At 60.3% G+C, this 57671-nt stretch carries 53 protein-coding genes and 3 pseudogenes (2 of these 56 running past the window's edge); 13 read left to right on the top strand and 43 right to left on the bottom strand.

Translation table 11 applies throughout. From position 1 onward, the window contains the following. Together ACFOJ9_RS03835 and ACFOJ9_RS03830 are read left to right on the top strand one after the other, a co-directional pair. Nucleotides 1–466, top strand: partial view of a type VI secretion system Vgr family protein gene (locus ACFOJ9_RS03835; protein WP_245331258.1) — the final stretch only. It extends 1481 nt beyond the left edge of the window; the window shows 466 of its 1947 coding nt (coding positions 1482–1947); its start codon lies off the left edge, out of view; it ends in the stop codon at nt 464–466. 191 nt (nt 467–657) lie between these two features. Further along, complete coding sequence (locus ACFOJ9_RS03830; protein ID WP_280952832.1) at nt 658–780, top strand: hypothetical protein; 123 nt, start codon at nt 658–660, stop codon at nt 778–780. A gap of 90 nt (nt 781–870) precedes the next feature. Here the strand turns inward: ACFOJ9_RS03830 and ACFOJ9_RS03825 are convergent, their stop codons facing one another. The 6 genes from ACFOJ9_RS03825 to ACFOJ9_RS03800 form a co-directional block, all read right to left on the bottom strand. Continuing rightward, complete coding sequence (locus ACFOJ9_RS03825) at nt 871–1512, bottom strand: UPF0149 family protein (protein WP_378976411.1); 642 nt, start codon at nt 1510–1512, stop codon at nt 871–873. A 281-nt stretch (nt 1513–1793) separates the two neighbouring features. Continuing rightward, the gene (locus ACFOJ9_RS03820) at nt 1794–2828 is read right to left on the bottom strand and encodes an IS110 family transposase (RefSeq protein ID WP_378926043.1); all 1035 of its coding nucleotides are present in this window, start codon (nt 2826–2828) and stop codon (nt 1794–1796) included. Then, entirely contained in the window at nt 2722–4443 is a 1722-nt protein-coding gene (gene tnpC / locus ACFOJ9_RS03815) for an IS66 family transposase (RefSeq protein WP_378977005.1), read from the bottom strand. Before tnpC ends, ACFOJ9_RS03820 begins: the two co-directional genes overlap by 107 nt. 72 nt (nt 4444–4515) lie before the next feature. Further along, nucleotides 4516–4866 (bottom strand): IS66 family insertion sequence element accessory protein TnpB, encoded by a 351-nt coding sequence (gene tnpB / locus ACFOJ9_RS03810; protein ID WP_378926049.1) that lies wholly within the window; start codon nt 4864–4866, stop codon nt 4516–4518. After that, a complete protein-coding gene (tnpA, locus tag ACFOJ9_RS03805; protein ID WP_378926051.1) occupies nt 4863–5300 on the bottom strand; it encodes an IS66-like element accessory protein TnpA in 438 nt (145 codons plus the stop codon). Before tnpA ends, tnpB (ACFOJ9_RS03810) begins: the two co-directional genes overlap by 4 nt. 258 nt (nt 5301–5558) lie before the next feature. Further along, on the bottom strand, nt 5559–5891 hold the full coding sequence (locus tag ACFOJ9_RS03800) for a hypothetical protein (RefSeq protein WP_378977003.1): 333 nt from the start codon (nt 5889–5891) through the stop codon (nt 5559–5561). Nucleotides 5892–6353: 462 nt separating this feature from the next. Here ACFOJ9_RS03800 and ACFOJ9_RS03795 point away from each other — a divergent pair, with 462 nt between their 5' ends. The 5 genes from ACFOJ9_RS03795 to ACFOJ9_RS03775 all read left to right on the top strand — a co-directional run bounded on the left by ACFOJ9_RS03795 (nt 6354) and on the right by ACFOJ9_RS03775 (nt 10345). Next, entirely contained in the window at nt 6354–8114 is a 1761-nt protein-coding gene (locus ACFOJ9_RS03795; RefSeq protein WP_095090166.1) for a hypothetical protein, read from the top strand. A gap of 324 nt (nt 8115–8438) precedes the next feature. Further along, nucleotides 8439–8750, top strand: coding sequence for a PAAR domain-containing protein (locus ACFOJ9_RS03790; protein ID WP_378921789.1), 312 nt, complete (start codon nt 8439–8441; stop codon nt 8748–8750). A 531-nt stretch (nt 8751–9281) separates the two neighbouring features. Next, nucleotides 9282–9425: a hypothetical protein gene (locus ACFOJ9_RS03785; RefSeq protein WP_167392285.1), complete on the top strand. Its 144-nt coding sequence runs from the start codon at nt 9282–9284 to the stop codon at nt 9423–9425. Nucleotides 9426–9739: 314 nt separating this feature from the next. Then, complete coding sequence (locus ACFOJ9_RS03780; protein WP_245331265.1) at nt 9740–10012, top strand: type II toxin-antitoxin system RelB/DinJ family antitoxin; 273 nt, start codon at nt 9740–9742, stop codon at nt 10010–10012. An 18-nt stretch (nt 10013–10030) separates the two neighbouring features. Next, complete coding sequence (locus ACFOJ9_RS03775) at nt 10031–10345, top strand: type II toxin-antitoxin system YafQ family toxin (RefSeq protein WP_210200184.1); 315 nt, start codon at nt 10031–10033, stop codon at nt 10343–10345. A 325-nt stretch (nt 10346–10670) separates the two neighbouring features. Here ACFOJ9_RS03775 and ACFOJ9_RS03770 read toward each other — a convergent pair whose 3' ends face one another. From ACFOJ9_RS03770 to ACFOJ9_RS03620, 31 genes are all read right to left on the bottom strand, one after another. After that, nucleotides 10671–12158, bottom strand: coding sequence for an NAD-dependent succinate-semialdehyde dehydrogenase (locus ACFOJ9_RS03770; RefSeq protein WP_095090173.1), 1488 nt, complete (start codon nt 12156–12158; stop codon nt 10671–10673). Nucleotides 12159–12160: 2 nt separating this feature from the next. Next, nucleotides 12161–12997, bottom strand: coding sequence for an HpcH/HpaI aldolase/citrate lyase family protein (locus ACFOJ9_RS03765; protein ID WP_095090175.1), 837 nt, complete (start codon nt 12995–12997; stop codon nt 12161–12163). Next, the gene (locus ACFOJ9_RS03760; RefSeq protein ID WP_378921785.1) at nt 12997–13857 is read right to left on the bottom strand and encodes an FAS1-like dehydratase domain-containing protein; all 861 of its coding nucleotides are present in this window, start codon (nt 13855–13857) and stop codon (nt 12997–12999) included. The genes ACFOJ9_RS03765 and ACFOJ9_RS03760 overlap by 1 nt, the downstream gene beginning before the upstream one ends. Before the next feature lie 12 nt (nt 13858–13869). Continuing rightward, nucleotides 13870–15027, bottom strand: coding sequence for an acyl-CoA dehydrogenase family protein (locus ACFOJ9_RS03755; protein WP_095090180.1), 1158 nt, complete (start codon nt 15025–15027; stop codon nt 13870–13872). Continuing rightward, nucleotides 15027–16361, bottom strand: coding sequence for an MmgE/PrpD family protein (locus ACFOJ9_RS03750; protein ID WP_095090184.1), 1335 nt, complete (start codon nt 16359–16361; stop codon nt 15027–15029). Before ACFOJ9_RS03750 ends, ACFOJ9_RS03755 begins: the two co-directional genes overlap by 1 nt. Beyond that, the gene (locus ACFOJ9_RS03745; protein WP_095090511.1) at nt 16358–17524 is read right to left on the bottom strand and encodes a CaiB/BaiF CoA transferase family protein; all 1167 of its coding nucleotides are present in this window, start codon (nt 17522–17524) and stop codon (nt 16358–16360) included. The genes ACFOJ9_RS03750 and ACFOJ9_RS03745 overlap by 4 nt, the downstream gene beginning before the upstream one ends. Before the next feature lie 120 nt (nt 17525–17644). Continuing rightward, on the bottom strand, nt 17645–18607 hold the full coding sequence (locus tag ACFOJ9_RS03740) for a LysR family transcriptional regulator (RefSeq protein ID WP_378921782.1): 963 nt from the start codon (nt 18605–18607) through the stop codon (nt 17645–17647). A 77-nt stretch (nt 18608–18684) separates the two neighbouring features. Further along, nucleotides 18685–19635, bottom strand: coding sequence for a LysR family transcriptional regulator (locus ACFOJ9_RS03735; protein ID WP_095090192.1), 951 nt, complete (start codon nt 19633–19635; stop codon nt 18685–18687). A 12-nt stretch (nt 19636–19647) separates the two neighbouring features. Continuing rightward, a complete protein-coding gene (locus ACFOJ9_RS03730; RefSeq protein ID WP_378921778.1) occupies nt 19648–21525 on the bottom strand; it encodes a hypothetical protein in 1878 nt (625 codons plus the stop codon). Then, nucleotides 21522–21968, bottom strand: a complete 447-nt coding sequence (locus ACFOJ9_RS03725) for a hypothetical protein (RefSeq protein WP_095090196.1) — start codon at nt 21966–21968, stop codon at nt 21522–21524. The genes ACFOJ9_RS03730 and ACFOJ9_RS03725 overlap by 4 nt, the downstream gene beginning before the upstream one ends. A gap of 28 nt (nt 21969–21996) precedes the next feature. After that, a complete protein-coding gene (locus ACFOJ9_RS03720; protein ID WP_095090197.1) occupies nt 21997–24192 on the bottom strand; it encodes a flotillin family protein in 2196 nt (731 codons plus the stop codon). 60 nt (nt 24193–24252) lie between these two features. Further along, entirely contained in the window at nt 24253–24942 is a 690-nt protein-coding gene (locus ACFOJ9_RS03715; RefSeq protein WP_095090198.1) for a bacteriorhodopsin, read from the bottom strand. Between the two features lie 9 nt (nt 24943–24951). Then, entirely contained in the window at nt 24952–26355 is a 1404-nt protein-coding gene (locus tag ACFOJ9_RS03710; RefSeq protein ID WP_095090199.1) for an ABC transporter permease, read from the bottom strand. Then, entirely contained in the window at nt 26352–27686 is a 1335-nt protein-coding gene (locus tag ACFOJ9_RS03705) for an ABC transporter permease (protein ID WP_245331269.1), read from the bottom strand. The genes ACFOJ9_RS03710 and ACFOJ9_RS03705 overlap by 4 nt, the downstream gene beginning before the upstream one ends. A 65-nt stretch (nt 27687–27751) precedes the next feature. Continuing rightward, nucleotides 27752–28708, bottom strand: coding sequence for an alpha/beta fold hydrolase (locus tag ACFOJ9_RS03700; RefSeq protein ID WP_095090200.1), 957 nt, complete (start codon nt 28706–28708; stop codon nt 27752–27754). A 21-nt stretch (nt 28709–28729) separates the two neighbouring features. Continuing rightward, nucleotides 28730–29017 carry a hypothetical protein gene (locus ACFOJ9_RS03695; protein WP_378921774.1) on the bottom strand — a complete coding sequence of 96 codons (288 nt, stop codon included), beginning with the start codon at nt 29015–29017 and terminating at the stop codon, nt 28730–28732. Between the two features lie 153 nt (nt 29018–29170). Beyond that, nucleotides 29171–31345: a YbhB/YbcL family Raf kinase inhibitor-like protein gene (locus ACFOJ9_RS03690; RefSeq protein ID WP_167392287.1), complete on the bottom strand. Its 2175-nt coding sequence runs from the start codon at nt 31343–31345 to the stop codon at nt 29171–29173. A 97-nt stretch (nt 31346–31442) separates the two neighbouring features. Then, nucleotides 31443–32603 (bottom strand): ABC transporter substrate-binding protein, encoded by a 1161-nt coding sequence (locus tag ACFOJ9_RS03685; protein ID WP_095090203.1) that lies wholly within the window; start codon nt 32601–32603, stop codon nt 31443–31445. A 472-nt stretch (nt 32604–33075) separates the two neighbouring features. Beyond that, nucleotides 33076–34179 (bottom strand): cyclase family protein, encoded by a 1104-nt coding sequence (locus ACFOJ9_RS03680; RefSeq protein WP_143748876.1) that lies wholly within the window; start codon nt 34177–34179, stop codon nt 33076–33078. A 208-nt stretch (nt 34180–34387) separates the two neighbouring features. Continuing rightward, nucleotides 34388–34612 (bottom strand): hypothetical protein, encoded by a 225-nt coding sequence (locus ACFOJ9_RS03675; protein WP_095090206.1) that lies wholly within the window; start codon nt 34610–34612, stop codon nt 34388–34390. Nucleotides 34613–34616: 4 nt separating this feature from the next. Continuing rightward, on the bottom strand, nt 34617–34862 hold the full coding sequence (locus ACFOJ9_RS03670) for a hypothetical protein (protein ID WP_378921771.1): 246 nt from the start codon (nt 34860–34862) through the stop codon (nt 34617–34619). A 96-nt stretch (nt 34863–34958) separates the two neighbouring features. After that, complete coding sequence (locus tag ACFOJ9_RS03665) at nt 34959–36383, bottom strand: amidohydrolase family protein (RefSeq protein WP_167392288.1); 1425 nt, start codon at nt 36381–36383, stop codon at nt 34959–34961. A 199-nt stretch (nt 36384–36582) separates the two neighbouring features. Then, on the bottom strand, nt 36583–38502 hold the full coding sequence (locus ACFOJ9_RS03660) for a TRAP transporter large permease (RefSeq protein WP_095090513.1): 1920 nt from the start codon (nt 38500–38502) through the stop codon (nt 36583–36585). Between the two features lie 7 nt (nt 38503–38509). Next, on the bottom strand, nt 38510–39553 hold the full coding sequence (locus tag ACFOJ9_RS03655; RefSeq protein WP_378977000.1) for a TRAP transporter substrate-binding protein: 1044 nt from the start codon (nt 39551–39553) through the stop codon (nt 38510–38512). A gap of 440 nt (nt 39554–39993) precedes the next feature. Next, nucleotides 39994–41076 (bottom strand): SDR family oxidoreductase, encoded by a 1083-nt coding sequence (locus tag ACFOJ9_RS03650; protein ID WP_095090210.1) that lies wholly within the window; start codon nt 41074–41076, stop codon nt 39994–39996. Nucleotides 41077–41099: 23 nt separating this feature from the next. Further along, nucleotides 41100–41987 carry a carboxymuconolactone decarboxylase family protein gene (locus ACFOJ9_RS03645; RefSeq protein WP_378976998.1) on the bottom strand — a complete coding sequence of 296 codons (888 nt, stop codon included), beginning with the start codon at nt 41985–41987 and terminating at the stop codon, nt 41100–41102. 63 nt (nt 41988–42050) lie between these two features. Next, on the bottom strand, nt 42051–42890 hold the full coding sequence (locus tag ACFOJ9_RS03640) for a fumarylacetoacetate hydrolase family protein (protein WP_095090212.1): 840 nt from the start codon (nt 42888–42890) through the stop codon (nt 42051–42053). A gap of 53 nt (nt 42891–42943) precedes the next feature. Further along, nucleotides 42944–44353, bottom strand: a complete 1410-nt coding sequence (locus ACFOJ9_RS03635; RefSeq protein WP_378921767.1) for an FAD-binding oxidoreductase — start codon at nt 44351–44353, stop codon at nt 42944–42946. Between the two features lie 99 nt (nt 44354–44452). Beyond that, nucleotides 44453–45250 (bottom strand): IclR family transcriptional regulator, encoded by a 798-nt coding sequence (locus ACFOJ9_RS03630; RefSeq protein ID WP_095090214.1) that lies wholly within the window; start codon nt 45248–45250, stop codon nt 44453–44455. 26 nt (nt 45251–45276) lie between these two features. Beyond that, nucleotides 45277–46161, bottom strand: coding sequence for a BKACE family enzyme (locus ACFOJ9_RS03625; protein ID WP_378921765.1), 885 nt, complete (start codon nt 46159–46161; stop codon nt 45277–45279). A 497-nt stretch (nt 46162–46658) separates the two neighbouring features. Then, entirely contained in the window at nt 46659–47024 is a 366-nt protein-coding gene (locus tag ACFOJ9_RS03620) for a hypothetical protein (RefSeq protein ID WP_378976996.1), read from the bottom strand. A 689-nt stretch (nt 47025–47713) separates the two neighbouring features. Here ACFOJ9_RS03620 and ACFOJ9_RS03615 point away from each other — a divergent pair. Then, a complete protein-coding gene (locus ACFOJ9_RS03615; RefSeq protein ID WP_378976994.1) occupies nt 47714–48901 on the top strand; it encodes a Fic family protein in 1188 nt (395 codons plus the stop codon). 234 nt (nt 48902–49135) lie between these two features. Here the strand turns inward: ACFOJ9_RS03615 and ACFOJ9_RS03610 are convergent. After that, a pseudogene (locus ACFOJ9_RS03610) lies at nt 49136–49396 on the bottom strand (transposase); the annotation flags it as partial. 373 nt (nt 49397–49769) lie between these two features. Next, on the bottom strand, nt 49770–50939 hold the full coding sequence (locus ACFOJ9_RS03605) for an IS110 family transposase (RefSeq protein WP_095081722.1): 1170 nt from the start codon (nt 50937–50939) through the stop codon (nt 49770–49772). Nucleotides 50940–51194: 255 nt separating this feature from the next. Between ACFOJ9_RS03605 and ACFOJ9_RS03600 the strand changes: the two genes are divergently transcribed. Continuing rightward, a protein-coding gene (locus tag ACFOJ9_RS03600) for an IS630 family transposase (protein ID WP_378921754.1) occupies nt 51195–52263 on the top strand; the annotation gives its coding sequence in 2 pieces (ribosomal slippage) (nt 51195–51682 and nt 51681–52263; 1071 coding nt in all). On the opposite strand, the pseudogene ACFOJ9_RS03595 reads toward ACFOJ9_RS03600, so the two are convergent. Together ACFOJ9_RS03595 and ACFOJ9_RS03590 are read right to left on the bottom strand one after the other, a co-directional pair. Continuing rightward, nucleotides 52251–53643: pseudogene (locus tag ACFOJ9_RS03595) on the bottom strand (ISKra4 family transposase). The gene ACFOJ9_RS03600 and the pseudogene ACFOJ9_RS03595 overlap by 13 nt on opposite strands. A gap of 326 nt (nt 53644–53969) precedes the next feature. Continuing rightward, the gene (locus ACFOJ9_RS03590; protein ID WP_167481036.1) at nt 53970–54113 is read right to left on the bottom strand and encodes a hypothetical protein; all 144 of its coding nucleotides are present in this window, start codon (nt 54111–54113) and stop codon (nt 53970–53972) included. A 1765-nt stretch (nt 54114–55878) separates the two neighbouring features. On the opposite strand from ACFOJ9_RS03590, the gene ACFOJ9_RS03585 reads away from it, so the two are divergent. Together ACFOJ9_RS03585 and tnpB (ACFOJ9_RS03580) are read left to right on the top strand one after the other, a co-directional pair. After that, nucleotides 55879–56190 carry a transposase gene (locus ACFOJ9_RS03585; RefSeq protein WP_378976990.1) on the top strand — a complete coding sequence of 104 codons (312 nt, stop codon included), beginning with the start codon at nt 55879–55881 and terminating at the stop codon, nt 56188–56190. Between the two features lie 178 nt (nt 56191–56368). Then, entirely contained in the window at nt 56369–56575 is a 207-nt protein-coding gene (gene tnpB / locus ACFOJ9_RS03580; RefSeq protein WP_378976988.1) for an IS66 family insertion sequence element accessory protein TnpB, read from the top strand. A gap of 6 nt (nt 56576–56581) precedes the next feature. Here tnpB (ACFOJ9_RS03580) and ACFOJ9_RS03575 read toward each other — a convergent pair whose 3' ends face one another. Both ACFOJ9_RS03575 and ACFOJ9_RS38825 read right to left on the bottom strand, forming a co-directional pair. Continuing rightward, the gene (locus ACFOJ9_RS03575) at nt 56582–56827 is read right to left on the bottom strand and encodes a hypothetical protein (protein WP_167392282.1); all 246 of its coding nucleotides are present in this window, start codon (nt 56825–56827) and stop codon (nt 56582–56584) included. 22 nt (nt 56828–56849) lie between these two features. Then, a pseudogene (locus ACFOJ9_RS38825) lies at nt 56850–56984 on the bottom strand (IS110 family transposase); the annotation flags it as partial. Nucleotides 56985–57151: 167 nt separating this feature from the next. On the opposite strand from ACFOJ9_RS38825, the gene ACFOJ9_RS03570 reads away from it, so the two are divergent. Further along, on the top strand, nt 57152–57517 hold the full coding sequence (locus ACFOJ9_RS03570; protein ID WP_378976986.1) for a hypothetical protein: 366 nt from the start codon (nt 57152–57154) through the stop codon (nt 57515–57517). Further along, nucleotides 57517–57671: the beginning of a hypothetical protein gene (locus tag ACFOJ9_RS03565; RefSeq protein WP_095090245.1), read on the top strand. 340 nt of this gene lie beyond the right edge of the window; 155 of the gene's 495 nt are visible here — the first part of the coding sequence; it begins with the start codon at nt 57517–57519; its stop codon lies beyond the right edge, outside the window. Before ACFOJ9_RS03570 ends, ACFOJ9_RS03565 begins: the two co-directional genes overlap by 1 nt.

Genomic DNA, 57671 nt, shown 5'->3' with positions numbered 1-57671 from the left:
CTTTATTCACGGCAATCCAGATTGGCCCCTGGTGACCGGTGTCGTCTACAACGGCTCTAACCTGCCTCCTGAAACCCTGCCGCTGGACAAGACCTGCTCGACTTTCCGAACGCACACCGATCAGGGCGCCGTCAATGCCTACAACGAGCTGCGCTTCGAGGACAAACAAGGTTGCGAAGAGGTCTATCTGAAGGCAGAAAGGGACCATACCGTGGAGGTTGGTAATTCCTATTGCATCGATGTCAAGGGTCAGTACCTCCTGACTTCAGCCGGCAACTGCATCGAGGTGACGCCCGATAAGATCCGCCTTGTGGCAATGGGCAAAACCGGTCAGCAGGCGATCGAAATCAGCGGCAAGGGTATCAGCATCGCCGGTGCGACGATCGGCTTTTGGCAACGACTCCCAGGCTCGGAGCCACCGTTTCCATCCCACCGACGACACCAGGCCCGCCCACGCCAGCGATGATGAAGGCCATGCGGCACCCGTGACGGAGCCCGCGCTCGGTAGGTTCCTCTCAGGAGTGCGAACTGCCTGGAAGGGGGCGACGAAACCCGTCCCACCGCGTGGCTGAAATCAAAACAAAAGCGAGAACGGCGGCGACCTGATCCATTTGCAGGAGTTACCGAGGAGTTGCTTGGCTGGTTTGACGAAGAACCATGGCGGCGAGCCGGGAACGCAGGCAGCAAACCAAGGTGAAGATATGGCGCAAGGAAAAGGTTCACGCGATGGCATTTGATACGCCGCCGGCGGTCGCGACCATCAAGATAATGGTCAACTGAGCGGTAAGCGATGCACCAAGGCACCTTGCCCAAAATCGTCTTGTGGCTCGTCTATGGTAGGTCGCTCGTTGGCCGGCGCGCCGGCGCCGATCACTGATGGTAGTGGGTGACGTAGTGGAGTTCGCGGAGGGCTGGGATGACGAGGGCGATGTCTTTGTAGGCCTCGTGCTCGATGAAATGCGCGGTCTCGGGCCCCGGTCGGGGCTTGCCAAGGGCGGGCCTGCCCTTTTTGTCGATGCAGTAGATCAGGATCGGCAGCAGCAGGCCGTGGTTGGGGTTGTCGAGGTCGAGCAGCCGTTTCCAGCGTTTGATGTTGAGATTCATGGCCGCGTAGAACCCTTGGCACCACGGCCGGGGGTCGATGCCGCCGCTGGGCTTGGTGGCGAATCGGGGCGCATAATCCTGCGGTCTGTCGAACAGCGTCTCGTTGAGCCGGTTGTGAATCCTGGCGAGGCTGGCAAACACGGCATGATCGGTTGCAGAGCCTTTGGCCAAGACGTCGCGCGGCAACCCCATGAGCGGGCACATCCAGTCTTGCGGGTCCGCGAACCGCGGCCCGGTGACCGCCGCCGTTACGAAGCCATCCAGCGCCGACATGGTCCGCACCAACGGGCGGCGGGCGGTCTTGGCGGCCATCCAGGCTTCGAGCGCCTCGTCCGACAGCGCCATGTCATCGATCGCGCTCATGCCGCCAAGGAGAGCGGCATCTCTTCGCGGCGCCCCCAGTTCCATATGTGGACGGCTCCCACTTGCAAGTGTTTTTTACAGATATTTTTGATCGGATCGCTTGCTTCCATATGTGCGGCCTTTGTGTGTGGTCGCACATGACCACTGGCCAAGATGGTTTCCGCAACGCATGTTCCTAACACGGCAACGACCTTGAAAGGCCAATGAACTGACGGAGTATCACGCGTCTTGGATCGATCGATCGCACCATCTGCTTTTCTCTTGCAAGTTCACAGCATCAGCTCAACACAGTAGCATTCTATTCTGCTCACCGTGATGACCAATTCCTATGTTGCTTGCGTTTGCTCCTCTGTCCGCCGATACGCCTCGCCGCTCACCATGAGCTTCCACGCAATACGGGCGATCTTGTTGGCGAGCGCCACCGCAACCAGCTTTGGTTTCTTCCGTTGCAGGAGTTCGATCAGCCATCGGGAAGCATGTCTGCTTCGACCTGCTCTGACATGCTGAAGAAGGGCAGTTGCGCCAACCACCAATATGCTCCTCAGCATTTCGTCGCCAGCACGTGTGATCACCCCCAGTCTGACCTTGCCTGCGGTCGAATGGTCTTTGGGCGTGAGGCCTATCCAAGCGGCAAAATCGCGACCCGACTTGAACGTTCGGGGATCTGGGGTCTTCATCATCAAAAGCGATGCGCCGACCGGCCCGACACCCGGAATTTCGGCCAGGCGCCTGCTGCATTCATTGGAGCGGTGCAACGTGGTCAGTTTTTCCTCGACGGCTTTCGTTTCAGCCAGCAAATCTCGATATTCAATGCCATGCATGACAAAAAGCTCGCGGGCCAATTCAGGCAGGGATTGATCCGCCGCAATCCGCTCCAACAGCGGTTCGATGCGGCACATGCCCGTGGCCGCGACGATGCCGAACTCCATGGCAAAACCGCGAATGGCGTTGGCGAGCTGTGTCCGATTGCGAATGAGTCTCTCTCGCACACCGACCAGCATTAACGCCGCCTGCTGGTCCGCGGTCTTCACCGGCACGAAGCGCATCGTCGGTCGGCTCATCGCCTCACACAAAGCTTCCGCGTCCGCCGCGTCGTTCTTGCCGCGTTTCACATAAGGTTTCGCCAACTGAGGCGCTATCAATTTCACCTCATGACCGAACGAACTTAACAGCCTCGCCCAATGATGAGAGCCTCCACAGGCTTCGAGTGCGATAGTAGTCGGCGGCGTTTTCTCGAAGAATTTCACCATCTCCCTACGCGAAAGCTTCTTGCGAAGGACTGGTTGCTCGCCTGCGTTCACTCCATGCAATTGGAAAACGCTCTTTGACGTATCCATGCCAATTCTGATAATCTCTTCCACGGACGGTCTCCCTCGATTGAGCTTTCAACGAACTCATTCTGGCACATTGCGATGCCGTTGGGAGCCGTCCACCCCAACATGGCATCAGCTCGTCCCAGCGCGAGGCTGGCCAGTCGTGCTGGATGCGCTCGGCGACATCGGCCATGTAGGCTTCGGCATCGACGCCGCACAGCTTGCAGGTCTCAATGATGCTGAGCACGACCGCGGACCGCTCTGCCGCGGCGAAGCTGCCCGAGAAAAGCCAATTGCGCCTGCCCACCGTAAATCCACGAATCGCGCGCTCCGCGATCAGGTTGTCGGGCTCGAGCCGGCCATCGTATAGGAAGCGGTTGAACGCGCGCCATCGCTTGGTGCCATAGGCGAAGGCCTTCGCGATATCGGCATGGCGCGACAAACCGTTGCCCTGGCGCATGAGCTGTCGTCGCAGCGCCCGGACCAGGGGTCGGGTCCGCCTTCGTCGTGCGGCCAATCGCTCGGCGGGTGGGAGCCCCCGTATCTCTTCCTCGATCCGGTAGATCGCCTGGATACCGGCCATCGCGGTCGTGCTGAGTTCGGTCGGCTGGCTGTCGTGAACGTCGAATATCTTGCGACGCAGATGGGCCAGGCAGGCAGCTTCTCGAATGGCGCCGCCCTTGTAGATCTGGTTATAGCCGCTGAAACCGTCGGCCTGGAGCGTGCCGGCAAATCCGGCGAGCTCGGTCATGACGCTCTCGCCAGCGCGTCCCATGGTGGCGCGATACCAGGCGATCGGCGGCTCCTGCGAACCCGAGTTGCGGTCGTCGGCGACGTAAACCCAGAGCGCGCCCTTGTGCGTCTTGCCGGTGCCGGGCGCCAGGATCGGAAGCCGCGTGTCGTCGGTGTGAATCTTGGTGCGGGTACGGCCGATCTCGCGGATGCGATTGTAGATCGGATCGAGCAAGGCGGCGGCGTAGCCGGCGCTGCGCGCAAGGGTGGATCGCTCGATATCGACGCCCTTGGCGGCCATCATCTGTGCCTGACGGTAGAAGGGTAGATGATAACCCCACTTCGCCATCATGATATGGGCGAGCGCGGCATAGCTGAGCTTGCCGCGTGCAATGGCCTTGGCTGGTGCCGGCGCCTGGATGATTTTATCGCAGGTCCGGCAGCTGTACTTGGGTCGAATGGTCTCCATCACCTGCCAGGCCTGGGCGACCAGATCGAGCATCTCCTCGCTATCTTCGCCCATGGCGCGCAGATCGCCGCCGCAGCCCGGACAGCATGCGCAAGAGGGTTCGCGAACGATGCGCTTGCGCGGCAGGTTCGGGTTGAGCTTGCGCACCGGCAACACCCGGACCTTGTCGGTGTCGGCGACGATGGGCAGCTCGATATCGGGCACGCCGGCGGCGAAATCGGTCTCGAGATCTTCGAGTTCGAGCAGCATCTGGCCCAGCTTCTCGGACGAGCGGCCGAAGGCCTTGCGGTTGAAGCGATCGATCCGCAGCTGCAGGCGCTGGATGCGAAGTGCGGCCTCGGCGCGCTCCCTTCGCAGTTGCTCATCACGTTCGGCGATGGTGATGTCACGGGCAGAAACGGCCGCCTCCAGAAGGGCGATCCGGGCGATGAAATCAGCGATTGAGGGGGTCTGTTCCGACACCCAAATTACATACCCGAAAGAGCTTCTTTACGGAAGCAGAATCGACACAAAATCAATAAGAAACGAGCAAAATCAGCCAGCCAGACGCGGTCGATAAATCTTGCTTGGCCGGCGCCAATCGATCCCGTCCAAAAGCAGCGAAAGCTGCGCCTTGGTGAGCGACACGGTGACCTGATCCTTCGTGGTTGGCCAGGCGAAACAACCATCGGTTAGCCGTTTTGTAAAAAGGCAGAACCCCTGGTCGTCATGCGCCAGAATCTTGATGATATGACCCTTGCGTCCACGGAAGCAGAAGATCGCGCCAGTGTGCGGGTCGAGCGCAAGCACCTGCTGCACCATCCGCGCCAGGCTGTTGATCCCGCGGCGCATATCGGTCGCGCCGCAGCACAGGTAAATCCGGTCGGTCGGCACCACCGTGATCACCTGGTCAACTCCGCCAGGACGATGCGCAGCGCTGTCGGATCGACGGTCCCGTCGATCCGCAATCGCGCCCCGTTCGCAAAGGCCACGACGATCCTGCCGGCCGGGTCCGGGCAATCGGCGACGGGGCGTTCAACCTCGGGCAGATCGCTCACGTCGATGCGCGCGAAGGTCGCCATCGCCTGATCGGCATCAGGCTCGCCGCCGGCCATCTGCTTGCGCCAGGCATAGAGCTGTGATGGGGCTACGCCGAACGCTTGCGCGACCTCGGTCACCGACGACCCCGCCGCGCTCGCCAGGTCGACCAACGCGCGCTTCTCAGTGCAGCTCCACAGCCTTCGTTGCCGCGCGCGCCCGGGCGTCGTTGCACAATCTTCGGCCGCCGCCGCACCGCTTAACTCGGCGACCAAATCGCCCTCTGCATGTTCCAATGTCATGGCGCGAAAACTCCATGTTCATCGGCCTATTGCAAGGTGCCTTGGTGCACCGCTTACACTGAGCGTCCCAGTCGTAGGGAACAATCCTGGTGAGGCAACGCGGGGGGCTGTTTCTCAATTCGCCCGACAAGGCGGCCAGCAGATGGTTCTTTGGGACGATATTCGAACCGCCCCACGGCACCATATGCAGATGTCTTTCCAGCAGCGCGGCCGCGGGATCGTTGGTGACGTTCGGCAGCTAAAGGTCGATGTCGATAGCTACAACGAGGCGAGGTCGGACGAAGAGCCTATCCAGATGGATTTCGACTTCACTATGGACTTGCGGAAATCGAGGCAGCAGAAGCCGCCTAGTCGCCGCGCCTTCTCCAGCGGGCGGATGCAGCTAATCGCGTCGCTGCTTCGGCCCTTTGTTCTGCGCGACATGCGGTCAGCCCGCACGCGGCCGCCAATCTTGCCACCGCGCCGCCCTAGCTCCACAGCGGCCTTGTTCTTGAGATCTTCTTCAGCCGGCGCCTCGCCAGTCGCGATGTCAACTATCGACCTCGCCAATTGGTTTGCGTCGCGCGGGCGCTTTGGATGCTTATCGGTCATAGCTTGAAGATGGCCTTCGTTTCCGCCTATTTCCAGACGGCGTATAGGCGAAAGCGCCTATTGTGGTTGGGACGGAGTTTCAAACTGACCCCACTACCGCCGCGCCGAAGGGCTTGCATCGCCCGCTGGATCCGGCGTTGCTGAATGCTCTCGAACGCGCATGATGGCATATCCGTTTTATATGGGACGCTTCAGCACATCGCAGCTAAACAAAGAAATGCCGTTTTGCCGGCCAGGAGACAGGGACAGTAGTCGGCCCGGCAGGAGCGGCTGGTGAGGCGATGGGCAAGGAGTTGAAAGCCGCGTAGCCAACGCTCAACGAGGCGCGCCCGACCGGCGACGGCCATGTGGAGCTGGCGTTTGGGCCCAGCTCAGGACGAACTGGCCCGCGAGATCAAGTCGCGCTGATGCCAAGTGCTCCGGACCAAAGGCTCGAAGTTGTGAGTGAGGACACCAAGCGAAATGATGCCACAACTGGACCACTGGCTCCAACAGGTAACAGGAATAACGGGGCTGCTCCCGGAGTTACTCGGCGCGATTGCGGAAAGGCTCAGCCCGATCGATCTGCTGGCGGTGTCGCAGACAGACGGCGAGCTGCGTGCTGCTGTCCAAATGTCCGCGGCGTTGGAAGAAAGGCGCCAGATGGCAATCCGGGTTCAGGCCGTCTGGAACAGGTTAATGGTCCCGCAGCCAGGAGTCGCGAATCCCTTTGTCGCACTAGTTGTTCCCGGCGTGTTGGAATCTCTCGCATCCAATTTCAATTGCCTGACCAGCGTGCAGCAGGAGCAGCTCGTTGCCATCGCCGAAGGACATAACGACCCCGAGCACCGCGTCTTTGCCCTGCGAGCCCTCGGCGGGGGGCTGGGAGGGCTCGCGCCCACGCTTCAGCAGCGCCTCGTCGAGGTCGCCGAAGGACTTGACGACGAAGAGCACTGCTTCCAAGCCCTGGAAGCGCTCAGACGGGGGGTGGGAGGGCTCGCGCCCGCGCTCCAGCAGCGTCTCATTGATCGCGCCGAGGCGCTTGACCCCGAATATCGCTTCTTGGCCTTGGAGGACCTCGGGCTGGCCGTGGGTGAGTTTACGCCCATGCTCCAGCAGCGTCTCGTCGAACTCGCCGAGGGGGTTGACGATCCCCAGTATCGCGTCGCTGCCCTCGTTTGTCTCGCAATGGGTGTGGGAGGGCTTGTGCCGGCGCTCCAGCAGCGTGTCGTCGATCGCGTCGAGGAGCTCAACCCGGAAGACCGCGTCTCGGTGCTTCGAGCCCTCGGGATAAGCGTGGGAGAGTTTGTACCCGCGCTCCAGCAGCGTGTGGTCGACCTCGCAGCAGGGCTTGTCGATCCCGTGCATCGCGCTCAAGCCCTGCAGCGCATCGGACTGGCCGCAGGAGAGTTTGCGCCGGAACTACAGCAGCGCCTCGTCAGGCTCGCCGAGGCGTTTGTCGATCCCGAGCATCGCGCTCAAGCCCTGGAGGGCATCGGACGGAACCTAGGAGAGCTTGCGCCCGCACTACAGCAGCGCCTCGTCGTGCTCGCCGAGGGGCTCGCCCAGTACGAGCATCGCGTCACAGCTCTGCGGGGCCTCGCAGTGGGCGTCGAAGGACTTGCGCCCACGCTCCAGCAGCGCCTCGTCGACCTCGTCGTGAGCCCTGACCTCGAAGATCACTTCTCGGCCCTCGCAGCCCTGGAGTCAGCCGTGGGAAAGCTTGTGCCCGAGCTACAGGAGCGCCTCGTCGTGCTCGTCGAGGGGCTCGCCCAGCCTCATCAACGCGTCTTAGCCCTATGGGGCTTCAGATGGGGCGTAGGCCGGTTTGCGCCGGCGTTACAAGAGCGCATCGTCGTGCTCGCCGAGGGGCTCGCCCAACCCGGAGATCTCAACCAGGCCATGTGGATCTTGAGAAAGGGCTTTGGACGTTTTACGCCCGAGCTACAGGAGCGCCTCGTCGTGCTCGCCGAGAATCTTAACGACCCACACGATCGTGTCACTGCGCTGCTAAGCCTCGGAGAGAGCGCGGGATTGCTTCCGCCCGAGCTACAGGAGCGCCTGGTCACCTTCGCCGAGAGTCTTAACGACCCGGACAACCGTGTCGCGGCCGCGCGGGTCCTTGGAGCAAGCGTGGGAGCGTTTCCGCCCGCGCTACAGCAGCGTCTCGCTGCTATTGCTGAAGGTCTTGTCCATCCGTGGGCTCGGGCTGCCGCCCTGGCAGCCCTGTGTCCTAGGAACTAAACCCATTCACTTGGGGTTTTTCCGCCCAGGGTAATTCAAGTCTTGCAATCGGGCGGCCTCCGGCCGCGTTGCCGGTACGAACTGATGGAGCACGAAAGCTTGATCATGTCACCGCTGTTGGCAAATGTCTCGTGGTGTTCTCGCGTCGGTCATTCGCGTCCTGAACAGCTCGGAAATGTCTGGTCGAATGGCCCTAGCCGCGGCGTCCGGGCTCCGTCGAAGTCGAGAACGGTCGTCGTGCCATCAGCTCATCTTGAAATCGCCGGATGGCTCCTGTGGATCTCGATCAACTTTCTGGGAGCATAATGGGACGGGACTGAGAAGATGGACATGGTTGGACAACTTGTTAGCCTCAAAGGCCACATGCATATCTGCCCCCTGGTCGAGCCTGGACCACGGCCGCATATCGGCGGCCCCGTGATCTTGACCGGTCAGAATTTTGTCTGCGTGGAGGGCGTTCCAATCGCCACCGTGAGCGACAGATGCCTATGTTCCGGCGCGCCGACAACCTCCGACAGCATTAAAGAAGGCTCTTCAATCGCGCGGATCAACGGCAAGAGGATTGCGCGGATGGGAGATTCCTGTTCACACGGTGGGCGCTTGGTTCAAGGCGTGCCGTGGATAACGTTCGAGTAACATCGCCGGCGAACGCGCTGGCGCCGACTCGAACTTCGAGACGCCGCGGCATCGTGCAGGGCAACGCCACGCCGCCGCTCGTGCCGATGCCGGAGGCGATGAAGCGAGAGCTTGAAGAATACCCCGGGCGTATTTGCGACCAATTCTGCGGCGGAGCGGGCAACAACTCAGGATGCGGGCGGCCGAGGCCGAGCACGACTGCGAGGACCACGTGATCGTTGCGATGCGCCAGACGGTGGTCTACTCCTGTGAGCTGAAATTAGACGATCTGGAATATTCAAACAGCTTGAAGGCTGTAGCCTCCCGCATTCAGCACCGGCAGACGTGGCGGCCGCGCAACGAGGGCACGCAAGCGCCGACGATACTTTAGTGGAGTGCGTACATAAATGGTCCCGTGCTCGCCACCCACGAACTGCCGTTGCAGAGAGGACGTGAAGCCGCTCCACGTTGGCACGGTGCCGTCGCCGACGTCCTCTTCCTCGATCGAGCGGGACGCAGTTTGCCGAGATGGACCGACGTGCTTGAGACGGCATGATCCGTGTCGTCTGGCGTCACTGGGTTAACAACGTCGGACGTCTGCGCCCCGGTAAGCTGGCAGATCCATTCCATAACATCGGCAGCAAACGCCACCAAACAGCGGCCGAAATCCTGATGGAGGTCGCACGGGACTTTTGAGGCCGATCGCGCTTCATGGTTTGCGATCAAAGGCTGGAGCTAACCAACCCGAGTGCTGGCTACATCGCCAACCATATGTCATTCATGCTCGATCTCCTGAAGGTGCCGCGTCCGCACGCAGGTGCCGTCGACGGCCGCAGACATCTTTGGGCAGTCGCAGCCTGGATTGCCGCCTTTCACTCCGGTAGGCGCAGGAGTCGCCACGAACTTCAATAGCCCTTGACTGTATCGCAATTGAGACACATATAGGGGGTCATATCGCCATTCGATGTGAGTGGGCCACCGGCGAGTTGTTCGTTATAAGGAGTCTTGATGTGGCTGCCACTAAAATGATTCATGTTCGGGTCGAAGATGACATTCGTGAAGAGGCTTCCTTGGTTCTTGGGTCGTTCGGTCTTTCGCTTTCGGATGCCGTTCGGGTGTTTCTTCATCGAGTTGTGGCGAGCCAAAGCTTTCCTCTCGAGCTCAAGGTTCCCAACGAAACAACCCGCGCCGCCCTGACGGAGGCTCGTGAGATCAGGAAGGCCCGTAAGGCTCGCTTTATGACACCGGATGAGCTTTTCGCCGAGCTGAACGGCAAGAAGTAAATTCAGCGAGCAAGCAGCTTGAAGAAACCGAGCGACGTCAGACGCACCTCCCTTCCAAGAGCATCGGAATACACCAGACAATTTCGAAAGGACTGGAACCGATACAATAAGGCCGGGAAAATGGATATGAGTCGCGCAATCGAATTGATGACGCTGATCATTCTGAAAAGGCCACTCGGCGCTGAGTGGGCCGACCACGAGCTCTCAGGTAGAGAGTGGAAAGTGGCGAGGGAAGCACATATCGGTGGTGACTTTCTCCTTGTCTATACTGCCGATGACGACTTCGTCGAATTTGTCAGGCTTGGCTCACATTCAGAGCTGTTTGGAAGATAAGGCGCGGCGCTGGCGCGCCCGACATCGCGATTTGTATACCGCAAAAAGGGCAGAGCCGCCCAAGGGAGATTGGGGGCTTTTGCTATCCAATGCCGCATATCTGCTTGTCACGAGCACAAGCGGTAGTTCTCGTCCAGGCTCGGGGATAATGGTTACCGCTTCGCGCGTCGAATAGAAAACCGCAATCGCCGCGGTAGTCCCATCCTCTTCGACGCGCTCAAGGTGGTATGCATCCCGCCGTTCCGGTCTATTTTTGTCAGTTAACTGTAAGCGGTTTCCGACGGCCGAACGCTCGCCCGCGAGTGGAGAAGGCTTGCGTTGCGCCTTAGCTCGTGAGCCCCCCAAAACACAAATATTTCAGGTCCAGGTAATCATCGACGCCGTATTTCGAACCTTCCCGGCCAAATCCTGACTGCTTGATACCCCCGAACGGCGCGACCTCAGTCGAAATGAGCCCGGTGTTGATGCCAACCATGCCATACTCCAAGGCCTCCGCGACGGCCCACACACGGCTCATGTCCTGGGCGTAGAAATAGGCCGCAAGCCCGAATTCGGTGTCATTTGCCATCTCAATGACGTCATTGACCGCATCGAAGCGGAACAAGGGCGCCAACGGCCCGAAAGTTTCTTCGCGGGCGACCGCCATCTTGGAGGTTACCCCGGTCAGGACAGTCGGCCAGATGAAATTGCCGCCAAGAGGGTGGTCTGGCCCACCCGCCACAATGCTGGCGCCCTGAGAGACTGCATTCTCAATGTGACGCCTGACCTTGGCCACGGCGCGGTCATCGACCAGCGGGCCGATCTCGGTGCCTTCCGCAAAGCCGTCACCAACTTTGAAGGCTTTGACGCGATGCGCGAGCTTGTCGGCGAACTCTTCGTAGATACCGCTCTGCACGTAAAGGCGATTGGCGCAGACACAGGTCTGGCCAGCATTGCGGAACTTGGAGACGAGGGCTCCTTCGACGGCCGCATCGACATCGGCGTCGTCGAAGACGATGAACGGTGCGTTGCCGCCCAGTTCCATGCTGAGCTTCATGACTTGCGCCGAGGCTTGCGCCATCAGGGTGCGGCCGACCTCGGTCGACCCGGTGAACGTGAGTTTGCGAACCTTCTCGTTTTCGCAAACCTCATCGCCGAAGTCCGAGCTCTTCGTGATCGGGACAACGCTCAATAGCCCGGACGGCACCCCTGCCCTTTCCGCAAGTACGGCGAGGGCCAAGGCGGAGAGTGGCGTCAGGGCTGCCGGTTTGAAGACGATCGAGCAGCCCACCGCCAGCGCCGGAGCGATCTTGCGCGCCACCATCGCCGAGGGAAAATTCCAGGGCGTAACAGCGCCGACGACCCCGACAGGTTGCTTGATCACGACGATCCGCTTGTCACGGGCATGACCGGGGATAGTGTCGCCATAGACGCGCTTGGCCTCTTCGCCGAACCACTCGATGTAGGACGCGCCATAGAGGATCTCGCCCTTGGACTCGGCGAACGGCTTCCCCATTTCAGCGGTCAGGATCGTCGCCAGGTCATCAAGATTGGCGATCGTCAGATCATACCAGCGCCGAATGACTGCAGCGCGCTCCTTGCCGGTACGGGCAGCCCACTCCTTCTGGACGACATAGGCCACATCGATCGCATTGGCGATGTCGGCTCGGGTAAAATCGGGCAGCCTGGCCAGCACTTCGCTGGTCGAAGGGTTGGTGACCTCGAAGGTTTGTCCGGACCGGGATTGGCCGAGCCACTCCTTGCCGATCAATCCCGCTTCCCGGATCAGATCCTTGTCCTTGATCTTGTTGAGGAGTGTCGCTGATACGGCCATGGTTAGACACCTTCACTGAGTTGCGAACGGCCCCGCGCGAGAAGTGCCCGGGCCTGGGCGATAATGGGAGCGTCGATCATCTTGCCGTCGACAAGGCGCGCTGCGCCGTCCCGGGCCGCGTCGACGACGCGCTGCGCCCAGCGCAGTTGCTGTTCACTCGGCTGGAAAGCCGAGATGACATGGGAAGTCTGGGCAGGGTGTATGCAAAGCTTCCCGCCGGCCCCATGATCTAAGGCCTGCTGGCATTCGGTGGCCAGTCTGGCGGTGTCCGTGACCTCGAAGGATGGGCCATCCAACGGCAGGGGCATGCCGGCGGCCCTGCTCGCCACCGCCAGCCGCATCATGGCATGCGCTTTGAGGTCATTGGAGGCGGGCACACCCAAGTCCAGCGCAAAATCTGCGGGTCCGAAGGCCAGTCTCGCGACATGCGAATGAGCGGCCAGCGCCCCCGCCGCCTGCAGCCCTCGCGCCGTCTCGATCAGCGCCATGATCTCGATGTCGTCACCCAAAATCCGAACCATCGCGTCGAGGATCGCCGCGGACTCCGCTTTTGGCAGGCAGATGCGCCGAAGCCCGAGCGCCCCGACTGCAGCAAGGTCAGTCGTGTACCAGCTGCTGTCTTGGCTGTTGATCCGAACGTAGGTGGGGTTCCGCAATGTCAGGGCATGGTGAAGGTTGGACCGGGCGCCATCCTTGGCGGCGGGCGCAACGGCGTCCTCAAGATCGATAATAATCGCGTCGGCTCCGGACCGGTCGGCCTTTTCAAAACGCTCTGGCCGGTCGGCCGGAACGAACAAAGGCGCGACAGGCGTAAAATGCAAGTCACCCTGCGCAGACATCAGGCCACACCCCGGTCGATATCGGCTTCCATGTGCACGGCGCCGCTCCCGCCTTGCGTCCAGAGTCGCTGACCATCGATGCCGACCCTGACGGTCAGTTCACGGTCTACAATCGCCGGAGCTATCCCGCGGTAGCGAAACGTCAGGGGTATACCGGCGCCTTGGGACGCCGCGAGGTTGAGGAGAAGCGTTGCCTGGAGGGGGCCATGGACAACCAACCCCTCATAGCCTTCAGCCTCGGTCGCGTAAGGCAGATCGTAGTGGATACGGTGACCGTTAAAGGTGATCGCAGAGTAGCGGAAGAGCAACGTGGACGAAGGAACGACAGACCACACTTGCGCTGCTGGCCGGATTGCCGTGGGCTCGGCCGGTGAGGTGTTTCGAGACACGCCATTTCCCGAGATCGCAGCTTCCCGATAAACGATGTCCTGCCGTTCACTCAGTGCGAGACCACGATCGGAATGATAAGCGTGGCCGACCGCGACGAACCAGAGTTCACCGGATCGGCCTTGCTTGCGCACTATGTCCAGGATGGTGGACGCCTTGCGGACTTTGTCACCGACCCTAAGGTGATCATGCAGCTGAAGTTCACCACCAGCCCACATGCGGCGCGGCAGCGGCACAGGCGGCAACGACAGGTTCTTGGCGGGGTGTCCGTCAGCACCCAACTGGTCCATGCCGGCGATTGCCGGCGACAGGCACCAATGGATGCCCAACGAGGCGGCATCTGCGGGCAGCGGCGCTAGATGCGGTTCGAAAATGGCGCGGAAGCTCATCACGAGGCGCTCCGAAACGACATCGATGCTTTCGCTCTGACGGCCAATCCATTCTGCCGATAGCTTCTGTTCGGTCGCGTCCACTGGCCTTTACCGTCAGTACGAACGTGGCATCCCGAGCACATGCTCGGAGAGGTAGGACAGGATGAGGTTCGTCGAGATCGGCGCAACCTGGTAAAGCCTGGTCTCGCGAAACTTGCGTTCGACGTCATATTCTTCAGCGAATCCGAAACCGCCATGCGTCTGGATACAGGCGTTCGCGGCTTCATTGGAAGCATCAGCAGCCAGCATCTTGGCCATGTTCGCTTCAGCGCCGCAGTCCTGACCGGCCTCATAGAGCCGCGTGGCTTCGCGGACCATGAGTTCGGCTGCACGCATGTTCGCGTAAGCCTTAGCGATGGGAAACTGGACGCCTTGGTTGGCGCCGATGGCCCGGCCGAAGACGTTGCGGTCGCATGCGTAAGTGGAAGCCTTGTTGATCAGCCACTTGGCGTCGCCGACACATTCGGCGGCGATCAGGATCCGCTCGGCATTCATCCCGGAGAGGATATACCGGAAACCCTTGCCTTCCTCACCGATCAGGTTTTCGGCAGGGATCTTCACATTATCGAAAAAGACCTCCGTCGTGGAATGGTTCATCATCGTCCGGATCGGCCGGATTGAGAGACCCTGCTTGAGTGCTTCCTGCATATCAAGAATGAACACAGATAGGCCGTCAGTGCGCTTTGCGACCTGATCCTTCGGGGTGGTCCGGGCGAGCAGCAGCATGAGATCCGAGTACTCGGCCCGGCTGGTCCAGATTTTCTGACCGTTGACCACGTAGTGATCGCCGTTCTTCCGTGCGAAGGTACGGATTGAAGTGGTGTCGGTGCCGCTGGTCGGCTCGGTTACACCGAACGCCTGCAGCCTCAATTCTCCGGAGGCGATTTGCGGAAGATAGCACTGCTTCTGCGATTCATTGCCGTGGCGAAGCACCGTGCCCATGACATACATCTGCGCATGGCAAGCCGCACCATTGCATCCCGCCCGTTGAATCTCCTCGAGCACGGCGGCCGCTGCCGAAAGCGTCAAGCCCGACCCGCCATATTCCTCGGGGATCAGCGTCGCAAGGTAGCCGGCCTCGGTCAACGCGTTGACGAAATCCACGGGGTAGGCGCGGCCGGCATCGAGCTTGCGCCAGTATTCGCCCGGAAACCGCTCGCAGAGCCGGCGCACGGCGTCGCGGATGTCCTCGTTGTCAAAGTCCTTGAACATCAGGCGCTCCGCGCGGCATGAACCTGGGGAGGCGCGTCCCCAGCGGTTTCAAACAGACCCAGCGAGCGCACCGGACGGTTGTCGGTAAGGCCCAGGATAGCGCCGATCAGGTCGTCGGCACGGGCTTGCGAAGTGCCGCCGGCGACGAGCTGCGTGCGCGCCTTCTGAGACAGCTCGGCTGCCGTCACCGGGTTATCGGGATCGCCCTTGGCGTCGTGTCGGGCGGCGAAAAAGCGTCTGCCGGAAGCCGTCTCGACGATCACCTCGGCACCCCACGATTCCGGATAGGCGGCATCGATCGACGGCGCCAGCTCGACCCTGACCTTCTTGCGTTCGCCGACCATTCGTTGCCGTGCATCAGCATCGAAGCTGGCCTGATCGACGCGGCCGTCCGCGAGCGCTATCGCCACCGTGTGCTGCAGCGAGAATTTGGCACTGTACGGATCTTCCGGAATGGGCCGGTCGCACACGTCAAGGGCCGCCCGGTAAGCCCCGACATGAACCCTTGCGATGGCTTCCCCGGCGATCTCGTTGTGCAAGGCGATCGCGCCGTCGATCGCCGGATGGGTGTGTCTGCAGCACGGCCATGGCTTGATCGAGGTCTTGATCAGTTGCCAGGCCCGCTCAGGCCCTGCCGTGACGGCCTCCGGAATCGGGTCCGGACACAGACCGGCGTAGAAGCCCTTCTCGCCTTCCAGGATGTTCTGCGCGCCCGTGAATCCTTCCTTGGCCAGGAACGAAGCGATGACGCCTGATTCCGCAGCCCTGGCGGTGTGGAGATGCTTGCTCATGGCGCCTTCGGCAAGGAACTCCCAAAGACCCGATGACTGGGTACCCGCATTCCCAAGCGCCCATACGGTCCTGGTGTCGTCGAGGCCGAGGAGCTCCGCCACGGCAAACGCCGCACCGAACGGCCCGCAGGTCGAGGTGTTGTGCCAGACCCGGTAATGCTTCTTGCCGACGGAGGTGCCGACCCGGCAGCAGGCCTCGTATCCTGCGAGAACCGCGCGAAGAAACGCTTTACCGCCAAGATCGTGGTCGTGGGCTACCGCCCAGGCCGCAGGAATGACGACACTGCCGGGATGGGTCACCGAGTCCCGGTGGAGGTCATCCATCTCCAAGATATGTGCTAGGCCGCCCAGGTAGAACGCCTTGCGGGCGGTATCGGTTTGCGCCGGCGGGGCGACCACCTTCAGCATGCGGGCGGGCTCGGTTGGCAATGCGCCGAGGGCGCAGCCGAGCGTATCCAGGACGAATAGCGATGCCCATTCGAGGTCGCGGTCGGTCACTGGCTTTTCACGGATCAACCGTGTCAGGTCGCGGGTCAAGCTCATAGTGCTGCATTTCCTATCCGTTTGGGACCTACCATATCTGGAGGACCGAACTCTTGCCGCAAAGCCCCATCGTGTTCCCCGAGCGAAGGCACACTGCCAAGCACGGGACGCATGCCATTGACAGTGACCGGCGGCGCAAACAGCTCAACCGGACCAACTGCGGTCTCAACCGATACTTTGGTGGCACTGCGATGCACCGCCAGTTCCGCCATGGTCGACACACGGCCATAGGCAATTCTGACGTTGTCAAGCAATTCGCATAATGCAGACATGGTGTAGGTCGCCAAGATCGCCTGCACGCATGCGTCAAGCGGCTCGCGGTTTTTGATGCGAAGCACGTTGCGCTCGAATCTCGGGTCCGTTGCAACCGACGGCCGGCGCAGGACACTGTCGCAGAAGACGACCCATTCGCGTTCGTTCTGGACGGCGATCAGGATTTCCCCGTCACTCACCTGAAACAGCCCGTAGGGCGCGATCGAGGGGTGGGCGAGCCCAAGCCGCCGCGGCTCCTTGCCACCGTAGTGGCGCGCCAGATATGGCACGTTCATGTATTCGGCGAGGGTGTCGAAAAGGGAAAGCTGCAGGTGAGCCCCGTCCCCAGTTCGGCTGCGCATGATCAGGGCTTCGAGGATAGCGGCGTAGGCCCCCTGTCCCGTAGCGATATCGGAGATCGATATGCCGACCCGGGTCGGGCCAGAAGTTGCGGACCCAGTGACCCCCGCCAAGCCCGCTTCCGCCTGGATCAGCAGATCGTAGGCTTTCCGCTCGTGGTCGGGTGTTCCGGGTGCGTAGCCACCGATGTCACACACGATTAGCCTGGGGAACCGCCGCCTGAGGTCGGCGCTGCCGATGCCCAACCTGTCGGTTGCGCCAGGTGCGAGGTTCTGGACGAACACGTCGGCGGTGGCGAGCATGGATTCGACCAGCGCAAGATCATCCGGCTGCTTCAGATCGACGGTGCAGGATTGCTTGCCGCGGTTGTTCCAGATGAAATAGCTGGAGAGGCCGTGAACATAATCGTCATAGCCGCGCGCGAAGTCGCCCTCGGGGCGCTCGAGCTTGATGACCCGCGCGCCCGCGTCGGCCAGACGGGACGTCGCCAAAGGCGCGGCCACGGCTTGCTCCAGCGAGATGACGGTCGTTCCCTCCAGCGCGCCTGGCATGGCTCGCTCCTTATGCTGCTTTTCCGATACCATCGCACCGGAAGGGGTCCTTCCGTCAAATAGCGTTTTGTAATGGGAGGTATAGCGAAACGGTACAGTCGGCCGCCCGCCTGCAGCACCCTAGCCGAAGAGGTTGGGTCGCTGGTTTTCGTTGGGTAGCTCTGCGCTCCAGACCTGGTCCTTGACCAGCTGGCGAAGGATCTCCCACGATAGCTGCCCGACGGCGCGGGGCGCTGTCTGCAACGCCCGTTCGGTCGAGTAAGCCAGGTACACTTTACGTGTAATTGGCGGGTTTTGGAAACTCCACGCCCGAAACAAGCCGGCCTGCGCCTCAGCGTTGATCGCCATCCGCGGCAGGATCCCGTAACCGATGCCACGTGTCACCAATCTCTTGATTTGGGTGTAGGAGTCGATTTCGATCGCCGGGTTGATGGCGACCTGGACTGACGTTGCCACGGCTTCGATCAGTTCTCGCAGGCCGTGGCCCGGGCCCGGCACAACGAGGGGCAGTCCGGCGACGTCACGAAGCTCCACAGAAGAGCCCTGCAAGTCGGCCTGGCCCTGCATCGACGGGCCGGCAAAGAGACAGATTTCCTCGGACAAGCCGTGATGTACCGCGAGCCCCCGGGGATCCGAAGTTGCATAAATCATCGCGAGGTCAACCTCCCCGCGCTTCAACCATTCCAGAATGTAGCCGCTCATCGCCTCAACGATGCGGATGCGCACCTCGGGGAACCGCTCGCGGGCGGCCTCGATCAGCGGCGCCGCAAGAAGCTCGCTCACTGTACCCGGTAGGCCGAAACGCACTTCGCCGCGAGGGGCTATGGCGGCGCCCCGGACACTGTCGTTAATTTCGGCAAACTCGGCAAGGATGCGCTTGGCATGCACCATCAGCCGCGTGCCCGCTTCGGTCGCACTGACGCCGTGCGGCCCGCGATGCAGGAGAGCAAGGCCAAGCTCCTCTTCCATGTGCCTGACATGCTGGCTCAACGCGGGTTGTGCTACATGAAGCTGCGTCGCGGCTTTCGAGAACGAGCCGCTCTCGACGACCTTGGAAAAATATCTTAGCTGCCGAAGATCCAAAACGCCTCCCTACGCTCTACGGAGGGCTAGCGTATAACATTTCGTTATTGAGGGAACGACAAAAACCGGCGGTCCGTCTATCCCTGTCCCAACAAGACCACGTCGGCGCTGCCCATGGATCTTTTGATCCGTCCCGCCTGCCGGCGGACTTCGTCAATCAAGGCGGTGAGCACCACTTTCCGGGGGCTGCCTCCCTGGGGCCGCACCACGGCTATAGTGCGGACCATGGCGCTGTCGGCGATCGCATAAGCGCTCAGCACGTGCCCGGCCAGTTCACGCGTGACGCTCGAGTGCGGCAGAATGGTTGCGTACTGGGTGGTTTTGTCCGCAATGACAGCTTTTACGGCGTTGAGCGAGTCGAGTTCGAGTTCCGGCTGCAGCGCGATGCCACGCTCGCGATAGACCCGATCGATGATCCGCCGCAGTTCATGGATTTCGCTCGGCAATATCAACTTTAACCGGCTGATGTCACTCAGCTGGCGCGGCGCGTCGACCTGAGCGCGGGTATAAGAGGTTACCAGCACGAGGCGCTCTGCGAACAGATCCACGATGTCGAGCTGATCCGGCGCACTCGGCCGATAGGTGAGCGCAGCGTCGAGGCGGCCGCCGCGCATGAGACTGGCAAGGTCGCCGCTGTAGGCTTCGACAACATTCAGCGTCACACCCTGATACTGGGCTTCAACAAAATTGCGTATGTCTTCCAGAAACAGCGGCACAATGGTCGGGCATATGCCAAGTGAGATCTCGCCTTTGAGCTTATCCGAGCGCTGGCGCACCTCACGGACCGCATGATCGAGCCCATCGATGTGCAGGCGCGACTGGCCAAGGAGGAACCGTCCTTCGGCCGTAGGCTCGGCACCGCGCCCACTTCGGTTAATCAACGAGATACCGACTTCCTTTTCGAGCAGCTTGATTTGTCGCGTCAGGGACGGCTGGGCGACCCCTATGGATTGGGACGCGCGGGAGAAGCCGCCGTGCTCGCAAACCGCGATGAAATAGCGCAGACGCCTGAGGTCGATGCCTTCCATGCCCTGCCCCGGTTACCGGCCGGTCACGCGGTCGAGGAGCCGTGCGATCCACGGGGTCGAAACTGGCTCTAACAATGGGTTCACCTCCGGCACGAGGACGATCCCGTGGCTAGGACGTTCATCGATAACGGACAGGCGTCCTTGATAGGCCAACCACCACACGATGAATACGCCGACAAACCAGAACAGGACCTGCCAGATCAGCAGCGAAGGCACTCCCGGTGCCACCACCGTGCCAGCAAAAATCGGCTCGCTGAAAAATGTGTTGCCGAGGATTGCACCGGGGCCGAGCGCGAAAAACGCCCACAGAAGTGTCAGGGCCCATTTGGCCGTTGTGGCCGCCTGGCTCCCGTTACGCGCCGGCTGGCTCTCCTCAAAGGCGTCATGGAGGCGATCCCTGCGATCCCGCTCGGCGCCGCTGCGAGTAAACAGGGACACAAGGAGGCACGCCGTAAAATTGGTCGCAAGTCCCCATCCCGCCGAATGGACCGACAAGGGCCAGCGACCCCATGGCAGGTCGACGAAGAGCCGCTCGAACAGCACCAGCCCAAAGCTCTCGGTGAACACCACACAAAGGCTTCCGACAATCAAACCGGCCAGAACACCGCTGCGGCTGATCCAACGCATCCAGCACAACCCGAGCACCGCAGGCAGCAGCTGCATGGACAGGCTGAGCGTGAGGGATGAGAAGATTGTAGCGCTGAGGGGCGCAAAGCTCGCGACGGCAGCGACTGCTCCGTAGACGAGCGCCAGGGTCACGCGCGCGGCAAACCGCGTCGAACGCTGGTCCATGCCCGGGATAATGTATCGTGACGTCAGCTCGATGGTGCACACCGATGCACCTGATCCGGCAAAGAATGCGACGGCGATCTGGCTCGACGCGACCAGAAGAAGTGTAAAGCCCACCGCCACCATCGGATCGAGCGTTGCCAGTCGTGTCGTGAAGGCTGTCAGCGAGCCACTGGCCGCAATCTCCGCGGCCAGAACCGGCCCGATCAGTATCAGGGTGCCAGCCGCGAGGCCCGCGATCATCCAGACCTGGCCAAATGCAAGGCCGCGGCGCGGCGCACTTGTCACGCCCAGAAAGCTGAAGCCGGGACTGATGGCGATGCCGCCCAGAGACAGGGCGAACGTCAGTCCCGCGAAGGTGGTCCAGAGCCCCCCGGCCGGCAGCTCCTTGCCAATGCCGGCGCTAAACTGGATCACGCCCGGGATCTTGTCCGGCAGCACACCGCTGGCTGTACCAATCCCGTTGACGGCGAATGCCAATTTGTCGAGCGTAATGCCCGTGAACCCGCCGAAAAATACCATGAGGGCCAGGACCAGCAGGGACTGGGCGGCGACAAGATAGGCAATCCCGCGCCAGCCTCCGATCACGCTGCAGAGGAACAGGACGAACGCGATCGACCAGATTGCGAGACCGGACGGAACGTCGTTGGCGGTCGCGGCGCTCACCAGGGCACCCGCCTGAGACAGGCACATCGCTGCAAAGGGGATGCTGAAAAGGAACAGCACGAGCAGCAAATAGATGCGAAGGGTCGTGCTACCGAAGTAATCGCCCAGCAGGTCACCAAGCGTGCGCAGCGAGGTCAGCCGGGCGGCAAGCCAGACCCGCTTCTGCGTGATGGCAGCGCAAAGGGCGATACAGATGAGACCGACTGCAACCTGGTTATATTGAAGGCCGAAGGTGGCGAGTAAAAGCAGGTGATCGGGAAGGCTGAGGCTGGCCAAGGTGATGCCGGCGCCGGCGAAGATGGTCACCCATGGCGGCAATGCCAGGCCCGCGTCGACGAAATCACCGGGTTGCTGGGTGTGACGGCCGCTGATGGTCGCAAGGTAAAGGCCCAGGACCGCGACAATGCCGAGCACGGAAACCAAGAGCGGGGTCATATATGGTCTCCCGGCGAGCGTGAGCGGAAGTCCCGGATAACGTCGAACGCTGCGAAGGCCTGCCGTGCCCCGTACCGGGTGATCAGGTAGAAAACGACCACGGCCCCCGTTGTGATAAAACCGATGCTCAGCGGCAAGAAGTTGTGCGCGGCAAACGACGCGCTAACCAGCGAGAGGACAACGAACAACACAAGCGCGAGTCCGTAGATGACCAGGCCGAGCCCCAGTTCTCGGGGCGAGAAACCCGTCCCGTAGACCACATTGACGATCACGTGGGCGACAAAGCCTGCCAGAATGGCCGCGAACCCGGCAAGGATATAGGGTGTTCCGCCCCGGCCAAATCCATACTCAAACAGGATCGCGGCGGGCATGGCCGCTGCCAACCAGCAGGCCATGACCAAGGCGTGGCGGTCCAGCGCTTCGTTTTTGCCGAGCGGGGTCATCGGTTGCTCTCGCTAGTTTCGTACGCGCTCAGTCGTCCTTGTCCTTCGGCGCATCCGGACCCTGGAAGTTCCGGAACGACATGCCGCCGGCGCTTCCGAGGTTTTCGATCGGCAGTCCCAGGTCCTTCATGAGACCGTCTACGAAGGCGACCTGAGTGCGATACTTCATGGCGGAATTCACCACACGGTCTGTCATGTTGCCGCCGCCAGAGCCGCCCTCTCCCCCGCCACCCATCTCGGACGGGCTGTTGAGACCCGGCAGCCCGTCGACCTGGAGGATCTTGATCGATTCGATGTTTTCCATCGGCTTGACCGTTTCGCGGATGATGCTCGGCAGATTGCTGACGAGGTTTTCGTAGATGGCACTGCGTCTGCTGGCATCCGAACGGGTGTTTTCGGACTCGTTGAGCATGCGCTTCCCGGCGGCGTCCTTGGCATAGCGGACCTCGGCCGCATTGGAGTCGGCGATTTCCGCCAGCGCCCTGAGTTCCGTGGCTTCCTTCTCGGCCTTTGCCGAAGAAACGACGCGTTGGGCGTCACGCTCGACCCTGGACGAGGACTGAATGAGCTCGATCCGCTTGATGCGTTCGGCCACCTCTTCTTCGCGTGCGCTGTTGACCTGCTCTTCCTGTTCAACCTGTTTTTTCAGGGCTTCCGCAGCCTCGGTCTTTGCGTAGGCTTCCTCGATCGACTTGTTGATCACCGCGATCAGGCGCTCCTTGTCGATGATTTCGACTTCCTTCTGCTGCTCGATCTCAAACTTATCGACAAACTTCCGCGCAGCGATGCGCAACTCGTCGATCTGGCGGTTGGCGGCGATCGACGCGTCCTGAATCTCCTGAAACGCCTTGGTTTCGGCGAGCTTGATCTTCTGGTTTTTCTCGATCTCGAGCTGCACGATTTCCTCGTCGACCCTCAATCGTTCGACATCGACATCGTAACGTTTCTTCAGGCGCGCCTTTTCCTGGTCAGCCTCAGCAAGTTCGTTGCTGATGCGAACCTCTTTCGACTTCGCCACGGCGAGCAATTCAATGGTTTTATCGGTTTCAATACGGTGCGACTCGGTTATCCGCTGGTTCTCCAGTTTGGCCTGGTCGATCTCTGCCGATGACGTCGTCTCGATGATCGACAGCTCCTGACGCGAACGGATTTCAAACTCCTTCACATGCTGCTCGTTGTCGATCCGCTCCGCCTCAACTTCCCGGCGGTTCTGGATCCTCTGCATCTCGAGCTCACGGCGCGACATAATCTCCGTCAATTCGGTCTCTTGCTGTTTCCTGATCTCCAATGACCGCACCTCCGACTGAGTGTTGATCCGTTCGGAATCGATGAGCCGGTCCTTGGCGATACGAATCCGCTCGCCTTCTTGTTCGCTGCGGATCCTGGCGTTCTGAATACTGATTGTGGAACTAGATCTCTCGGCCTCAATCTCGGCCAGTTGGGCGGCTTTACGGATTTCGATCGCTTGCGTCTGTTCGATGCGGGCGTATTCGAGGTCACGCTCGATCTCCAGAGACCGCTGCTCGGTCTCGAAATCCTTGAGCTTGATGCCGATCCGCGATTCGTTTTCGATGCGGTTGCGAAGCTGGCGGCGCTCTTCGATCTGCTCGGTCAGCTGCGTCAGGCCTTCGGCATCGAACGCATTGGAGGGATCAAATACGGAGATGTCGGTCTGGTTGAGGCTCGTCAGAGAGGCATTTTCAAGCTCGAGGCCATTCGACCCCAGGGTCGTCGCCGCCAGGGCGGCCGCCTCACTCATGTAGCGGCCGCGATTGGTGTGGATTTCATCCATGGTCATCGTGGAGGCGATGGCCGACATCGCATCGATGAACCGGCCCTGAACGATCTCCTTCAGCGCGGCAGGGTTCTGGGTGCGGTCACCGAGGGTGCGGGCCGCAGTCGACACCCCGGCTTCCGTCGGCACCACCCGCACGAAGAACTCGGCGATGATGTCGATGCGCATTTTGTTCCTGGTGATCAGGGATTGCTCGCCGAGCCTCCGGATCTCCACCGGGATCGCGTTCATGTTGACGCGCGTGATGTCGTGGACAATCGGGATGATCAGCGCACCACCGCCCATGACCACCCGCTCGCCGCCGAGGCCGGTTCGGACGAAGGACTGGTCTTTTGACGAGTGTCTGTAAAGCCAGTGCAGCAGATAGACACCGATCGCGATGATGATCGTTATGAGAATAACGACTGCGATCACATCAGAGCCATTCATGGGACGATCCTCCACTTAACCGCGGGCGCCGAGCAGGTTGGCGCGAAAGATTGACAGCCTTCAGAAACGCTCCTCGCCGGCGACGGCGAGGACGATCATTGAGACAGCGATGAGATTGATAAGGTCAGCAACGGTGTAGAGCACAATGATCGGTGCCACGTGTCCCGTGCCGATAACGACATCCACGAAATGCAGGATCGGGTAAATCACCCAACCGATGGTCATGATCAGCCTGATCCAGAAATAACCGAGCCGGATGGGCCGCGTCGACTTGCCAACGGCATCTGCCATGGCGCCGAAATACAATTCACCCAGGATATAAAGCCAGAACGCGATCGACAGCAGCACGCCAAGGGTTGGGTTGAAAAGCCGTGCATCACCGAGGTAGCGAGCAAGCACCATCAGGATTGCCGCGGCCAGTGTCCGCCAGAACACGCCCACGGGCACTTTCCCTGCAATGCAGGTAAAGAAAAACACCGATGCGACCTGCATCGGCTGGACCACGAACCACGCGACGTAGCGTGAGGCGGCGCTGAGCTGCTGGCCCACCAGCCAGATGTTGGAGGCAGCATAGTATTCAAGGCCCGACGCCAGGAGCGCAACGGCTGACAGCGCCAGGGGAACCCGCCAGCGCTCTGACGTCCATGTCAGGCCCAGCATTGCCAGGGCAGCTGTGGCAAACATGGCAAGGGTTGCAACGCTGAGCGCGGTGCTGACCACGGCGCTGGACTGAAAGAGTGTTCCAAACATGGGCTTTCCCTAGACCTGGGCTCTGATGTGAGGGGCGCGGCCGTAGAGCGCGACCATCGGCAGGATCAGAAGACCGAAAATGAATTGTTGCCATTCGTATTTGAGCCCGATGCCAATCAGGAAGGCGCTCAGGACTTGCAGGACGAGTACCCCGATCACGGTGTAGCCATAGCCGCCATATCCGCCCATGAGCGACGTCCCGCCGATCACGACTGCGGCCAGGGTTGTGAAAAGATACTGGTCGCCGACCCCGATGAAGCCACCCCCGCTCCAACCGAGCAGGAGCGCCCCGGTCAACGCCGCGGAGAAGCCGCTGATGGTGTAGGCGAGTGTCCAGTATTTGAACTCGGAGACGCCGATCAGCTTGGCCGAGCGGCGATTGCCGCCCAGGGCGTAGATGTAGCGGCCGAAGGCGGAATAACGCAGGCCAACGATGACTATGACCGCGATGACAATCCACAACAGGATCGTTGGCGGGACAGCCAGGCCGAAGGTACGACCGTTCATGGCGGCGAGATTTTGCAGCCATTTCGGAACGGTCCCAAAGACGTTGCCGCCAAAGGACGATCCAATGCTGGTCAGAATCTGGACAAGCCCAGCGATTGCAAATCCCATTCCGAGGGTGAGGATCAATGCCTGACCTTGCAGGCGGTAGGACAGAACGCCGTTCAAGAAACCCAAGGCACCGCCGATGATCAGCACGAACACCACCGCGAGCCAGGGCGGTACGCCAAGACCGATCAGGAACAAAAGCCCTATGTTGGACGCGCCGATAACAAACGGGATCGAGAGGTCCAAGCCGCCGAGCAACGCCACCAGCGTTTGCCCGACGCAGGCAATGCCCAGGAAGGCTGCAAACAGCAAAATTGCTTTGATGTTGGCTGCGGAGAGGAACCCGTTGATCGTAAAGGAACTGATCACAATCAGCGCCAGCAGCACAATCAGTCCAATAAAGGCGCTGCGGCCATGGGCGAAACGGTTACCGACCTTGAACGCAAAGACCAGGATCGCTTCCAGCAGCAGGAAGGCTATCAGGTTGCCAAGGGATCTGAAGGACGGGACCGTGGCCGTGATCAGCAGATACACGATCAACATCACCGCCATGGTGATGATCAGAACTCGGTTGCCGGCCCAGACGCCACCGGCGCCAGCCGGGGCTGCAGTGTCGGTTTCAAGAGACGAAGATCGGGACTCGAAGATGACGGCGACGTAGTTGATCAGCCAGAACAGCACGGCGGCCAGAACGATGGTGTAGAGGATGACGATCTGGGCGCTGAGCCCCTGCCAAAAACCCAGGCTGAAGCTGATCGCCGCCACCACGAACGTGACGGCGAGGTTAAGCCACACCAAGGCGCGCGAATGGGGGATGAAGAGACCGCCATTGCGGCCGCCGTCGCCGAAAGTCTGACTCATGGCCCGATCCCCAACGATTGTCCTGTCGCCAGAATTCCGGCCGCGTGGCTTTGCTGGCCGACGACCAGGAAGAGGAGCAGGATGAGTGCCGAGACGAAGACATAGATGAAGGCGCCAAGGCGCACGGAAACCGCTTCAGCTACGATGACGCGGACAGTGAACGTCAGCACGGCCAAGATGACGGCGAAGCCGAAGACGATCTTTTGCAGCGGCGTGAGATCGGGCAGAGCCGGCCCGCTTCCCGACTGTACGGGCAGCAGCAGATAGCGGGTCATCACGTCCGGATTGGACTTGAAGGCCTCGCCGGCGACGGCCACGCCATAGGTATCGCGGGTGCTGATGTACAGCATGATCCCGACGACCACGCAGCCCAGGACCGCGAAGGCCGCAAAGGGTGAAATGAAGTGGAGGTATCGCCCGATGATGGGGACCAGAAGGGTCAGCAAGAGCGACAGAACGAGGATCAGCCCGTAGAAAAGCTGCGTCACAAAGGCTTGCGTGGAACCGAAATTGAACGTGGCAAGAACATAGCCGATAAGAAAGAGGTTGAGCGCGCCCAGCAGCCCGCCAGCCACGCCACCGCGTCCACCGGACAGGCTGACCCCGCCCAGCACCAGGGCGGTCACTGCCGTCAGCGTCATGGTGGTGCCCTGTGTCGGATCTCCTGACGAAATCAGGGCGGTATAGCAGATCGCGCCCAAGCCAACGAAGAGACCTGCGATGATGTGAGCCCCAATACGCACCACGTTGATGCGGACGCCGCTCGTATAAGCCGCACGCTCATCGTAGCCCATCAAACGCAAATTCGCGTAAAACGACGTCGTGGTGAACAGCAGCCAGGCCGCGATAGCCAGCAGCACGATCAGCAAGATCGGTGAAAAGATCGTGTTGCCGAGGCCCCAGGACGACATCCAGTCCGGTGCGGTGCCGCCAGGTCTTGGGAGGATGACGAGGTTGATCCCGGTCAGGGCCAGAAAGCCACTGAGCGCTACAATGATCGGCTGGACGCGCACGAAAATGATGATGAGGGCAAAGAAGAGCTGATAGAGAACGCCAATCCCCAGGGCGACCAGAAAGACGCCAAAGGGACCCGTGACGATGCCAAGGCCATTGAGCTTGACGATCGTGACGTTGATGAAGGCGAGCAAGGGTCCGACCGCAAGGTCGACTGTCCCACGTCCCGCCACAGCCAGGGCCATGAGTGAGAATGTCGCCAGGATCAGGGGCGCCGACACGATGATCGCGCTACCGAACCCCGACAAGGACACAAGGTTCGGCCCCCTGATGACCGCGGTACTCAAGAGCAGCGCGATCAGCAGGATCGGGACCAACAGGTAGGTGTTCTGGGAACCCCTGGACTGGGACATCAACATTTGTCTTTCGTTGCTAGCGCAACCTAGAACTCGATGACCTTCCGGCCTTCACTGGTCCGCTCACTGCGAGCGGTCGACCGAGTTTCGGAAATGCTCCGTCCGGAAAGGGCGTTGCTGCCCTGGCCGCGCCGTTCGGGATCCGCACCAAGGATCTTCTTCAGCACCGGCGTGATCACTTCCTTGAATTTTGCCGGGTCTTCCGAGGTCGGGAAGTGGCCGCCGCCAAAGATGATGCATTCCGAATTCTTGACTTTTTCGGCCGTGCGCTGGGTCATTTCCGGCGTGCAGGCGAAGTCATACTCACCGGTAAGGAAATAGATCGGCACCTTCCCAGAAATCTTCTGGCATTGATCCCGGAAGTCAGAATCGACGCTGTAAAAGTACAGATCGCCCTTGAAGATGCCGGGACCGCCCTGCGCGTAGTACCACCAGGTTTCCCACCGATAGTCGTCCGGCGAGAGCGGTGCCATGAGGCCGAACACCGAAGTCGCAACCACCTCGCCGCCATGGATATGGGGGTGATGCAGCGCGTCGATCCACCATCCCGGCGAGTAGTCGCATGCCTCTAGCGCGATAAAGGCCGAAAACTCGCTCTCATAGCGCAATGCCAGCGCCAGGCAGATGTTGCCGCCCATCGACTGGCCCATGAGGACCGGCTTGCGCAGTTCGAGGGCCCGACAGAACGCCACGATGAACTCGCAGTAAAATTTGGTTGTGAGTTTGTACTCGTCTTCCATCAGGTGAAAGTCTGCAGGCGGGATCGACTTGCCGTGCCAGGGCATGTCGAAAGCGATAACGCGGAAATTCAGGCTGATGTCCGGGTCGCACAACTGGTGCCGATACTGGCGCCCGTCCGTGCCGGCCGTGTGCAGGCAGACCATCGGAATGCCCTCGCCGTGTTCCTCGTAATAGGTGCGGTACGTCTTGCCTTCGCACTGGACGTAGACGTAGCGCCCAACGATTGGATCGTGTGTATTCATGACAACTCTCCTGCGCTGCCGTTAAACTTGTCGCATCAGCGAGAGCATGCGCGTCAGCGCCCGCAGATTTTGCCAGAAGGGGAGCGAATTGCCCTCGATAATCAGCTGCTTGTGCAGCGGATGCGCCATCGCCCATATGTCGTTGAACATCGGCGGTGGGATTTCCTGGGCAAATTTCGACCAGGCGCTGCTCGGCGCCTTGAGCCAAAATTCGACTCCCATGTCATTCGCAGTGAGGCCTTGCGCAATCTTCTGGATCTTGCCGCCCCGGACGTCGACGAGATACTCCGTGTCGTCGAAGCCGAGCACGAACTTACTCGTGAAAAACCGCCCTACTACCGGCAAAATGCGGTCGTCATTGACCTTCCTTGCCCATCGCTCGATCCACTCCAGATCAAAGCTGCTCCTGCTTCCATATCTACTCATGCGATCCTCCTGATTGGGGAATTACTTGCCCGGTTTTTACGCGGGCAGAGACTTCTTTGCTGGCCCGTAGACTGCCACGAACGACGCTGCATCGATGGCCACCGGCATGACCGCAGCCGCAAATGCGCCAAGATCGGCGTCGGCCGGCAACTCGACCTTGTCCGCCTTGAGCGCATAGAGCGTGAAAAAGTACCGGTGAGCCCTGTCCGGTGGCCAAGGGCCGCCATATCCCTTGCCGAACCCTGGGATCTTGAATGTCACGAAGTCGCTGTTGAACTCAGCGGCGCCGTGCGTCAGCCGCAAGCTGCCGCTGGCGCCTTCTGGGAGCTCACGAACCTCGACCGGAATGTTCGCCACCAGCCAGTGCGCAAACGAGCGGGGGAAATTAAATGCTTCCGGCAGATCAGGATCGGTGACGGCCAAGGCAAAGCTGCGCGTGCCTTCCGGCGGCCCAGACCAAACAAGTCTCGGCGAAAGCCGGTTGTCCTCGGTGAACCGGTCCGGGATGACGCTACCAGGCGCGATATCAGGACAACTCAGCATGAAAGATGGGGTTGCCGCCATATGGTTTACCTCCTTGTTCAGCAGCGTCACAGGCCTCGGCACCGGCCTGCCCTGCTCAAGTCTGGGATTGTGACTCTCGGCGACAGTCGCCGGCTTGCCTGGGCCATTCTCGTTGGCGGCCTCGCCGGGCAAGCGCGCCGTCGCGCGGCGGCCGAACATGGCGTTGAGGATGGCATGGCCATCGAAAGGCGGTTCGAAATCCGCCGATATGGCGCCATTGCGAAACACGTGAACCCGCGTGCACAGGTTCAGAAATTCCTCCAGTTCACTGGACAGGAAAACCACGGCGTTGCCGCGCGCAGCGAATTCCTTCAGGTTGCGGTAGAGATCGAGCTTGGCCCCGACGTCGATGCCGCGGGCAGGATCGTTGAGCACCAGAACCACCGGTTTTTCCGCGAAGGCCCTGGCAATCAGTACCTTCTGCTGGTTACCGCCGGACAGCGACGTGATGAGGTTCTCCGGGCTCCCCATCTTAACGGCCAGTTTGCTGGATTCCCACTCAAACACCGGCGTCAGCTTGGTGCGGTTAATGAAGTTGAGCACCCCGCCCGAGCGGAATTCGCGATACACCGGAAGCAGCAGGTTCTCGTAAATGCTCAGATTGGGAAAGGTGCCCTCTTTCTTGCGATCGCCGCTGACATAGCTGATGTTATTGCGTCGCGCCGATGCGAGATCCGTGACCTCACTGGCCTTGCCGTCGTTGACCACCACCAACCGGCCGGCGATCGGAGACTGGATGCCAGCGATGCATCTTACGAAATCCGCCTGCCCCTGCCCATCCAGCCCGGTAATCCCGACGACCTCGCCAGGATACACGGTGAATCTCACGGGGGCAGCGTCTGACCAGACCCGAAAATCGGTTGCGCGGAGGACCGGCCGATCGCCGCGCCGCGTCGGCAACGGCTGATCACGATTTGTGCCGCTGCGCTCGGCACCGGCAATCAGTTCGAGAATCCTGGCCTCGGTAATCTCTTCCTTCGCCAGCCTGCCGACATCCACGCCGTCGCGCAAAACCGTCGCACGGTCGGCGATACGCACCAGCTCGGCGATCCGGTGGGTGACGATCAGGATGCTTGCCCCCCGTTGCTTGAGCTGCCGCATCTTGCGGAACAGCCTTTCCGTGGAATCGAAGTCGAGCGCGGCCGAGGACTCGTCGAGAATCAGGACTTTGGGATCAGTCAGGAGAGCCCTGGCTATCGTCACCCATTGTCTGACGCTCAGGGGTAGTTCGCCCACCAAACCGGAGAGATTGATGTCAAAGCCGAGGAGTTCGCGCATCAATGCGGATGCCTTGGCTTCTTTTTCTTCCCGGTTCATGGACGAACCCAAAAGGCCATCCGCGCCCAGATAGAGGTTATCCAGCACCGAGCACTCGTCCGCGACGAGCACCTCCTGAAAGACATTTGAGATGCCCAGCTGGCGCGCCTCGTGCGGAGACGTTGCCGACTTTCCGAGTATCGACACCTGGCCACTGTCCGGTATCAGTACGCCGGAGATGACCTTCGCCAGCGTGCTCTTGCCCGAGCCGTTGCCGCCAATGATCGCATGAACCTCCCCAGCGTAGGCCGTCAGGTTGCAACCGCCGAGCGCTACAGTCGGCCCGAAGGTCTTCCTGACCGATGAGAGTTCAACCGTGGGGTACGACATCATAGGTCCAGTTGGCCGACGTTGGTCGGCTAGACTTGCACGGAATGAAGGAAATGCCACCCCGTCACCGCTGACGGGGTGGCCAGACCTCTTTCGGTCAGTTCGCCTTGAAGGCTTCGGGATCGGCCGGACGCAGGAAAAACTGGTCCAGGTAATCCTTGCTTGCCCAGTTTTGGGCACCAACGTTGTACCAGCCATCGGAATCTTCGCTGCAATCAGCCGGGACGGCCTTTTCAAGCTGGTCGTAGGTCATGGTCTGCGGCTTGGTCAGGATCGACTGGATCTTCGGGCCTTGGCCCTCGAGCGTGCGCATCATGACATTCCAGCCGAACTCGAAGTCGTCCCCCGGAGGCCAGGCATGGATCGCCTGCGAGATGAAATCCTTGTTGTTGCGCCAGTAGCAAAGCGCGCCGATCTCACCGCCGATCGAGAACGGGACCATATCGCGGCCGCTTTGCTGCAGTGCGCGCAAGGCGCCCAGTTCAGATGCCGACTGTATGATGATGCCGTTCAGATCGCCTGGATTGGTGGCCAGCCACTTCTGGATTTCCGACTGGGCAACCTGATCGGTCCACATGCCGGCAACCTGGCCCACGACCTTGATGTCCGGGTACTTCGCCAGGGCCTTCAGAACGCCGACGTTCTGTGAGTCGGAAGCAGACGCGCCCGGAATGCCTTCGACCACCAGGACATTGCCCTTGCCGTTGATCTGCTTGGCCATCCATTCGCCGAGCATGCTGCCACCCACGACGAAGTTCGCCGAAGTGTTCACCGCATAAGGCGAGGTGAGATAGCCAACGGCAGAGAAAACCGGGACGTCACGCTGGTGGGCATATTCGACGGTCTGGTTCAGTGACGTCGGGTTCGAGCAGCAGACGATGATCGCGTCGACGCCCTGGTCAACCAACTGCCGCATCTGCTGAATCTGCGTGGAGTCGTTCAGATTGGACTGGGTGATGATCACGTCCTTGATCAGGCCGAGCTTCTTCCATTTCGGAATAATCTCTTCCTGGAGCCGCTTCATGACGTCGGCGCGCCAGGTGTTACCAGCATAGGAGCTGGCGTAGCCGATCGTCCAAGGCGGACCCTTCTTGGGCTTCCAGTCGCGGTAGGCGCTTTCCGCGAGCGGCTGCATCGGATCCATCATGTCTTTGCTATAGAGCTCATCCTGGATGCTCTTGGGCAGCTCATCCACGCCACCGGCAAATGCAGGGGTGACGCTAGCGATCGTTGCGACAACGGCAAGCGATCGCAACATGGTTGCGAATGTCGTCAATTTATCCTCCCTTAGTGCCGGGCGTTGAGCCGTGGGCACGCTGAGTTCAGTGGAACCCGTGGGGGACTATCGGGCAATCAGGACTTTGGAGGTAATACATTTTTCAAATGCGCTCTATACGCTTTCGCTATGGACCTGCCCCCGCGTCGCGGCTCTCGTTTCAGGGAGAGGCCGGGCACTTACACCACCCGCATGGAGGCCTGCTCACCTGTCGCGGAGGTCGACGAGATGGTACGTGAACTCGATGCAGAAACCGACTGCCGCTGGTATCGATTTGCTTCGTCATTCGTGACCTTTGAGATGGGGCAAGGGTAGCTTGGGTGAGGTCGGAGCGTCGCACCTGTCGCTTGCTGACCCAAGATACAAGGGCGTGCGAAGCTGGTTTCAGGCCGGCAGCGATCCGATTTGAGCGGTTGGATGAATGCTGCTTGCGGGGCCTCAACACCTCCCGGAGTTACTTGATCGCCAGCGCGTTCGGCGGCGAACCAACGCCTCCGACAAGGTTCAACGGCTTGGCTGTCAGCAGGAACTCATACACGCCATCCCGCGCGCAATCCGCGGCCAGCTCGTCAAGTTTCCACATCTCGCCGAGACAGACGCCGAGAAGCGCAATGAGATCGGGATGCATCAGGCGCCCGACATTTGTTTCGAATGGCGACGTCGGGATGCTCGGCATCACCTCGACCACGACGGTATCGCTTGCGAGGACTGAGAAGTGGTTGTCCCAAATCCAAGCCAGCATCTCGCGCGACTGTTCGACACCGCAGAATGTGCGCTCCTTGATGATCCAAGCCCTATCCTCCGTCGTCAGATCGTTCAGGAAATGTCTGGCCCAGCCGGTATGCAGCAGAAGGATATCGCCTCGTTCGAACGAGATGCCCTGGGCCTCGGCCGCTCCCTCCAGATCACTGAGCGCAATCACGGAGTTGGTGGCGAGATCCAGAGGTCGCCCTTGCTCCTCAAGATATCGCTGGACATCGAGAAGCACGCCCCGGCCCGCAATTCCTTTCTGGGCAATGTGCTGAACCCCGAGCGCCGGCGAGCCCGCCTCCACTGCTGACGCTGGCACGTTTCCATAGAATCCGTGGATCTTGTGGCGATGGTGCCGCAGACCGTCGATCTGCGAGCTGCCTTGCAAAAAGAAGTCGCTGACGAAATCGTCATAGACTTGACCGTCATGGCGCGACACGACGGTGTGCTGAATTCCTCGACGGTAGGGGGAAACCGGCGGCGCGAACGCGTTCAACTCGTAGTCCAGATTGAAGGTTGCGCCACGCTTCACCAATGAGGCGGCGCTGACGACGGCCTCCGGAGACAGAAGATTGATCGTCCCGATATGATCATCGTCACCGAAGACGCCCCAGCCCGAACCAGCCGGGCCATCCGTGCGAGCCATGATCTCTGAGTAACTGGGCAAATTCGGATAGGGTGCTCTCATCGGTCTTTCCTCCTCACGGGTGGCTGATGCATTTTTATCTTGGCTGTCGAGCGCGTACGCGATCCCGCGGATGCGCTCTGAGCATTCGGCACAATCAAGCGCCTTTGCCGACAGTCCCACGACCAGCGCTTCGAGCGATCCCGCACCTTGATCAAGTTTTGACTAAACTGTCCCTTTAGTCAAGACAGTGTCCCACTTAATGCCGTCGAAAAGACTGAGGTGGCGGCGCCGCGGCCGCTTCCCAGTGGTGGCTCCAGCAGCCCCATGACTCGAAGCCAGCCGCTTCGCCCCCTGCCCATGCCGGGCCAACAATTCTGGGCGACATGCGTTAGAGCGACAGGAGCTCACCCAGGGTCACATTGACCCGGATGATTGCGTATCCTTCGCTGTCAACCTGATCTCGACCGTCGACCGAAAGCTGTGATGCCGATCTGTTTCTGATCAGTTGCCAGTCGTCCGCGGTGGTGGCGGGCGGCATGGGGCCGTCCTTTGGAATCACAAGTCTGAATGCCGGCAGATGTTTGTAGAGATAGTCGCAATAATGTTCGGCCATTCGCCTATCTCCTTGACGACGCAGCGATACGCGCACCAGGAATGTCTTCTGACCGTATATCCTGTTGATAGGCGCCAAAGCCCTGACGCTCGATGTCCTTCATCACCTCGGCATGGACTTTGTCATAAGGCCGCTCCTCCTTGCACTTCCAGTCAATGGGATCCAAACCCGAGGGAAAGGAGCTGCCGCTCTTCAAGACCAGGCGGAAGCTCGGCCGCCTGAGGTGAAGGAAATAGCTGTAGGTGGACATGTCTTCCTCCATAGTTGTTCGTTTTCATCTCTACGCTGCCCAGGCGGGCCGACGGGTCGCGTGCTCCCTGTACGCAGGTACTCAGTCAGTCGGTGATCACAGGTGGTCGAATCCACTGTCTGCCAGCCGTCTCTTCACCGCAGGACCAAGCTGAGAGCCCCCTTTTGCGACGAGCCAGTCTCGGCTTTTTGTGACACCATCGATGACTGCGTTCAGATCGAAATTCGTGAGGACACCATTCTTCTTCACGATCTTGCCGGCGATCAGGACAGTCTCGACATCGGCGGGGGTGGCTAAAAGGACGATCGTCGACAGGGGATTGTTGAGGGGCGAAAGGCGGACCGATCGGGTATTCAAAAGCACGATATCGGCTGATTTGCCGACTTCGAGCGTACCTGTCCTGTCCGACAGGCCGAGGGCGGCAGCTCCCCGCGCTGTCGCCATCTCCAATATGTCGGCCGTTGTGATGTCCCAAGGCTCGACACCCTTGTCTGCAAGGGTTGCCTCATATCCCAACATCCCCCGCAGTGAGCTTAACGTCGACCGCATCGTGCCGAACATGTCACCTGCTACGAAAATCACGGAGTCCGTTGATAACGCCGGCCTTGTCCCGTGGCTCAAGGCGTTTTGAGTCGCGGGCATTCCAAATCCGACAAACATTTCAGCGCAGGGAGAAATCGAAATATGGCCACCTGTACCAGCGATAAGATCGTACTCGTCGGGGGCTAGATTGTTGCAATGAATATAAACCGTGCCCGGCCACAGAAGATCGTCCTGCTGTAGCAATCTGATCGGGTAGGTGCGTCCTCCCCAAAGCCCTCCTCCGATCCCGCCATCCGTGGCGATCCGCAGGCCGAGTTCACGTGCCAGGTGCCAGTCATGAACTCGCACCACGCGCTGGACGAGCTGTGGCGCCCGAGCAGCGAAGGCCATGGTCACGAGCGCCTCGTCATCCGAAAGCTTCTTGCGCAGACGTCGCACGTCGGAAGGATGCTTACGATCGCTGTTCGACCACCAAAGCGGCGCATCGGTGTCATTTGGTGCGCTGTGCGCGAAAACGGCTCGCATGCCCGACGCCTGCAAGGCCGCGACCGAGGCGTCGGCATGTTCGGGGCTGTTCAGAATATGAACCCAGTCCAACACAGTTGTGATGCCGCAGTCGATCAGTTCCAGGGCGCCGGCCAGGGTCGCGGCGTAGACATCTTGCGGACGGAAAAAAGGAACCAGCGCTTCGCGCAGCTGATGTCTGTACTCCGGCGCGATCATGTCGGAACACATTCCCCGCAAAGTCGTCTGCCACAGATGCCGGTGTGAATCGATCAGCCCTGGCATGACGATTGCGTGGCGCGCATCGACAACATCGCACTCTGCCGGCACGCTTCGTTCGCCGGAGGGCGCAATGGCCACGATCTTTTCACCGCTCAGCCAGACATCGTGACTTGGCAAGGGAGCTTGTGCCGAGCGGCCAGTCACAACCGTTCCGCCAAGAATAACCCTGGTCATTTTGTCTTGCACAAGCATCTCATTCTGCTCCATTGCCGCCGGCGAACCATTGTGTGTGCGAGCGCCGAGCCGGGCCGCTGTTGTGGAGGACGATGTGCCTCGCGCCAACGAATGCGTCGCAGCAATGCAGTCTCGCGGCCGGCCAAGCCAAAATCCCCAACCCACCTCCTGAAATCATTGCGACACCTGGGGAACCGGCAAATCTTTAGAATTTCGGCTACCAGATCACGCCAATTTCTTCGACGACAATTGGACCAACCGCGACCAGGACAATCCCCACAAAGATGACACCGAGATAGGGCCATATCGCTTTCATGACCACGGCCGGTTCGACGCGGCAAATGGCGCAGGCCGTGTAGAAGCCGACGCCAAAAGGCGGGGCGAAAAGCCCAAGGCCCATGGCCATCACCGTAACCAGCGCAAAGTGCACCTCGGATACACCCAGGGACTTGGCAACCGGGAAAAGCAGAGGTCCAAGGAGGACAATGGCCGGAATGCCCTCCAGGATGCTCCCCAGAATGATGAACACGATGATGGATATCACCAGGAACCCGTAAGTTCCGCAAGGGAGTGTACCCGCCACGCCGGCAAGGATCGATGAGAAGCCGGACTGGACGAAGCCCCAAGCCATGGCGTTCGCGGAGGCCAAGATTATGAAAATGACCCCCGTCAACGCCGATGCGTCCTTTAGCGACGCATAGAGGCGGCGCCAGTCGAAGCGGCGTTCGATCAGCAGAGTCAGGATCAGGACATAGGCAATGCCGACCGTCGCCACCTCGGTCGCGGTGGCGATGCCCTCGACCACCGCGCCTCGGATCAGGAATGGCAGAACCAGCACGGGCACTGCGACGATCGCCAGTTTGCCGATCTTGCCCCAGCTTGCCTTCTCGGACTGGTCCTCGCCCGATCTTGCGGCCCGGAACCGGGCCAGCACACAAAGAAGGGCCGCGAGGGCAAGCGCCGGATACCAGCCGGCCGCAAACAAGGCGCCGATCGAAACGCCGGTTACGGCCCCGGTCATGATGAGGATCAGGCTTGGCGGAATTGTCTCCGACATGGCGCAGGATGCGGCGAGCAGACCGACGATTTCGCCGTCATTGGCGCCGCGGCGGCGCATTTCCGGCACGAGGACCGGGGCGATCGCCGCCATGTCGGCAGCCTTCGACCCGGAAATGCCTGACAGAAGAGCCATGCCGCCGATAAGCACATAGGATAAGCCGCCCCTCACATGGCCGACCAACGCCACGAGAAGCTTGACCATGTTGTTGGCCATGCCGGAAATGACCAGCAGCGCACCAAGCGCGATGAACAGCGGAGCCGAAAGAAGCAGGATGTGAGCCATCCCCGTTTCCATCCGGGCCGGCACGATGTCGAGTGGGGCGTGTGTGGCAAACAAGACATAGGCCATTGCCGCAATCGCGAAGCAGAAAGCGATTGGCAGGCCAATCGCTATGCAGGCCCCGACGAGCCCGATGAAGAAGACGACCAGGTTCAGATTGCCCAAGCCAGAAAATTCGTCTTGGAGCATCCAGGCTGCCGCCATGACGGCTGCGACCGTTCCAAATGCCGCAAGCGTCGTCGACCGATTGTCAGCCGTGATTTTCTGGATCAGGGTACCAAGAGCCAAGATCGCGATCAACCCGAGCCCGACAATCAACGCACCCGTTTGCCAGGCGGGTGAGATCTCAAGCACGGGCGTCATCAAGCCAAGGTCCGCTCTTGCATCCTTGAGCGCATAGAACGCCAAAGGCCCCGCCACGAGCGCCGTGAGGATGAGACATACCATTTCGAGGAACGCCCTCGCCCTGATCGGCAGCGCGTCCGACAGAACGCTTAGCCTCAGATGCTGACCGGCATGAAAGGCAACTACCGCACCCAGCATGGCTTGCCAGATGAGAATGAGCTCGGCCAGTTCGTCCGACCAGATCAGCGGCGAGCGAAGGACGTATCGGAAGAAGACCGCGGCCGACAATAGGACGATCTCGCCAATCAGGAGGATGGCGCCTGCATGGGCAGCCAACGCCACCACCAGATCCAAAATCCTGGACAGCGAGTCTCTCTTGGGCATGCCGACGGTTTTTGCCTCATGGCATTGAACGATTGCGTCGAGTGTCTTTCCGTCGTCGGCCGCGGTCATGGTCATCTCATCCCAGCTTTCCGACTGCGCCTTCGAGGACACCCCATGCCTCCGCGCCGATTTGTTTTTTCCAGTCTGAATAGAACTGGGTTCCTTGCAGTGTCTTGCGATACACGCCCGGGCCAGGGCTGCCGAACTGCAGCCCTTTCTGATCGAGATCCGTCCGCACCGCGGCGACCTGCGTTGCTATGTCCTTGCGCTGTTGCAGAGCGGCCTTCTGGAAATTGCGAGCCACCACCTGACGAATATCCTCCGGCAGTCTCTCCCAAGCGGCGCGGTTTGCCACAGGCACCCAGCCGTCCCAGGTGTGGGAGGTAAGCGTGCAGAACTTCTGTACCTCATAGAACTTGTAGCTGGCGACCACCGTCAGCGGATTCTCTTGCGCATCCACCGTCCCGGTCTGCAGCGCTGAATAGAGATCACCGAAAGCGATCGGAGTGGGCGAGGCGCCGAGCGCACTGAACAGCGACGTCAGGAATGGAGTTGGGGGCGTCCTGATCCGGACCCCTTTCAGGTCTGCGGGCTGCGCAAACAATCCGTTGTTCGACGTTACATGGCGAAAACCGATGTCATGGATGCCATCCACGACGGCCAGTTCGCCGTGCTCGGCGATCACTTTGGCCACATATTTGCCCAGATCACCGTCGATGGCCTTCCAGACTTGGTCGTAGTTCTCGAAAATGAATCCCAACGTCGGCAAACCGGCTCGCCGATCGAGCGTGGAAAGTATCCCGAAGGACGAGGTCAGGAATTCAAGGGCGCCGGACCTGACCTGATTGAGCGTCTCGACTGGGTTACCCAAGGCGCCATTGGGAAAGCCCTGGATCTGCAACCGGCCATTCGTCTCCTCGGCAATCGTCGCGGCGGCTTCCAACATCCGCTTCGGCAGCGGCTGATCGTCGCGAAGCTCGAGGCCAAGCTTGTAGTTGAACTCGGCCGCACGTGCGTTGCGGATAATGAACGGACTGGCAATGGCTATGCCACCCAGCTTCAGAACGTTCCTTCGAGACATTGTTTGCATTGACAGTCCTCCCTTGATCGCGAGCGACATGCCCGCCATTTCTGTTTCTAGATGGCGCGGCGCGGTCTACGGCGCCCTACCCGCATCCAGCTCCTCCGTGCAGGCCATGAAGTCACCCCTGCGGGTCCAAGCGGCTCTGCGGCTCACTGCCAATTCGATTTTCCGTGCCAATCCCGAAGTCGGGCACCAGGTCTCGGCCTCATGCCAGGCGGCAAGGTCCTTCGATGAAACCAAAGGCAGTTAGCCCGGCGTCAGCCGACATGCCGGCAGCGTTGACCTTCGGTTTGACCAAGCGGGATACAAATCACCGCGCTCCTCCCTACTTGTCCCACATACCGGGACGATGACCCAATTTAGCAGATAGGCACGAAAACGTCAACGTTCTTGGATTGAAAGAACCACCGGAGTAACTGAAAAGTGCAGAGCATTCGCGGGCGCAGGCACGAGCCAAAAAGCTGCCCTCGGGTGCGTCAGGGGGGTAGAATACGTGCCGTTTGCATTCGCTTCAGCCAGTGCAAAATGGCGTCTTCCGTGTCCGTACAGTCACTAAAACCGGCCTTGCGCAGCTTGATTGGGCTCATCAGCCTGTCGAAGGGGCGCTCGCGCCCATAGCCCAGAGTCAGATCCGCAGTCTGCCAGGAAGCACCGACGATTTCGTTCATGGACAGGATTTTGAGGCTGTGAGCTGCCACAATGCGATCCCACCAGTCCGAAAAGAGCGGCATCTGCTCGCTTAGCTTCATAGGCTCGTCATCGCCGACCGGCATGTTGAAGTGGGCGGCGATCGAGGGCCAGAGGTCACGCCAGACGACGGCGTCTCCATTGACGACATTGAATGTCTCGCCCGCCGCCTCAGGCCGTGTGGCGCAGAACTCCGCAGCGCCCGCAATGAGCCGGCTGTCGGCACAGGCGGTCACATAGGCGCCGCCGCCTGGGAACGTCAATGGCCGTCCCATCTCGCGCATGACGCTGGCATAGACACCCAGCGCCGCGACAATGTTCATTGGACTGCGCAAGGCATCGCCGAGAATAAGCTGCGGCCGCAGGACCGAGAAGGCCCAACCCGCCTCGGCGGAGCGAGCCCGCAAATAGTCCTCCTGCTGCCAGTAGAAGATATGATGCGACATCCGCGGCCAGCGTTCCTTGGCCGGAACCGGCACCCGCCCGAGGTGCGAACCATAGGCCTTGCCGCCCTGCAGGATCGTGACGTGGCTCAGTTCGGATGTCGCCTCGACGCTTTCCACGACGTTCTGCAGCATCTGCAGGTTGATGCCCGCCTGCGACGTGCTGCGCCAGCCCGTCTCCAGATCCTCCTCTTCGTAGAGAGCGGCATAGAGGATATGGGTGATCCTTGGTGCCCCCTTGAATGCGTTGAGGCAGGCGTCGCGGTCGGTCAGGTCGACCGCAATGTGATAACTCGCCTGCGCCAACGGAGGGCGGCGGGACAAAGCCACAACGTCCCATCCGGGCAAGAACGAGAAATGTTCGGTGGCGGCCGCCCCCACAAGGCCCGTTGCCCCAACGATCAGTATCCTGCGCTCGCCCACTGTCATTTCTCCCGTTGGTGCTCCGACGCCTAGAACGAGGCGCCGGATTCCTCTTCGACGATCTTCGCGAGATCGCGGAACCGCTCCGGCACGATGTTCGGATGGCCGACCGTCACAACGGACTGGAACAGCACCTCAAGAACCTCGCGTGCCGAAGCGCCTTGCTTGATGGCCGTGCGCATGTGGTGGCGGGTCTGGACGATTTCTCCAATGGCGAGAGTGTTGCCAACCATGCACAGGAGCCGGGTCCGGTGATCGAGAACCTGTCGACCGTACATGTCGCTGTAGCCGAAATCGTAGAAGGCGTGCGTGAAGTTTTCGTCGAGAGATTCGAGGAAGGTCGCGTTGTTCAGCGTGTGTAGCGGCCGAAGCACCAGCGCGATGCTGATCCCGTGCCAGCCATACTTCTTCAACAGGGAATCTGCCCGTGGATCCTTTGAATCGACCGGATGCCAGGTTTGGCGCTCGGCCTCCAGGCTTCGTTCCGCATTGCGTTGGCCCGGTTGCAGGGCCTTCGCGCTGACGCCGTCGAGCAGACCGCGTGCGCCGGCCTCCTCGGCGAATATCTCCAGCGGCTCGTCCACGATCGACTCGCCGCCGTAGATCGAGCACTGGAGTATGACCTCGAGAACTTCGTTGAGATTTAGTCCGTGGTTGCAGGCGGCAATCACGGTTTCGCGCAGTCGGGCGTGCCGGCGGGACATGGTGAACTGGCCGACCATGACGAGCAGCCGGGTGCGGACGTCCAGCACCGGGCGGCCAAACAGTCGGGCGGCATAGGTCAATACAGCCTCTGCGAAGGCAGGGTCGATGCGACGGCGCAGTTCAAAGCGCTCGCGCACGCCCGGCTGGAATTGTTCGACCACAGCAAGCAGGGCCTCGATCTTGGAATCGCCCTTATTGTGTCCTTGCGCCATCACATCGTCCTCCATCTGGCTTTAGGCAGCAGGTTCGACCGCCCGAAATATGTTGACCTGGATTCACGCTGCGTCCTCGACTGGGTTGCGCAGCAGGCCAACGCGGTCGATCTCGACTTCGACCACGTCACCCGCCTTCATCCACAGGGGAGGTTCCCGCTTCATGCCCACCCCGCCGGGTGTGCCTGTTACGATGACGTCGCCGACCTCGAGCCGGGTGAAGGTGGAGCAGTAGGCGATGATCGTAGGGATGTCGAAAATCATATGGCCGAGGGTCGACTTCTGCACCGTTTCGCCGTTCAGGCGCGTTTCGATCTGCAGGTTGTCGAGCGGGCCGACCTCGTCCGGTGTCACAAGCCAGGGTCCGAAAGCGCCTGTGCCGATGAAGTTCTTTCCGGGCACGAATTGCGAGGTGTGGCGCTGCCAATCCCGGATCGATCCGTCATTGTAGCAGGCATAGCCAGCAATATGACTGAAGGCATCCTCCTCACGAATGGATCGGCCGCCCTTTCCGATCACCAGGGCCAGTTCGCCCTCATAGTCGAATTCGATCGACTCTTTCGGGCGAAGCAGTGGCCTGCCATGCCCGACTTGGACATTGGCAAAACGGGTGAATAGCGTCGGATGTCCCACGACGGCCCGCCCCGCTTCTTTCCTGTGCTCCTCGTAATTCAGCCCGACGCAGATGATCTTGTCGGGGTCGGGGATAACAGGAAGGTACTCGATATCTGCTAGGGGCAGACGGCGCGCAAGGGCGCCGAGAGATGCCAGATCGCTCTTGTCCGACATGGCCTGTCGAAGTGTCGAGGGAGCACCATCGACCAAGCCAATTGCCAATGCATAATCGCCAGAAACGACGCCCCAGGTCGGCAATCCGGAAGCAAAAAAACTGAGATACTTCATGTAGGCTCCATTCAGGTATTCGCGACTTCGCCAAGACCCGCCAGACTGTTTGGTCAGATAACTTTTCCAGGATTTAAGATGTTCATGGGGTCGAATGCCGCCTTGATGGAGCGCATCATTGCCAATTCGTGAGCCGTCTTGTAGCGCTTCAACTCACCCCGTTTCAGCTGGCCGATGCCGTGTTCGGCACTTATCGACCCACCGAGCGCATGGACGGCGTCGTGCACCATCACATAAATCCGATCATGGCTGCGCTGTAGGGCATCCTCTGCGAACCTCGGAGAGGGGCCGACGTTGTAGTGAAGGTTACCGTCGCCAAGATGCCCAAACGGCATTACCGACAGGCCAGGGAATGTCGTCGAAAGGTTCCGGTCCATTTCCTCGACGAATTCGGGGATTTTCGAGATCGGAAGCGCGATGTCGTGCTTGATGCCTTTGCCGCCCTTGGCCTGCGCTAGCGTGATGCTTTCGCGAAGATGCCAAAAGGCCCGCTCCTGTTCCACGCTCGTCGCAATGGTCGCGTCGCAAATCTCACCCGCCTCCAAAGCGTCGCCCAGCATGGTTTCTAGGCACTCGCCCAGCCCTTCCCGGTCCTGGCTGCCGGACAGTTCCAGCAAGGCGAACCAGGGCGCATCGACTGAGGAGCCGTCGAAAGGCAGATGTTGCTGCGGAAATTGTGATGTGACCAGTTTCAGGCACTCATTCGCCATGACCTCGAATGCCGTCAAACTCAACCCAATTTGCGTCTGAAGTCGGATGAGCAGCTGGACACAGCTCGCCATCCCGTTTGTCGCCACAAGCGCCGTCTGGGTCATTCGGGGCAGCGGGAAAAGCTTCAGCGTAGCGGTCGTGATAATGCCTAGCGTCCCTTCGCTGCCCACGAACAATGACTTCAGGTCGTACCCCGTGTTGTCCTTTCGCAGGCCGCCAAGCCCGTTCCATATCTCCCCGTCAGCGGTGACGACTTCGAGACCCAGCGTCAGTTCGCGTATTGTGCCGTACCGCAACACCTGCGATCCGCCGGCATTGCTGGCAAGATTGCCACCAATTGTGCAGCTGCCTTCCGCCGCAAGCGATAGCGGGAACAATCGATCCCGGTCGCGGCAATATTCCTGAAGGGTCTGCAGCACGCAGCCAGCTTGGACGGTGACCGTGTTGTTTTCAGGATCGAAGCCGCAGACACGGCTCAACCGCGACATTGACACGACCACGGCCTTGCCACTCGCGTCAGGCGTGGCGCCACCTACCAGCCCGGTGTTGCCGCCCTGGGGAACGATCGGGATTTCCGAGCTGGCGCAAAGTGCCACGATCCCGGCCACTTGCTCGGTGGTCGCAGGCCGCACCACGCACTGCGCGGCGCCTTGATATACTCCTCGCCAATCGGTCAGGTAAGGTGCCGCGTCGTTGCCTGTTAGAACATTTGCGGCGCCGAGCATCGACCGGAAATTAGACAGTAAGTCCATGGTGCCTCGCCAAACTGTAGGCAAGCGTCGTCGTGCGACGCATTCTGAGGCGCATCGCATTGACACCCGCCGATCATCCTTCGCTGGGACTGACCCTTGCTAAATGCGCTCCACGCCGATGGCAGTCAGCATGGATGAAAGCGCCTCGGCGTGCTTGCTCACGCAAAGGCCAATTTTGTCGAGCCCTTCTGGAGGTATCCGGTTCTTGGGAACCGAGACCGTCAGTGCTCCGATCACTCGATCGCCCGAACGAACGGCCGCAGCCGCTCCGCCGACGCCGACCACACGCTCTTCGATACTCGTCGCATAACCATTCTTCCTCGCCAGGGCGACACTGGCCTTCAATTCTGTCAGAGAGCTCTGAGTGTTCGGGGTGTAGACCTTCATATCGAGCTTACCCAAATCGAAGTCTGGCAAGGCCGCGAGAATAGCCTTGCCGACGGCACCCGCATGAAGCGGTATCGTCGAGCCAAGCGCCTGGATGTATCGCACCGGATGATCGCTCTCGATCCGGTGGACATAAGTGGCATGGCCGTCCGCCTCGGAAAACGTGGCGAGATAGCAGGTCTCACCCAGCTCCTGAACCAGGTCCTTCATGATCACATGTGCAATCTGAAGGACAGGCACGACACCGAACACCCGCGCCGCCAGCATCAGCATTCGCGGGCCGACGACATAACTGCCGCTCTCGGATTGTTGAACGAAGTCGCTACGAGAGAGGGCCTGGAGAATCCGGTGCGTCGAACTGCGGCTGTTGTCGGTCGCTTGCGCTATGGCACGGATGCTCAAGCCCTCGGATTTCTCCGTGAGGGCAAAGAGAGTATCCGCAACGAGATTGATCAGCCCGCCAGACTGGGCAGTCTCGTCCTGCGCCGTGCTCGTCCCGTCTTCGTCCAAGGCACTCCCTTTCTATTCCTTTGACCTCAAGCCGCCTTCAGCCCTATGATCTCACGGGCCTCTTGCGGACTGGCGATTTCGCGCCCCAGCATATGTGCCAGGGCAACCACCTTGTCCACTAGTCGCGCGCAGCTGTCGGCTAGCTCGCCGGGATTCAGATATGGGTTGTCCTCGTAACCTACCCGTACATGTCCGCCCATCGAAATCGCCATTGCAAGAATGTTCCAGTGACGCAGGGGATCCATGCAACTGACGTTCCACACGACGCCTTCCGGCAGGCAATCAATCAAATAGAGCAGGCCGCGCTCTGTGCATGGGGTCCAGGAGCCGCCGGACCATCCAATGAACAGTGTCGTCCAGATTCGCTCATCGAGCAGACCCTCTTCCATCAGCTTGCGCATGTTCCAAAGAGCGCCGGTATGGAAGGTTTCAAGCTCCATTTTTACGCCATGCTGCCGCGTCGCCTGGGCGTAGTCGCGCAGTTCGTCCAGCGGATGAAGAGCGTAAATCGCGTTCGGCGGATAATTCTTGTCAGGCTGAAAATATTCGTCGTGAGCATTGAACGCGACAGCCATCATGTCAGGCCCAAGCTTCATCAACGGAACCCGGTCGTCGAGCCTCGCGCCAGCAATGCCGTACTGGATGATGCAATCCGCCTTTTCTTTGATGCCTTCCGTCATCTCCCACCAACCATCGACGTCAAGGCGGCTCAGCTTCTTGCCGTCTTCCTGGATCTTGTCTTCAAGCCGTCGCACTCCGTGAAGGTGGGCAACGGCTGCTCCGGCGTTCAGGCAGCGCACATACTCGTCGGCAATCAGCGGCACATTCTCGCGCGTCGACGGCATACAGAAATGATTTGCCGGATAAGAGACCCGCGAGTCATAGGCCGCCGTAATAATCAGTTTTTCCAAGTCGATCTCCTCCCTAGCTGCCGGGCTCTTCAGCAATTCAAGCTATGCGTCCGCACTATCAGATGGGACACTGTCTTGTCAACCGGGACATATGAAAAGTGACATAATCGATTGAGTGTAGGCGGAGAAGCCTCCGTCTCCTTAGCGCGGTTTCGCATTCTGCCTATCTTTGCCAGTGGTGTCCCAAAGGGTGACGAACAGTTTCAGAGCGCGTGAGACCTGCACCGTGAAAACGAGGCTTGGGACCCAGCACTCTGCCATTCGCCAACGGGAACCCGGATCGACCCAGCATGCTAGCTCAAGCACCGGTGCTTCAATTTTTGCTCAGGTTGCGGCTCCTGGGCGGATCAAAGGGGACTGAAAAGCTTGGTGGTTCGCCAGCGTTTCCCAGCAGGCGCGGTAGACTGTCTCTGCTTCACCTGCACATTTCTGGTTGAAAATCGCACCACAGGTTTGACACGATCTGATCGAGCTCACCGGCTACACAGCGGTCGGTCTCATCCGTTCCACATCGTCGAGCAGAGCAGAGCCTGCATGTGCTCTGCTAAGTCCATCTCGCCGCGCGCCGTGGTCTCCAAAAGATATCGGGCCTTAGCCAATGGATCGCCTTCTCCGACTGCAGGATAAGCGAGTTCAAACAAGCCGAGCGAGCCGAGCAGTGCATTGGCGATCATGTCGACAGTGCCCTTCGTCTCCCTCAACCCGCGTCCGAAGTCGGTCAAATACCGTGGGGGATCAGGTTTCGAATAGAGGCCGGCGACGCCGGCCCAATTTGGATGAGCGATTTCGCTCAGGCTGTCGTACCCGGCACGCACCCCCGGCACCGCCTTGTCCATCCTGTTGATGCAGCTCAGGATTTGCATGGCCTGTGGTCCGTCCGCCCATTTCCTCGAGCCAACGAGAAGCCCGTATCAGCAGATCGTTTAGCTGCTGTGGTGAATGGGTATGCCGCGCATCAAGAATCTCCCAGAGTTTCCATACAAGGGCAGCATTTTCAGTAAGGGAACGCGTCAATAGGGCCGCAACGCTCAGATCCTCACGCTCAAGCGCATTGCATGCGTTGCGCGCAAGTTCTTCGCTTCGCCAGATCAGCGCCTCACGTGCACAAAGCAATTGGAACGGCGCCTTTGAGCGCACGCCCAAGGCCGCGGCCTCGATACGACGCGGCAGATTATCGCCCAGCCTGGTCGCGAACTCGCGCGCTTCGACAATTTCAGCAGAAACCATGTTTGAGGCTGCCTCTATTTTCCTGCCTCTATTCTATCTGAGTCCCGCCAATCGGCGAAGATCGGCCAAAACATCGGCCACATGGTCCTCCCGATTGCAGTTTTGTGCATGGTTATCAGTGAAATAGGCGTCCCGAACATCGGCCATCATGATCATCATCGTCGGGCGGCATCAATGGTGTCCAAGTTGGCGGCGGTGATGGTGCCGAGGCCCGCGCAAGTCGGCAGGATGCCGATGATCGGCCAGAAGATCGGCCAAATGTTCTGGAATATTAGAAATATATATTTATAATTCCGTATTTAGCGGAAACCAAGATCGGCCAATTATGGAAGAGAGCGTACAGCGCATCGAACCGGCACGCCTGACGGATGTATCCGAATCAATGTCGGATGCGCTGGCGGAGCTATCGGCTACATCGGCTATTTTGGGCCAAAGCTTGCACCCGCGTACCGCTGCCAATCTCGCCGATCTCGTGCGCATCATGAACACCTACTACAGCAACCTGATCGAGGGCCATGATACGCGCCCGCGCGACATCGAACGGGCGTTGGCCGGAAACTTCGATCGAGACGAGAATCGTCGCAACCTGCAGCTCGAGGCGGCCGCCCATGTTCGCCTGCAAGCGGAGATCGACCGTATGGCCGCCGAGGGGCGGTTGCGGGAGCCGGCATCGGTAGATTTTCTGCGATGGCTGCATGCGGAATTTTATCGCGATGCGGAAGCGCCCATGCTGACCATCAAGGGCGCCGGCCGTGAATTTGTCATGGCGCCAGGCCAGTGGCGATCGAAGCCAGAGCATGACGTCGCTGTCGGCCGGCATGAGCCGCCTTCGAGCGAGCGTGTCGACGATTTCATGCAGTACTTTGCCATGCGCTATCGCTTCGACAAGCTGGGCAAGGCCGGGCGCATCCTGGCCATTCCTGCTGCGCATCACCGTTTCAACTACATTCACCCCTTCCCCGACGGCAACGGTCGCGTCAGCCGATTGATGAGCCACGCCATGGCCCATGAGGCCGGGATTGCTGCGCATGGACTGTGGTCGATCTCGCGCGGTCTGGCACGCGGCGCGAAAAGCCGCACGGACTACAAGCGCATGATGGATCATGCCGATATGCCCCGCCAAGGGGATCTCGTCGGACGCGGCAACCTCTCCGAACGCGTGCTCGGTGATTTTACCTTATGGTTCCTGCAGGTGTGCATCGATCAGGTGAGCTTCATGACAGGTCTGTTCGATCTCGATACGCTTGCCAAGCGGCTGCATAGCTATGTGGAGCGCAGCGGCGTGAAGCCCGAAGCATCTCGTTTCCTGCAAGAAGCGCTTATGCGCGGCGAATTTGACCGCGGCGAAGGATCCCGCATAAGCGGACTGCCCGAGCGCACGGCGCGAAGGGTGTTTAATGAGGTGATCGGGCTTGGTCTGCTAGCGTCTGACACGCCCAAAGGTCCGGTTTCGCTGCGCTTCCCTGCGGACGCTCTGGACGCGCTGTTTCCGAAGCTGTTTCCGGAAACCTAGCCAACTTGCAACCAGAGGGATCAAATCGGACGCTTCTTGGTCATCCCACAATCCGGTGTGAACCGGTCGAAAGGCGAGCCGTCGCTGAAAGTCCATCTCTGCGACACCCACAACATGGCTCAGTGGGGTCAGAATATCGATGAATCCCTAGTATCCAAGCCTATGGGCTAAGTCCTGGGGAGACCTCAATATGGGCAATCCACCTAGTCTTAGTCTAGTACCTGTGCACAGAGATTATGACTCTTTGGCTGTTGGTTTTGGATAGGCCCGGGCCATTTTGGTTCGGGCCTGCTCGGTTGAGAACATCCAGTTGATGCGAGCGGCACTTGCGTTGCGCTGGTGTTCCCAAGCCGCGACCTCGGCGACGAGGCGGGAGCGGCTTTCGATGCGGCGGTCGAGGCACTGGTTGCGCAGAACGCCGATTTCGATCTCGACCATGTTGAGCCAGCTTGCATGTTTGGGCGTGTAGTGGAACTCCAGCCGTCTGAGGACGCGTTGTCGTACTGCACTTGTATGGGGATGTTTTTGTCAACGGTCTTTTTTGCGTCCATTCATTGGCCTCGTTTGCGTTTAGGGCAGCTGCTCCATTCACGACAGAAGCAGCCGCCGCTGGCTTATCGATCGCGGACGTCGATACCGAGGGAGCCTGCGCGTGGCGAGACAATGCTCTCGCGTACTTGTATGCGGCGGGTGCTTTGACCCAGCCATGATGCAGTAATGCGCATCGCGAGCAAGGCTCCGGGGCGGCGGGACCATTCTTAATTACGGTGCAAAGCCCATGTGCAGTGCCGGTTCGCCACCGCCTCGGATCGTTGGGAGTCTGGCGCTGTTGGCGCGTCAGGCCCCGATAGCTTGATCCTCTTCTTCGTTATCCAGCGGACCGCACTGCGACGCCCTGCGGGATCTCGCCCATGGTGGCCATGCGCCAGAGCGCGATGAGCAGGCGCCGCGCGACGGCCACGATCATGGTCTTGCGCGTGCCGCCCCGACCATCCTCGGTGCGCTTCCGAAACCACTGCGCCAAAGCGCTATCCTTCTGGAACCGGAGAAAGCGCCAGGCCAGTTGGATCATCCCGCGCCGTACCCGGGCATTGCCGGCTCTTGCGAGGCCTCTCTCGCGCCGTCGCGCGCCGCTCTCATCCGGAGAGCCGGTGAGGCCGGCATAGCGGGCGACCGCCTTTCGATCCCGGAGACGGCGTGACAGAATCTCGTTGACGAGCATATCCGCGGTTTCGACGCCGACGCCGATGACGCTCGAGATCAGGCGAACCATCGCGTGAGGTCCCTTCTCGACGGCCGAGGCCGTCTCCAGCTTGCGCAGGCGTTCCTGCTCGATGGCCTTGATCTGTTCGCGCACCAGACGCAGCCGGGCCATGTCGCGGCGAAACTCAGCCTGGGTATTTTCAGGGAGAGGGGAGCCTTCCGCCGTGCGCAACGCAGCAAGCTTCTCCTCCGCCTTGCGCAACGTCGGATTGAACCCACGAATTCCCAGGCGCGCGAGCGCCGCCTTCATGCGGTTGACGATGCGCGTGCGATCGCAGACCAGCTTTTCCCGCTCGCGGTTCGGCCGCTTGGCGTCTTCCTCTTCGATGGTCGGAATAGCCGCCATGCTGCAGTGGCGCTTTTCTCCGCGCAGCCAGCCGAGGAAGGCGCGCATCAGCAACTCCGTGTCGAGGCGATCAGTCTTCGCACGCCGGTGCTCACGTGACACGGCGACGCTCGATGGATGCATGACATAGGCTTCGATGCCGCGCGACCTGAGCCAGCGCGCCAGCCAAAAACCGTCACGCCCCGCCTCGAAGGCGACAACGATGCGTTCGATCTCGCGCTCCGCCTGGGCCGCTTCCTCGCGCCAGCGATGCAGGAGCCGCAGCAACCCATCCTCATCGGGCGCCAGCTTCTTCAGGTGGTGCCGTTCGACGCCCGGCAGCATTCCCGCGACAAGCCAACTCGATTGACTCATCTCGATGACGACAACGAGTGTGCTATCCTGATTCAGGGTGGCGACGGACCGGCTCAGATCGTTTGATTGCGGCATGGGGCTCTCCATCGGGTTGGTTGGAAGCGCCGAAAGTGCCACCTTCGCCGCCAGCCCCATAGCATCTTAAATGTGAGATTGCGGCGACTTCTCCAGAAAATGAGACCGGTAATTTCTCTGGGGATACTGCGGGCACCCTTCCGACAGCCAGAGCCAAACGTGCGCCCATTATACCAACGGTCTCGGGTGCTGACTCTTTCGTGATTTTGGAGCGTCGCCCAACCGTGATTCCGTGTTGCCGAAGGAGATTCGGCCATGGGATCAGCGGTGAAGTTACGAACGGACTATTCGGCGACGGAACTGCGCCGCCTCGCGCGTGGGTCGAAGGATGTGCGGCAGAGCAGCCGGCTATTGTCGATCGCTGCGGTACTGGACGGCATGAGCCGGGCAGACGCGGGGCGGATTGGCGGCATGGACCGCCAGACGCTGCGGGACTGGGTGCACCGGTTCAACGCGACCGGCCCCGATGGCCTTGTCGACCACTGGTCGTCGGGCCCGCCGTGCCGGCTGTCGCCTGAACAGAATGCTGAACTGGCGGCAATCGTGGAGAGGGGGCCGGATCGCGCCGTCGACGGCGTCGTGCGCTGGCGGCGCATCGACCTAAAGCGCGTCATCAAGGAGCGTTTCGGCATCGATTACGATACCCGCTATGTCGGGAAGCTGCTGCACAAGCTCGGCTTCTCGCATATGAGCGCCCGGCCGCACCACCCGGCGCAGGACGCCCATATCATCGAAGAGTTCAAAAAACTGGCAGCGCACGCTGAAGGCGCATCTTTGCGACCTGCCGCCGCGTACGAAGGTGGAACTCTGGTTCCAGGATGAAGCCAGGATAGGTCAGAAGAACGGCATCACAAGGCAGTGGGCCAGGCGCGGCACGCGGCCGCGACAGCCAGCCGACCAGCGATACAAGAGCGCATATCTGTTCGGCGCCATCTGCCCGGCGCGGGGCACCGGGGCAGCTCTCGCGCTGCCGTTTGCCGACACTGAGGCCATGCAACTCCATATCGACGAGATCAGCCGCCATGTCGAAAAGGGCGCGCATGCCGTGCTCATCATGGATCGCGCCGGATGGCACACCACCGCCAACCTCAACATGCCGCGCAACATCACGCCGATCTTCCTGCCCTCGCGTGCGCCCGAATTGAACCCGGTCGAGAATGTCTGGCAGTACATGCGGCAGAACTGGCTCTCAAACCGCGTCTTCGAAAGCTACGATGCCATTATCGACGCCGCATGCGATGCCTGGCACAAGCTACTCGCCGCTCCCGAAACAATCACATCGATCGGAATGCGAGAATGGGCTCATGTCGGTCAAACTCCATGACTCTTGGTATTATTCAAGCCCAGCCGATCGCGAAGTTCGCAATTGATCTCCGCCGTCCGGACTTGCATGAGCATGTGGGCCCCGTAGGAGGACCTGCGCATCTGCTGCTTTTTGACCATCCGCTTGCCGACGAGTGAATTCACCGCCGACTCGGCCAGAGCGGAGGCAACGCGAAGCCCAGCCCGATAGCGCTTTCCATAGTTGACGATCGCGCCGCGATCAGGAGCTGCGAGGCGAGGCTATAAAGCCGTGCGATCGAGAACTCGCCGTCCCTTTGCGAGTCTTTCAGTCTCGCCAGGAGTTGCTCCAGGTCGCAGATCGCGCCATCGACCCGCCCGTGCCAGAGACGCCACTTCACGGCTCTGATGTCCCTGTCGATGGTTGGAAGCACTTCAAAAGGGTCGGACTGGGAACGATGTGATCGGCGATCTGCTGCATGGGCTGGATCTTCATGGCAATGTGGAACCAGTCGATGATGTGGGCTGTCGGCTTCGGCATGGCGCGGGGCAGCCGCTTCAGGATTTCGGCGCCGTCCGAGATCACGGTGACGTTGCCAAAGCCGCAATAGCCTTCTTGCTGAAGTGCGTGGAGGGCTCGATCCCGGATTGCAGCCTGGTCGGTGTTGCTGGTCACGAGGTAGCGGCCACCGACATCACCCCGACCGCCGCGGCCGCATCGAGCTACAACGAGCTCGAAGTTTCGCGCGGAATTGGGATCGGCGCTGCGAACATGTGCCGTATCGATGCTGATGACGAACTCTTTGCGTCGGTCGCCGGGAAGCTGCATTTCAAGCTGGCTTCGATCGTGCCTTTGAGCTCGCGCGCGCCTTTCTTCCTTCGCGATCTGTTCATCGAGCCGTTCACCGATCCTGATGGTCCGCTTGCGCACGGTCACGTACGTCTCGGTGGGTTCAATGGGCAGAAATTCGCCAAGCACCTTCGCTGCCTGCCGATACGGCATCATGCTTCCCAATCGCGCCGTCAGTTCAATCAGTTCAGGCGTGGCTCGATCAGGGCAGATCTCGTTGAGTGGTGCGAAGGCAGCGACCATGCCAGGATGGCACTTCCGGCAGAGCATCCACCGGGGATTGCGAACCTCCACCGTGCCGAAGACAGTCCGGATTTTGCGCGTCGTATAGCCCTTGACCGGCCGGAACGTGTGGCAATCCGGGCAGACGCGGCGAAAGAGCGAGTAGGTCTCCGCCTCGTGGCTGACGACCGCGCTCTGCAGGGCCGCCATGATTTTCTTTCCATCGTCGATCGAGAAGCCGATATCGCCGTCGAACAAGCCCTTCCAGCTCTTGTCGATGCGGACCTCCTTCCGGCAGGTGTCGCCAAATTCGTTCCTGCCCTCGATCGTGATCGTCCATTCCACTGCCATCGCTGCCTCCTTGAAGAAGCGACGGTGATGGACTGCTTGGGCCAAACAACCCGTATTCGACCCCAGAGAAATTACCGGTCTCGATATCATTACGCCGAGGAGTCTCATTATTAAATGCAGCGCGACACACTACCCTGTCGGCCTCCGGGAGAATTTGGACAATCGAAAGTTCGGGCGAAATCAGCGAGCGGAAGGCATGGAGCACGGGCAAATCACGGCGTCGACTGCGATTCCGACTCTATGAACTTATTCGCACCGTCCGTGAATCCCGGCACCTGCACCAAATATGCGGAAGAACCCCTGTTTGTCGTGCGGCAATCGCTTGTTCAGTTTCGGCGGTAGAACACAATGATGTCGTTTTGCCTGCCTGATGGCCCCAACGCCGCTGTGTAGGGCACGCCACCGATGGTGAAATTTGTCTGCGGCTGCGACGGGCTCGGCAGCACGCCCATGTAGTGCATTCCGCGCATGAGGTCCTCAGGCGCGCGCTGATCGCCGTGTTGCCAGCCGGGGACGTAGATTGCTAGATCCGGCGCCGGAGGCGCGTTGGGCACGTGTGCTGCCCCAAAAATCCATGCCCCGGCGCCTTGATCCGATGGGCCTGGCTGGTTAACGGTTGGCGCTGGCGAAGGCGCATTCATTCCCTGCCAAATGGGCGGCGGAGAAGCGCCGCCCGGCGCCGCCTGGGCCGCATCATAATCGCCCCAAAGCTGGTCTTGATTGTAACTTGACACTCGCGACGGGGATGACTGCGGAGAAGCGCCACCCGGCGCCGCCTGGACCGCATCATAATCGCCCCAAAGCTGGTCTTGATTGTAACTTGACACTCGCGACGGGGATGACTCATGCTCTGGTGATGGCTGTTGCACTGGCTGGCGAGAGCTGCCCTCCGCAGCATGCGAGGTGCCCTCTCCAAGGGTTTCCCGATACCTCTTCAGCATGCTCACCCCACTCTGGACCCTGGGGTCGTCCGGACACAGCTCCCTAGCATAAGCCTTCAGCGATTCGTCACTAAGTCCATTAAGAGACAAATTGTAACGCTGCTGGAGCCTTCCAGACAATCTGCGGAGACTCGTGGAATTGTTAGATATAGACCCAGCCTCAAGCCTCCCGCGAGCCGCACCACCCGCATTATGGATTAACGCCGCATCTTCAGGAACGACATCATACCGCCTTCCCTGTCCCTGACGCGAGGTACCCGCTCCAGAGGCACCCTCTCCATAGGCACCCTCGCGGTACGCCCTAAGCATGCCCAACGCCGTAATGACCCGGGCTTCACCCGGAAACAGTTGCTTAGCATAATCCTTCAGCGACACGTCACTAAGTCCATTGAGAGACAAATTGTAACGCTGCTGTAGTGCTTCAGATAACTTGCGGAGACTCGAACCGTTCACGACTGCGGAGCGATACGCAATCTTCTGGCAAGCCGCATTACGCGCATTCCGGATGAGGGCCGCGTCATCAGGGGCGATGGCGTACCGCCTCCCATGATCGGGAGCGTCCTGCTGGCCCGCCTCTTCCAGGTGCTCCTCAAAGTCGCGCTGCGCGGCCTCCTCCGGCTGGCCCCCCTGTCCTGCCTGCTGCTGGGCCAGCATCGCGTAGTACGAGTTTTGCCAATCTGGTGAGAAGGGATTGAAGTTCTTCGGATCCATAATTCACCTCCGTGGTTTGAGAGATCCATCTAGCGAGGAACTATCCTGCCCGCATCCGCTGACGAGAAGCTGACGAGGCCCGCAGTTCAAAGACTGACAGCGCAGGCCTGCCGTTAGAAGCAGCGCTGAAAGGAAAAGGGCCAGGCGGTTTCAGGTGCATGGGGAAGGACTATTCACAAGATGTGCGAACGGGCCATTGCGTCCGCACTCGAAGGCGTCAGCGGAGCGTCGGCTAACGTGACATCCTCTCGGCTCTTACCGGTGCAAGAACAATGCAGGATCGATTTTTTTGTATTTGCTGACGCTGGCGCCGAACAGCTCAATGTACGAGTATGTGATGGCGTGCAAAATTTTGCTCCGATTTTTATCTGTTGCCACCGTCGGCACTGCTGCTTGCGCATTGGCTCGGCCTTCCAACTCCCACATCAGCCATCAATTCGAATTGAACGGTCGTCAGGTCTTCTGCTGCGCCACAATCGCACGCGTTCGAATGTCGGACCGACGGTACGCATACGCTAAAGGCCGCCTACTGACGCGTACCTTGTGGCGGTAGTGTCCGCTTAGATTAAGTGGACGCTTGGCAATGAAGTATCTGGCTATGGAACAGCCGTCGAGGGTGGAAGCGAGCACGCCGGCGGCTCTGCCGCTGCCGACGGATGCGGGCCGACAGCGGACGCGCCGCTCCTGGACGGTCGAGCAGAAGCTGGCGATCATGCGCGAGGTGCAGGAGTCCGGTGATCCGGTGGCGGTTGTCGCGCGGCGTCACGACATGAACGCGAACCACTTGCACATCTGGATGAAGCAAACCGGGAACGGAGATCGGGTGACCGATCCGAGACCCCACCAATCGCTTTCATTGAAATGGGTGTGGTCGGTCACAGCGTGCACGATGTAGAGCCGGAAGAGCCGGGTCCTGTGCGATCGCACTCCGAAGTGCCAGCTGCGAGCTGCCAAGCGGTGTCTACCGGTGGCCGGATGGAAATCGTCGGGGCCAACGGCCGGCGTGTGATCGTTGACCGCACTGTCGACGTCAGTGTCCTGCTGCGGATCTTGCAGGGCCTGGAAATGCTGCGATGATCCCGACAGAAGGCGTGCGTGTGTGGTTGGCGACAGGCTACACCGATATGAGATGTGGCTTTCCATCGCTGGCGCTCCGGGTGCAGGAGGTCCTCAAACATAATCCCCTTGGGGGGAACCTGTTTTGCTTCAGGGGGAAACGCGGAAATTTGTTGAAGGTCATATGGCATGACGGCCAAGGAGCATGCCTGTTAACAAACTAACTGGCTTCATACTACAGCCCTTTCCTTGAGATCGGAGCATTTTGAGGAGTTGAGTCGGCGGATAGCCTCTGCCCGATGGGCAAGCTGGTTCCATCGGCTGCACTGTTTGGCTGGGACGTGCGGTCCTGGCAGCTCATAGAGGCTGATATAGCCGTTGTAGGTATGTCTTTTCACGATGTCGTATTTCGCCCATCTGACCAGGGTACATTCGGTGATCCCGAGTTTTGCGCAGGCTTCTGCTTTTGTCAGCATTCCCCGCTCGCGCTCTCCGGCAGATAGCCCGCTTCACGAAAGGCGACAGCACCCGTGATACCGCCATGCAGTTGCCGGTCGCCTCGATCACCACCTCGTCCGTCGCCAAAAGGCTCTTGACGAAGCCTTCCAGCGCCGTCCGGGTCAAATCTACTTTTGTCTCCAGAGTATCCGAAACACTTGAAGGTCGCGGCTTGAGCGTAGGCCAGATCGGTGATCTCGCTACCAAGGCGCGCGATGCAGGCTTTCCTATCCTTAGCGATCACACATATGAAAGCGCGTTGTGGATCATCGCCGAAGGGATGCGGCAGGGAGGCCGAGGCGTTGCTTACGAGGTACGTCGTTCTGGCCGATCGTCCGGTACCGGACGCCTTGGGTTACCTCACAGCAGCTCTGGAGGTTTCATCCCGCGGGCTCAGTCGGAAACGACTTTCAGAATTGCAGACAATTGTCGCTGCCCATGCCACACGGTACGATCTGCTAATCATCACCGAGTTGGACCATGCCATTCCACTTGGCCCAGAGCGCGACACGAACGCGATCTTTCGCTTAGCCGCAGGCCAGCATGTAACGGCTGTGATCGATCAGGTCCGGCCTCAAGCCATTCGCATGACATCAAAAAATACGGACGAAGTCGTGGCCGGTGCCGTCGAACAGGCTCTTGGCCATTTCAGCAAAGGAGGTTCTTGATGTCTTTGTTGCAGGTTCGAACAACCATAAACAAGATTATCAATTCCGCCGCCAAAGGCGGCGATATCAGCACAAAAACTTTGATCGAAGCGCTGCGAAAAGATTATGCCGTGATCATTTCAGCCGCACAGTCAGAACTCGAAACCATCGCGTT

The organism is Mesorhizobium cantuariense, from assembly GCF_042647205.1.
Classification (GTDB): domain Bacteria; phylum Pseudomonadota; class Alphaproteobacteria; order Rhizobiales; family Rhizobiaceae; genus Mesorhizobium; species Mesorhizobium cantuariense.
Note: the sequence above shows the minus strand (reverse complement) of the source record. Positions and strands in the feature narration are given on the sequence as shown.

Excerpts from the sequence above, each read along its gene's own strand:
- ACFOJ9_RS03830 (WP_280952832.1), top strand. The coding sequence starts at position 658 with ATGGCGGCGAGCCGGGAACGCAGGCAGCAAACCAAGGTGAAGATATGG.
- ACFOJ9_RS03825 (WP_378976411.1), bottom strand. The coding sequence starts at position 1,512 with ATGGAACTGGGGGCGCCGCGAAGAGATGCCGCTCTCCTTGGCGGCATG.
- tnpA (WP_378926051.1), bottom strand. The coding sequence starts at position 5,300 with ATGACATTGGAACATGCAGAGGGCGATTTGGTCGCCGAGTTAAGCGGT.
- ACFOJ9_RS03800 (WP_378977003.1), bottom strand. The coding sequence starts at position 5,891 with ATGACCGATAAGCATCCAAAGCGCCCGCGCGACGCAAACCAATTGGCG.
- ACFOJ9_RS03795 (WP_095090166.1), top strand. The coding sequence starts at position 6,354 with ATGATGCCACAACTGGACCACTGGCTCCAACAGGTAACAGGAATAACG.
- ACFOJ9_RS03790 (WP_378921789.1), top strand. The coding sequence starts at position 8,439 with ATGGACATGGTTGGACAACTTGTTAGCCTCAAAGGCCACATGCATATC.
- ACFOJ9_RS03785 (WP_167392285.1), top strand. The coding sequence starts at position 9,282 with ATGATCCGTGTCGTCTGGCGTCACTGGGTTAACAACGTCGGACGTCTG.
- ACFOJ9_RS03770 (WP_095090173.1), bottom strand. The coding sequence starts at position 12,158 with ATGGCCGTATCAGCGACACTCCTCAACAAGATCAAGGACAAGGATCTG.
- ACFOJ9_RS03765 (WP_095090175.1), bottom strand. The coding sequence starts at position 12,997 with ATGTCTGCGCAGGGTGACTTGCATTTTACGCCTGTCGCGCCTTTGTTC.
- ACFOJ9_RS03755 (WP_095090180.1), bottom strand. The coding sequence starts at position 15,027 with ATGTTCAAGGACTTTGACAACGAGGACATCCGCGACGCCGTGCGCCGG.
- ACFOJ9_RS03750 (WP_095090184.1), bottom strand. The coding sequence starts at position 16,361 with ATGAGCTTGACCCGCGACCTGACACGGTTGATCCGTGAAAAGCCAGTG.
- ACFOJ9_RS03745 (WP_095090511.1), bottom strand. The coding sequence starts at position 17,524 with ATGCCAGGCGCGCTGGAGGGAACGACCGTCATCTCGCTGGAGCAAGCC.
- ACFOJ9_RS03735 (WP_095090192.1), bottom strand. The coding sequence starts at position 19,635 with ATGGAAGGCATCGACCTCAGGCGTCTGCGCTATTTCATCGCGGTTTGC.
- ACFOJ9_RS03730 (WP_378921778.1), bottom strand. The coding sequence starts at position 21,525 with ATGACCCCGCTCTTGGTTTCCGTGCTCGGCATTGTCGCGGTCCTGGGC.
- ACFOJ9_RS03725 (WP_095090196.1), bottom strand. The coding sequence starts at position 21,968 with ATGACCCCGCTCGGCAAAAACGAAGCGCTGGACCGCCACGCCTTGGTC.
- ACFOJ9_RS03720 (WP_095090197.1), bottom strand. The coding sequence starts at position 24,192 with ATGAATGGCTCTGATGTGATCGCAGTCGTTATTCTCATAACGATCATC.
- ACFOJ9_RS03715 (WP_095090198.1), bottom strand. The coding sequence starts at position 24,942 with ATGTTTGGAACACTCTTTCAGTCCAGCGCCGTGGTCAGCACCGCGCTC.
- ACFOJ9_RS03710 (WP_095090199.1), bottom strand. The coding sequence starts at position 26,355 with ATGAGTCAGACTTTCGGCGACGGCGGCCGCAATGGCGGTCTCTTCATC.
- ACFOJ9_RS03700 (WP_095090200.1), bottom strand. The coding sequence starts at position 28,708 with ATGAATACACACGATCCAATCGTTGGGCGCTACGTCTACGTCCAGTGC.
- ACFOJ9_RS03690 (WP_167392287.1), bottom strand. The coding sequence starts at position 31,345 with ATGTCGTACCCCACGGTTGAACTCTCATCGGTCAGGAAGACCTTCGGG.
- ACFOJ9_RS03685 (WP_095090203.1), bottom strand. The coding sequence starts at position 32,603 with ATGTTGCGATCGCTTGCCGTTGTCGCAACGATCGCTAGCGTCACCCCT.
- ACFOJ9_RS03675 (WP_095090206.1), bottom strand. The coding sequence starts at position 34,612 with ATGGCCGAACATTATTGCGACTATCTCTACAAACATCTGCCGGCATTC.
- ACFOJ9_RS03670 (WP_378921771.1), bottom strand. The coding sequence starts at position 34,862 with ATGTCCACCTACAGCTATTTCCTTCACCTCAGGCGGCCGAGCTTCCGC.
- ACFOJ9_RS03665 (WP_167392288.1), bottom strand. The coding sequence starts at position 36,383 with ATGCTTGTGCAAGACAAAATGACCAGGGTTATTCTTGGCGGAACGGTT.
- ACFOJ9_RS03660 (WP_095090513.1), bottom strand. The coding sequence starts at position 38,502 with ATGACCGCGGCCGACGACGGAAAGACACTCGACGCAATCGTTCAATGC.
- ACFOJ9_RS03655 (WP_378977000.1), bottom strand. The coding sequence starts at position 39,553 with ATGTCGCTCGCGATCAAGGGAGGACTGTCAATGCAAACAATGTCTCGA.
- ACFOJ9_RS03650 (WP_095090210.1), bottom strand. The coding sequence starts at position 41,076 with ATGACAGTGGGCGAGCGCAGGATACTGATCGTTGGGGCAACGGGCCTT.
- ACFOJ9_RS03645 (WP_378976998.1), bottom strand. The coding sequence starts at position 41,987 with ATGGCGCAAGGACACAATAAGGGCGATTCCAAGATCGAGGCCCTGCTT.
- ACFOJ9_RS03640 (WP_095090212.1), bottom strand. The coding sequence starts at position 42,890 with ATGAAGTATCTCAGTTTTTTTGCTTCCGGATTGCCGACCTGGGGCGTC.
- ACFOJ9_RS03635 (WP_378921767.1), bottom strand. The coding sequence starts at position 44,353 with ATGGACTTACTGTCTAATTTCCGGTCGATGCTCGGCGCCGCAAATGTT.
- ACFOJ9_RS03620 (WP_378976996.1), bottom strand. The coding sequence starts at position 47,024 with ATGCAAATCCTGAGCTGCATCAACAGGATGGACAAGGCGGTGCCGGGG.
- ACFOJ9_RS03615 (WP_378976994.1), top strand. The coding sequence starts at position 47,714 with ATGGAAGAGAGCGTACAGCGCATCGAACCGGCACGCCTGACGGATGTA.
- ACFOJ9_RS03605 (WP_095081722.1), bottom strand. The coding sequence starts at position 50,939 with ATGCCGCAATCAAACGATCTGAGCCGGTCCGTCGCCACCCTGAATCAG.
- ACFOJ9_RS03590 (WP_167481036.1), bottom strand. The coding sequence starts at position 54,113 with ATGCGCGGAATGCACTACATGGGCGTGCTGCCGAGCCCGTCGCAGCCG.
- ACFOJ9_RS03585 (WP_378976990.1), top strand. The coding sequence starts at position 55,879 with ATGAAGTATCTGGCTATGGAACAGCCGTCGAGGGTGGAAGCGAGCACG.
- tnpB (WP_378976988.1), top strand. The coding sequence starts at position 56,369 with ATGATCCCGACAGAAGGCGTGCGTGTGTGGTTGGCGACAGGCTACACC.
- ACFOJ9_RS03575 (WP_167392282.1), bottom strand. The coding sequence starts at position 56,827 with ATGCTGACAAAAGCAGAAGCCTGCGCAAAACTCGGGATCACCGAATGT.